This is a genomic window from Pedobacter sp. MR2016-24 (genome assembly GCF_026239655.1).
Classification (GTDB): domain Bacteria; phylum Bacteroidota; class Bacteroidia; order Sphingobacteriales; family Sphingobacteriaceae; genus Pedobacter.
The window spans coordinates 403,700-461,370 of record NZ_JAPIVO010000006.1 but is presented as its reverse complement, the minus strand read 5'-3'; the positions used below and the strand labels follow the sequence as shown (position 1 = coordinate 461,370).

50 protein-coding genes and 2 tRNA genes (2 of these 52 running past the window's edge) are annotated in these 57,671 nt (G+C 40.0%); 22 read left to right on the top strand and 30 right to left on the bottom strand.

From position 1 onward, the window contains the following. Together folP and cdaA are read left to right on the top strand one after the other, a co-directional pair. Positions 1-488 carry the 3' portion of a dihydropteroate synthase gene (folP, locus tag OQX62_RS18280; protein ID WP_265833101.1) on the top strand. The gene continues 370 nt to the left of window position 1, outside the view, so the window shows 488 of its 858 coding nt (coding positions 371-858); its start codon lies off the left edge, out of view; it ends in the stop codon at positions 486-488. 28 nt (positions 489-516) lie between these two features. Then, positions 517-1,308, top strand: coding sequence for a diadenylate cyclase CdaA (gene cdaA, locus OQX62_RS18275; protein ID WP_265833056.1), 792 nt, complete (start codon positions 517-519; stop codon positions 1,306-1,308). A gap of 73 nt (positions 1,309-1,381) precedes the next feature. Here the strand turns inward: cdaA and OQX62_RS18270 are convergent, their stop codons facing one another. Then, positions 1,382-1,792 carry a BrxA/BrxB family bacilliredoxin gene (locus tag OQX62_RS18270; RefSeq protein ID WP_265833055.1) on the bottom strand — a complete coding sequence of 137 codons (411 nt, stop codon included), beginning with the start codon at positions 1,790-1,792 and terminating at the stop codon, positions 1,382-1,384. A gap of 115 nt (positions 1,793-1,907) precedes the next feature. Next, a complete protein-coding gene (locus tag OQX62_RS18265) occupies positions 1,908-2,144 on the bottom strand; it encodes a hypothetical protein (RefSeq protein WP_265833054.1) in 237 nt (78 codons plus the stop codon). 253 nt (positions 2,145-2,397) lie between these two features. Between OQX62_RS18265 and ahcY the strand changes: the two genes are divergently transcribed. Next, positions 2,398-3,714, top strand: a complete 1,317-nt coding sequence (ahcY, locus tag OQX62_RS18260) for an adenosylhomocysteinase (RefSeq protein WP_265833053.1) — start codon at positions 2,398-2,400, stop codon at positions 3,712-3,714. A 51-nt stretch (positions 3,715-3,765) separates the two neighbouring features. Here ahcY and OQX62_RS18255 read toward each other — a convergent pair whose 3' ends face one another. After that, the gene (locus OQX62_RS18255; protein WP_265833052.1) at positions 3,766-4,599 is read right to left on the bottom strand and encodes a polysaccharide deacetylase family protein; all 834 of its coding nucleotides are present in this window, start codon (positions 4,597-4,599) and stop codon (positions 3,766-3,768) included. Between the two features lie 190 nt (positions 4,600-4,789). On the opposite strand from OQX62_RS18255, the gene OQX62_RS18250 reads away from it, so the two are divergent. The 3 genes from OQX62_RS18250 (at position 4,790) to OQX62_RS18240 (ending at position 9,084) form a co-directional block, all read left to right on the top strand. Beyond that, positions 4,790-5,509, top strand: a complete 720-nt coding sequence (locus OQX62_RS18250) for a pyridoxine 5'-phosphate synthase (protein ID WP_265833051.1) — start codon at positions 4,790-4,792, stop codon at positions 5,507-5,509. A gap of 75 nt (positions 5,510-5,584) precedes the next feature. Further along, positions 5,585-8,473: an aminomethyl-transferring glycine dehydrogenase gene (gcvP, locus tag OQX62_RS18245; RefSeq protein ID WP_265833050.1), complete on the top strand. Its 2,889-nt coding sequence runs from the start codon at positions 5,585-5,587 to the stop codon at positions 8,471-8,473. Positions 8,474-8,670: 197 nt separating this feature from the next. Beyond that, positions 8,671-9,084: a response regulator gene (locus OQX62_RS18240; RefSeq protein WP_265833049.1), complete on the top strand. Its 414-nt coding sequence runs from the start codon at positions 8,671-8,673 to the stop codon at positions 9,082-9,084. On the opposite strand, the gene OQX62_RS18235 is transcribed toward OQX62_RS18240, so the two are convergent. Then, positions 9,071-9,835, bottom strand: coding sequence for an MBL fold metallo-hydrolase (locus OQX62_RS18235; protein WP_265833100.1), 765 nt, complete (start codon positions 9,833-9,835; stop codon positions 9,071-9,073). The two genes, OQX62_RS18240 and OQX62_RS18235, sit on opposite strands and share 14 nt — an antisense overlap. A 124-nt stretch (positions 9,836-9,959) precedes the next feature. Here OQX62_RS18235 and recJ point away from each other — a divergent pair, with 124 nt between their 5' ends. The 4 genes from recJ (at position 9,960) to OQX62_RS18215 (ending at position 14,982) form a co-directional block, all read left to right on the top strand. Continuing rightward, positions 9,960-11,663, top strand: a complete 1,704-nt coding sequence (gene recJ / locus OQX62_RS18230; protein ID WP_265833048.1) for a single-stranded-DNA-specific exonuclease RecJ — start codon at positions 9,960-9,962, stop codon at positions 11,661-11,663. Positions 11,664-11,671: 8 nt separating this feature from the next. Then, positions 11,672-12,406, top strand: a complete 735-nt coding sequence (gene lptB, locus OQX62_RS18225) for an LPS export ABC transporter ATP-binding protein (RefSeq protein WP_322973763.1) — start codon at positions 11,672-11,674, stop codon at positions 12,404-12,406. A 15-nt stretch (positions 12,407-12,421) separates the two neighbouring features. Further along, the gene (locus OQX62_RS18220; protein WP_265833047.1) at positions 12,422-13,936 is read left to right on the top strand and encodes a GH3 auxin-responsive promoter family protein; all 1,515 of its coding nucleotides are present in this window, start codon (positions 12,422-12,424) and stop codon (positions 13,934-13,936) included. A 431-nt stretch (positions 13,937-14,367) separates the two neighbouring features. Further along, positions 14,368-14,982, top strand: a complete 615-nt coding sequence (locus OQX62_RS18215; protein WP_265833046.1) for a hypothetical protein — start codon at positions 14,368-14,370, stop codon at positions 14,980-14,982. Here OQX62_RS18215 and OQX62_RS18210 read toward each other — a convergent pair. The 7 genes from OQX62_RS18210 to OQX62_RS18180 all read right to left on the bottom strand — a co-directional run bounded on the left by OQX62_RS18210 (position 14,979) and on the right by OQX62_RS18180 (position 20,066). Continuing rightward, entirely contained in the window at positions 14,979-16,640 is a 1,662-nt protein-coding gene (locus tag OQX62_RS18210) for a response regulator (protein ID WP_265833045.1), read from the bottom strand. The two genes, OQX62_RS18215 and OQX62_RS18210, sit on opposite strands and share 4 nt — an antisense overlap. 44 nt (positions 16,641-16,684) lie before the next feature. After that, positions 16,685-18,088 (bottom strand): ATP-binding protein, encoded by a 1,404-nt coding sequence (locus OQX62_RS18205; protein ID WP_265833044.1) that lies wholly within the window; start codon positions 18,086-18,088, stop codon positions 16,685-16,687. 39 nt (positions 18,089-18,127) lie between these two features. Then, positions 18,128-18,754: a CDP-alcohol phosphatidyltransferase family protein gene (locus OQX62_RS18200; RefSeq protein ID WP_265833043.1), complete on the bottom strand. Its 627-nt coding sequence runs from the start codon at positions 18,752-18,754 to the stop codon at positions 18,128-18,130. A gap of 46 nt (positions 18,755-18,800) precedes the next feature. Further along, positions 18,801-19,196: a hypothetical protein gene (locus OQX62_RS18195; protein WP_265833042.1), complete on the bottom strand. Its 396-nt coding sequence runs from the start codon at positions 19,194-19,196 to the stop codon at positions 18,801-18,803. Positions 19,197-19,207: 11 nt separating this feature from the next. Beyond that, positions 19,208-19,759 (bottom strand): biliverdin-producing heme oxygenase, encoded by a 552-nt coding sequence (locus OQX62_RS18190; RefSeq protein ID WP_265833041.1) that lies wholly within the window; start codon positions 19,757-19,759, stop codon positions 19,208-19,210. 69 nt (positions 19,760-19,828) lie between these two features. Beyond that, a tRNA-Asn gene (locus OQX62_RS18185) sits at positions 19,829-19,905 on the bottom strand. Between the two features lie 84 nt (positions 19,906-19,989). Continuing rightward, a tRNA-Asn gene (locus OQX62_RS18180) sits at positions 19,990-20,066 on the bottom strand. A 143-nt stretch (positions 20,067-20,209) separates the two neighbouring features. On the opposite strand from OQX62_RS18180, the gene OQX62_RS18175 reads away from it, so the two are divergent. Continuing rightward, on the top strand, positions 20,210-21,130 hold the full coding sequence (locus tag OQX62_RS18175) for a PfkB family carbohydrate kinase (protein WP_265833040.1): 921 nt from the start codon (positions 20,210-20,212) through the stop codon (positions 21,128-21,130). Positions 21,131-21,174: 44 nt separating this feature from the next. On the opposite strand, the gene OQX62_RS18170 is transcribed toward OQX62_RS18175, so the two are convergent. The 4 genes from OQX62_RS18170 to murB form a co-directional block, all read right to left on the bottom strand. Next, on the bottom strand, positions 21,175-21,411 hold the full coding sequence (locus OQX62_RS18170; protein ID WP_322973761.1) for a cytochrome b5 domain-containing protein: 237 nt from the start codon (positions 21,409-21,411) through the stop codon (positions 21,175-21,177). Continuing rightward, entirely contained in the window at positions 21,411-22,088 is a 678-nt protein-coding gene (locus OQX62_RS18165) for a lycopene cyclase domain-containing protein (protein ID WP_265833039.1), read from the bottom strand. The genes OQX62_RS18170 and OQX62_RS18165 overlap by 1 nt, the downstream gene beginning before the upstream one ends. A 141-nt stretch (positions 22,089-22,229) precedes the next feature. Next, on the bottom strand, positions 22,230-22,760 hold the full coding sequence (locus tag OQX62_RS18160) for an RNA polymerase sigma factor (RefSeq protein WP_265833038.1): 531 nt from the start codon (positions 22,758-22,760) through the stop codon (positions 22,230-22,232). Positions 22,761-22,932: 172 nt separating this feature from the next. Next, on the bottom strand, positions 22,933-23,949 hold the full coding sequence (gene murB, locus OQX62_RS18155; RefSeq protein WP_265833037.1) for a UDP-N-acetylmuramate dehydrogenase: 1,017 nt from the start codon (positions 23,947-23,949) through the stop codon (positions 22,933-22,935). 151 nt (positions 23,950-24,100) lie between these two features. On the opposite strand from murB, the gene OQX62_RS18150 reads away from it, so the two are divergent. The 6 genes from OQX62_RS18150 (at position 24,101) to OQX62_RS18125 (ending at position 31,964) form a co-directional block, all read left to right on the top strand. Further along, on the top strand, positions 24,101-24,718 hold the full coding sequence (locus OQX62_RS18150; RefSeq protein ID WP_265833036.1) for a TetR/AcrR family transcriptional regulator: 618 nt from the start codon (positions 24,101-24,103) through the stop codon (positions 24,716-24,718). Between the two features lie 113 nt (positions 24,719-24,831). Then, positions 24,832-25,443, top strand: coding sequence for a TetR/AcrR family transcriptional regulator (locus tag OQX62_RS18145; RefSeq protein WP_265833035.1), 612 nt, complete (start codon positions 24,832-24,834; stop codon positions 25,441-25,443). Positions 25,444-25,473: 30 nt separating this feature from the next. Then, the gene (locus OQX62_RS18140; protein ID WP_265833034.1) at positions 25,474-26,796 is read left to right on the top strand and encodes a TolC family protein; all 1,323 of its coding nucleotides are present in this window, start codon (positions 25,474-25,476) and stop codon (positions 26,794-26,796) included. Further along, the gene (locus tag OQX62_RS18135) at positions 26,793-27,857 is read left to right on the top strand and encodes an efflux RND transporter periplasmic adaptor subunit (RefSeq protein WP_265833033.1); all 1,065 of its coding nucleotides are present in this window, start codon (positions 26,793-26,795) and stop codon (positions 27,855-27,857) included. Before OQX62_RS18140 ends, OQX62_RS18135 begins: the two co-directional genes overlap by 4 nt. Before the next feature lie 18 nt (positions 27,858-27,875). Then, a complete protein-coding gene (locus tag OQX62_RS18130; RefSeq protein WP_265833032.1) occupies positions 27,876-31,067 on the top strand; it encodes an efflux RND transporter permease subunit in 3,192 nt (1,063 codons plus the stop codon). Positions 31,068-31,142: 75 nt separating this feature from the next. Then, positions 31,143-31,964 carry a hypothetical protein gene (locus tag OQX62_RS18125; protein WP_265833031.1) on the top strand — a complete coding sequence of 274 codons (822 nt, stop codon included), beginning with the start codon at positions 31,143-31,145 and terminating at the stop codon, positions 31,962-31,964. 33 nt (positions 31,965-31,997) lie between these two features. On the opposite strand, the gene lpdA is transcribed toward OQX62_RS18125, so the two are convergent. From lpdA to OQX62_RS18110, 3 genes are all read right to left on the bottom strand, one after another. Beyond that, positions 31,998-33,404, bottom strand: coding sequence for a dihydrolipoyl dehydrogenase (gene lpdA / locus OQX62_RS18120; RefSeq protein ID WP_265833030.1), 1,407 nt, complete (start codon positions 33,402-33,404; stop codon positions 31,998-32,000). A 101-nt stretch (positions 33,405-33,505) separates the two neighbouring features. Next, positions 33,506-35,173, bottom strand: a complete 1,668-nt coding sequence (locus tag OQX62_RS18115; protein WP_265833029.1) for an ArnT family glycosyltransferase — start codon at positions 35,171-35,173, stop codon at positions 33,506-33,508. Positions 35,174-35,179: 6 nt separating this feature from the next. Beyond that, positions 35,180-35,602 carry a GtrA family protein gene (locus OQX62_RS18110; protein WP_265833028.1) on the bottom strand — a complete coding sequence of 141 codons (423 nt, stop codon included), beginning with the start codon at positions 35,600-35,602 and terminating at the stop codon, positions 35,180-35,182. A 153-nt stretch (positions 35,603-35,755) separates the two neighbouring features. On the opposite strand from OQX62_RS18110, the gene OQX62_RS18105 reads away from it, so the two are divergent. The 3 genes from OQX62_RS18105 to OQX62_RS18095 are packed head-to-tail and all read left to right on the top strand — an operon-like array spanning position 35,756 to position 40,068. Beyond that, a complete protein-coding gene (locus tag OQX62_RS18105) occupies positions 35,756-37,615 on the top strand; it encodes a CocE/NonD family hydrolase (protein WP_265833097.1) in 1,860 nt (619 codons plus the stop codon). A 6-nt stretch (positions 37,616-37,621) separates the two neighbouring features. Continuing rightward, the gene (locus OQX62_RS18100) at positions 37,622-39,283 is read left to right on the top strand and encodes a M1 family metallopeptidase (protein WP_265833096.1); all 1,662 of its coding nucleotides are present in this window, start codon (positions 37,622-37,624) and stop codon (positions 39,281-39,283) included. A 56-nt stretch (positions 39,284-39,339) separates the two neighbouring features. Beyond that, a complete protein-coding gene (locus OQX62_RS18095; RefSeq protein ID WP_265833027.1) occupies positions 39,340-40,068 on the top strand; it encodes a head GIN domain-containing protein in 729 nt (242 codons plus the stop codon). Positions 40,069-40,198: 130 nt separating this feature from the next. On the opposite strand, the gene OQX62_RS18090 is transcribed toward OQX62_RS18095, so the two are convergent. The 5 genes from OQX62_RS18090 to OQX62_RS18070 all read right to left on the bottom strand — a co-directional run bounded on the left by OQX62_RS18090 (position 40,199) and on the right by OQX62_RS18070 (position 47,525). Further along, a complete protein-coding gene (locus OQX62_RS18090) occupies positions 40,199-41,089 on the bottom strand; it encodes a hypothetical protein (RefSeq protein ID WP_265833026.1) in 891 nt (296 codons plus the stop codon). Positions 41,090-41,222: 133 nt separating this feature from the next. Then, the gene (gene odhB / locus OQX62_RS18085) at positions 41,223-42,455 is read right to left on the bottom strand and encodes a 2-oxoglutarate dehydrogenase complex dihydrolipoyllysine-residue succinyltransferase (RefSeq protein ID WP_265833025.1); all 1,233 of its coding nucleotides are present in this window, start codon (positions 42,453-42,455) and stop codon (positions 41,223-41,225) included. A gap of 23 nt (positions 42,456-42,478) precedes the next feature. After that, the gene (locus tag OQX62_RS18080) at positions 42,479-45,274 is read right to left on the bottom strand and encodes a 2-oxoglutarate dehydrogenase E1 component (RefSeq protein WP_265833024.1); all 2,796 of its coding nucleotides are present in this window, start codon (positions 45,272-45,274) and stop codon (positions 42,479-42,481) included. A gap of 54 nt (positions 45,275-45,328) precedes the next feature. Continuing rightward, on the bottom strand, positions 45,329-46,207 hold the full coding sequence (locus tag OQX62_RS18075; RefSeq protein WP_265833023.1) for a MerR family transcriptional regulator: 879 nt from the start codon (positions 46,205-46,207) through the stop codon (positions 45,329-45,331). Between the two features lie 70 nt (positions 46,208-46,277). After that, positions 46,278-47,525 carry a DASH family cryptochrome gene (locus tag OQX62_RS18070; protein ID WP_265833022.1) on the bottom strand — a complete coding sequence of 416 codons (1,248 nt, stop codon included), beginning with the start codon at positions 47,523-47,525 and terminating at the stop codon, positions 46,278-46,280. A 155-nt stretch (positions 47,526-47,680) separates the two neighbouring features. Here OQX62_RS18070 and OQX62_RS18065 point away from each other — a divergent pair, with 155 nt between their 5' ends. After that, positions 47,681-48,586: a TIGR01777 family oxidoreductase gene (locus OQX62_RS18065; protein ID WP_265833021.1), complete on the top strand. Its 906-nt coding sequence runs from the start codon at positions 47,681-47,683 to the stop codon at positions 48,584-48,586. Continuing rightward, entirely contained in the window at positions 48,587-49,888 is a 1,302-nt protein-coding gene (locus OQX62_RS18060; RefSeq protein WP_265833020.1) for a cryptochrome/photolyase family protein, read from the top strand. 49 nt (positions 49,889-49,937) lie between these two features. Here OQX62_RS18060 and OQX62_RS18055 read toward each other — a convergent pair whose 3' ends face one another. The 7 genes from OQX62_RS18055 to OQX62_RS18025 form a co-directional block, all read right to left on the bottom strand. Next, positions 49,938-50,837, bottom strand: a complete 900-nt coding sequence (locus OQX62_RS18055; protein WP_265833019.1) for an FKBP-type peptidyl-prolyl cis-trans isomerase — start codon at positions 50,835-50,837, stop codon at positions 49,938-49,940. A 3-nt stretch (positions 50,838-50,840) separates the two neighbouring features. Further along, positions 50,841-51,437 carry an FKBP-type peptidyl-prolyl cis-trans isomerase gene (locus tag OQX62_RS18050; RefSeq protein WP_265833018.1) on the bottom strand — a complete coding sequence of 199 codons (597 nt, stop codon included), beginning with the start codon at positions 51,435-51,437 and terminating at the stop codon, positions 50,841-50,843. Between the two features lie 111 nt (positions 51,438-51,548). Continuing rightward, the gene (locus OQX62_RS18045) at positions 51,549-53,339 is read right to left on the bottom strand and encodes an acyl-CoA dehydrogenase family protein (RefSeq protein ID WP_265833017.1); all 1,791 of its coding nucleotides are present in this window, start codon (positions 53,337-53,339) and stop codon (positions 51,549-51,551) included. Between the two features lie 4 nt (positions 53,340-53,343). Continuing rightward, entirely contained in the window at positions 53,344-54,522 is a 1,179-nt protein-coding gene (locus tag OQX62_RS18040; RefSeq protein ID WP_265833016.1) for an acetyl-CoA C-acyltransferase, read from the bottom strand. 29 nt (positions 54,523-54,551) lie between these two features. Continuing rightward, positions 54,552-56,957: a 3-hydroxyacyl-CoA dehydrogenase/enoyl-CoA hydratase family protein gene (locus tag OQX62_RS18035; protein ID WP_265833015.1), complete on the bottom strand. Its 2,406-nt coding sequence runs from the start codon at positions 56,955-56,957 to the stop codon at positions 54,552-54,554. Next, positions 56,938-57,396, bottom strand: coding sequence for a MarR family winged helix-turn-helix transcriptional regulator (locus OQX62_RS18030; RefSeq protein WP_265833014.1), 459 nt, complete (start codon positions 57,394-57,396; stop codon positions 56,938-56,940). The genes OQX62_RS18035 and OQX62_RS18030 overlap by 20 nt, the downstream gene beginning before the upstream one ends. 129 nt (positions 57,397-57,525) lie before the next feature. After that, positions 57,526-57,671: the 3' end of an OmpA family protein gene (locus OQX62_RS18025; RefSeq protein WP_265833013.1), read on the bottom strand. 1,192 nt of this gene lie beyond the right edge of the window; 146 of the gene's 1,338 nt are visible here — the last part of the coding sequence; the start codon falls outside the window, past its right edge; its stop codon occupies positions 57,526-57,528.

The following is a 57,671-nucleotide window of genomic DNA, read 5'->3' as shown; positions in this document are numbered from 1 at the left end:
TTATTAACGATATTTCAGCAGGGAACATGGATGAAGCCATGTTTGAAACGATTGCAGCACTAAATGTTCCTTATATCATTATGCATATGCAGGGTACGCCGCAGACCATGCAGAAAGATCCGGTATATACGAATGTAGGATTAGAAGTGGTGGATTACTTTTCGGATAAGGTACGTACACTGAAAAATATGGGTGTGGCAGACCTGATTCTTGATCCCGGTTTTGGCTTCGCAAAAACAACAGACCACAATTACCAGTTATTAAATGATATGGGAAATCTGGATATTTTTGAACTACCGGTACTGGTTGGCTTCTCCAGAAAATCAATGATCTATAAATTTTTAGGGATTACACCGGAAACGGCTTTGAATGGCACTACGGTATTAAACACACTTGCTTTGCAAAAAGGAGCAGCCATTTTAAGAGTGCATGATGTGAGGGCTGCGGCAGAATGTATTGCATTGGTGGAGAAAATGCAGCAGCAATAATATATCCTTAAAATAATTAAATTGCATCATGAAAGGCTTCGACTTTGATTTTCTAACGATAACAATTACTGATGTAGTGGACATCCTGTTCGTTGCCTTTTTAATTTACTATACCTATAACCTGATCAAGAATACACTGGCAGTTAACCTGTTACTGGGGATGTTCATTATTCTGATCTTATATTTTGTGGTCGATGCATTAAATATGCGCCTGCTCTCCACTATCCTGAATAAATTTATGAGCGTGGGTATTATTGCGCTCATCGTCATCTTTCAGCCGGAGATCCGCCGCTTTCTGTTACTTATTGGAAAAAACACCTTTCTGCAGAAAAATAAAGCATGGTGGGGATACCTTTTTGGCGGCAAAGATACGGAGAGGGATAATCTCGTCCGTATAAAGCCTATTATTGATGCCTGCAAAAGCATGAAGAAATCGCGGACAGGCGCACTGATTGTCTTTGTTAAATTTTATGATGATCAGCTTTTTGCGAACAGCTGTGAGGTAATAGACTCAAAAATATCCAAGCGTTTACTGGAAAGCATATTCCAGAAATATAGTCCGCTGCATGATGGTGCAGTGGTGATTTCAGAAAACAAGATTAAGAGTGCGAGCTGCATCTTGCCACTGACTGATAACGATAAGCTCCCCCCACAATTCGGGTTACGCCACCGGGCAGGTATCGGTGTTTCGGAAACTACGGATGCAGTCGCCGTGATCATATCAGAAGAAACCGGAGAGATTGCTTATGCAAAACAAGGCAGGGTACGGATGAATGTATCTTTTGGCGAACTGGAAAAGTTACTCAACAAAGATTTCTAAAAACAGGGTATAAAAAAATCCGGCACAATGGCCGGATCTTCGTACCGGTTTACACCGGCTTACATTTTATTGACTAGCAGTATTGCTCGAATGCACCAATCAGGTTTTCAGCAATCATCTGAGCCGGGCGACCTTCAATTTGATGACGCTCGATCATATGAACCAATTTACCATCTTTAAATAATGCCATTGCAGGTGAAGATGGAGGAAAAGGCATCATGTAACTTCTTGCTTTATCTACCGCTTCTTTCTCCATACCAGCAAAAACAGTGATTAATTTATCAGGGTGTTTTTCATTTGCTGCTGCCATTCTTGCTGCAGGGCGTGCATTTGCTGCAGCGCAACCACAAACAGAGTTAACAACTACAAGAACAGTTCCTTCACCAGTAAGTGCATTGTCTACATCTTCTGCTGTTTTTGCTTCTTCAAAACCTACTTTAGTAAGCTCTGCGCGCATTGGTTCAACTAAATATTCTGGATACATATCTAAATGCTTTTATATTAAATTTATAATTATGCAACAAAGGTACATCAAGGCAGTATAGCATCAAAGCTTTAGTATTTAGTGCATGGGTTTTTTACCTTCAAATTACTTTGGATTATAATCCTTTGGAAGAACTACTGCGGATACTCTTAACCGACTTGTGTTCCGGAGAATTTATTTTTTTCGCAATATAAAACCCAAGAAAGAATATCGCCGTGAAGATCAATAATCCAATAAATGAGTATTTAAACAAACTGGTATTTCTGCGTTTATCACTATGGTCAAAAGATAAGATAGTGCTTCTAAGATCTGAAATCAGATGTTCAGCCGATTTTTCGGAATCCTGGTTCATGGCCGCTAAATAAAATTATATTTAAATATAAAATTAGTTCCGGGTTTTGTCAAAATCTTTTAGCAACATTTTAGTGTAACATATTTTATTCGCGGGTCTTAACTTTGAATTTGGTAAAACTATTGCTTAATTTTGTACTATTGAATGGTATTGAAAAAGGCTGCCGATAACCGTCAGGATTACAGCATCACTCAACAAACCTGAAAAACAAATTACAAATCAGCACGCTAACACGTGCATAAACAAAAACAATATGTCATCAGTAGAGACTACTTACATCCCTTACAAAGTAAAGGATATTTCACTGGCAGAATGGGGCCGTAAAGAAATTGGATTAGCAGAAGCAGAAATGCCGGGTCTAATGTCATTACGTGAAGAATTTGGGCCGTCAAAACCTTTAAAAGGTGCGCGCATTGCAGGTTGTCTGCATATGACTATCCAGACTGCAGTTTTAATTGAAACTTTAGTTGAACTAGGTGCAGAAGTGACCTGGTCATCATGCAATATTTTCTCTACACAAGATCACGCTGCTGCTGCTATTGCTGCTGCAGGCATCCAGGTTTACGCCTGGAAAGGTTTGAATGAAGAGGAATTTGACTGGTGTATTGAACAAACTTTACACTTTGGTCCGGAGCAGCAGCCATTAAACATGATCTTAGATGATGGTGGTGATTTAACCAACATGGTTTTTGACAGGTTCCCTGAGCTGATTGCTGCAATCAAAGGTTTATCGGAAGAAACAACTACAGGTGTTCACCGTTTATACGAACGTATGAAAAACGGAACTTTACACTTACCTGCGATTAACGTGAATGATTCAGTTACGAAATCTAAATTTGATAACAAATACGGATGTCGTGAATCATTAGTTGACGCAATCCGTCGTGCTACCGATGTGATGATGGCTGGTAAGGTTGCTGTTGTTGCTGGTTACGGTGATGTTGGTAAAGGTTCTGCTGAATCATTAAGCTCACAAGGCGTACGTGTGATCATCTCAGAAATTGATCCTATCTGTGCATTACAAGCTGCAATGGAAGGTTATGAAGTGAAGAAATTTGCTAATGCGGTTAAAGAAGCTGATATCGTTGTGACTACAACTGGTAACTGTGACATCGTTCGTGCAGAACATTTTAAATCAATGAAAGATAAAGTTATCGTATGTAACATCGGTCACTTTGATAATGAAATTGATGTTGCCTGGTTAAATACTAACTACGGTGATACTAAAGTGGAGATCAAACCTCAGGTAGATAAATATACTATCGACGGTAAAGATGTGATCTTATTAGCTGAAGGACGCTTGGTAAACTTAGGTTGTGCTACTGGCCACCCTAGCTTTGTAATGTCTGCTTCTTTCACTAACCAGACTTTAGCTCAATTAGAGTTATGGATGAACCCGGGAAAATATGAGAACAAAGTATATGTTCTTCCTAAATACCTGGATGAAAAAGTAGCACGTTTACACTTAGCTAAAATTGGTGTTGAATTAGACGTATTGGATACGCATCAGGCTGACTATATCGGCGTACCTGTTGAAGGTCCGTTTAAAGGAGACGCTTACAGATACTAATCTGTTTACGATAAAAAAAAGGGATGCGTCTTAACGGGCTGCATCCCTTTTTTATTGACCAAATTCATTCCCTACACTTTCTGTGAGGTCGTACATCAGCCATTGTTTACCCATAATAGCGGGCGACTTACTTTTTAACAGTTTAATAAAATCGGCCACTCCTACCGGCTCATTACCATTTCCATGGATCAATACAATACTTCCCGCAGATGGTTGCTGACCTTTAGCCAGCCATGCGTCACTTCCTACCGGGATAATTCCATAGGCCAGCACTTTGTCTACTACCTGCTGATCAGAAACCAGTCCCGGAAACCTGAAAAATACCGAGGGCAATAAACCATGTTGCAACATCGTCAGTTCTGTACCAAGGATCTCAAAATTCATATCTGTTCCTGGTTCAAGCAAAAAGTTGGTTCTCAGCGGGGATGCCGGGCTAAAATGATGATTATAGGAATGATCGACCCAGGTCACATTAATTTGTTTGCTGCGGATCAGTTCTTTTAACCAGTTCAGATCATCTGCATGCGTAAGCATCCATCTGCCCGTAATAGATAAAGCTATCGGTACAGGCTGTTCAATCTTTTTAAATTCTGTCATCAGCTGAGTAAAGATAATCCGGTCCAGCGACTTATGGGACGGGCAAAGATCAATTGTTAATGTTATGCCTTTTTCTTTCGGAAATCCATGTGTAATTCCTGCATTCTGTAATGCAATTGACTGTTTGCCTGCAGCAGCTATTGCATTAAAATATGGTGTCCCGTTAAAATGATCCTGTACAACTGCTGCACTCATGGGGATCACTTTACCTTCAGCAGCAGAAATAAGCAAGGTATTGAGGGTTTGCGGATCTACTGCAAGATATAACAAGTGAGCATTCCTTTCCATTTTCCGCAGAATAAGTAAATCCTTAGTCTTGTATTGCATAACTCCATTGAAGCGGCTATAGTTTTTAATGACTATTTGTGCCTTAACGGCTATTACACTAATTATCAATAAAAAGCAGATAAGAAGTCCTCTAAATAATCTGTTTACAATAATATTATACCTGTTCATATTTAATGAATTATCTTTGCTTATGGCAAAACTATCAGTAAATATCAATAAAATAGCCACTTTACGCAATAGTCGCGGAGGGAATAACCCAGACCTGGTCAAAGTGGCGCTGGACTGTGAACGTTTCGGTGCGGAGGGAATAACTGTTCATCCAAGACCTGATGAACGTCATATACGTTATCAGGATGTATCTGATTTAAAGGCGATTATTGCCACAGAATTTAACATTGAAGGCAATTGCCGCGAGCAAAAATTTGTAGATCTTGTGCTGGCAAATAAACCGGCACAGGTAACACTTGTTCCGGATATAGAGGGCCAGATAACTTCTAATCATGGCTGGGACACTATAAAACATCAAAGCTACCTGAGAGAGATGGTCAGTCTTTTTCAGCAGGAAGGCATTCGTGTTTCTATATTTGTTGATCCTGTCAGAGAAATGATCGAGGCTGCGCAGACAACAGGCACAGACCGAATAGAACTGTACACAGAATCATACGCAGCAAATTACCACATCGATAAAGTTAAAGCAATTACGCCTTATACACAGGCTGCACATACTGCCAATAAACTGGGATTGGGAATTAATGCCGGTCATGATCTGGATTTGCATAACCTGAAATATTTTGCAGACAATATCCCTAATTTACTGGAAGTATCTATCGGCCATGCGCTGATCAGTGATGCTTTATATTTAGGTCTCGAGAATACCGTTCAAATGTACCTGAGACAATTGGTAAAGTAAACATCTGCGGGGGTTTATTCCTCTAAAAATGAAATGAAATTTTAGTACCTTTGCGCAAATTTATTGCTACACTTCATGAGCTTAAACATTCATTACAAAGAAGACTTTAAAGACCGTCACATTGCCCCAAATGCTGACGACACAGATGCAATGTTAAATACCCTTGGTCTGGGTTCTGTTGCTGAGTTAATTGAACAAACTGTTCCTCAGAAAATCAGGTTAAAACAGCCCTTGAATTTGCCAGTTGCAAAATCTGAAAAAGAATACCTCGCCAGTCTTAAACAAACCGCCTCTCTCAATAAGGTTTTTAAATCTTATATCGGCCAAGGTTATTATGACACGACAACCCCTGGTGTAATACTGCGTAACGTATTCGAAAATCCAGGATGGTATACACAATATACGCCATACCAGGCTGAAATTGCACAGGGACGTTTACAGGCATTGTTAAACTTCCAGACACTGGTGATTGATCTTACCGGAATGGAAATTGCCAATGCTTCTTTGTTGGATGAAGGTACTGCAGCTGCAGAAGCTATGTTTATGCAATACAGCTTACGCAAAAATCAACAGGCCAAACAATTTTTTGTTTCGTCACTTCTTTTCCCTCAAACTATAGATATCTTAAAAACACGTGCAAATCCATTTGGAATTGAGCTTGTAATAGGTGATCATACTACTTTTGAAATCACTGACAATTTCTTCGGTGCAATTGTTCAGTACCCGGCAGGTAATGGTCAGGTATTCGATTACCGCGAATTTGCGGACAGTCTGCACCATAAAAATGTGAAGTTAACGGTAGTGGCCGACTTACTGAGTCTGACTTTACTTACTCCTCCGGGAGAATGGGGAGCTGATATCGTTGTAGGTACTACACAACGTTTTGGTGTACCAATGGGCTTTGGTGGTCCGCATGCAGCATTTTTCGCTACTAAAGATGAATACAAACGTTCTATTCCGGGACGTATTATTGGTGTAACCATTGATAGCCATAATAACTATGCTTTACGTATGGCTCTTCAAACAAGAGAGCAACATATCCGTAGAGATAAGGCAACTTCAAACATCTGTACTGCACAGGCTTTATTAGCTATTATGGCAGGTTTTTATGCGGTTTACCATGGCCCTAAAGGCCTGAAGTTAATTGCAGAAAGAACGCACGGTTTAGCTATAGCACTTTCTGCATCACTGGAAAGCATTGGCTACAAACAAATGAACGATGTTTACTTTGATACAATCCAGATTGATCTTGGTGATTTAAAAGATTCGATTCACAGAGAATGTATTGACAATGAGATCAATCTTCATTACAATGGAACTGTTGCTACAATCGCTTTAGATGAAACAACAAGTATTGAGGACATTAAATTACTGAACAAAATATTTTCTAAAGTAAAAGCAATTTCAGCTGATAACGTTGAGCTTGCAATAGAGAATAACGTAGAAACCGTAATACCGGCAGCGCTGCAAAGAACATCTGCTTATTTAACGCATCCTATATTTAACTCCCATCACTCGGAACATGAGATGCTGCGTTATATCAAATCATTAGAGGCAAAAGATCTTTCTCTTTGTCACTCTATGATTGCTTTAGGTTCATGCACAATGAAACTGAATGCGACAACAGAAATGATCCCTGTAACATGGGCTGAATTTGGTCAGGTGCATCCTTTCGCTCCTGCAGATCAGGTAGCGGGTTACTATACCGTATTCAATGAACTGGATAAATGGTTAAGTGAAATCACTGGATTTGCAGCCATGAGTTTACAGCCTAATGCTGGTGCTCAGGGTGAATATGCTGGTTTAATGGTGATCAGAGCTTACCACCAGGATCGTGGCGATCATCAGCGTAATATTGCATTGATCCCTTCTTCAGCGCATGGTACCAACCCTGCGTCTGCTGCAATGGCAGGTATGAAAATTGTGATCGTAAAATGTGATGAGCAGGGTAATATTGATGTGGCCGATTTAAAAGCGAAAGCTGAAGAACATGCTGCAAATCTTTCCTGCTTTATGGTAACTTACCCATCTACACATGGTGTATTTGAGGAAAGTATCGTAGAGATTTGTGAAGTGATACATGCCAATGGCGGTCAGGTTTACATGGATGGTGCTAACATGAACGCACAGGTTGGATTAACAAGTCCGGCTAATATCGGTGCAGACGTTTGTCACCTTAACTTACATAAAACCTTCTGTATTCCACATGGTGGTGGTGGCCCGGGTATGGGACCTATCGGCGTAGCTGCACACCTGGTTAAATATTTACCGGGGCATGCTGTTGTAGATATCAACAATGAAAAATCTATTCCTGCCGTTTCTTCTGCTCCATGGGGATCTGCTTCTATCCTAATTATCTCTCATGCCTATATCGCAATGATGGGTGGTGAAGGACTGAAAAAAGCAACAGAGTATGCTATTCTGAATGCGAATTATATGAAAGCACGCTTGGAGGAACACTACCCGGTTTTATATTCGGGCAGCAATGGCCGTTGTGCACATGAGATGATCCTTGATTGCCGCGGATTTAAAAGCTATGGCATTGAGGTAGTTGATATTGCTAAACGACTAATGGATTATGGATTCCATGCACCTACAGTATCTTTCCCTGTTGCCGGCACATTGATGGTTGAGCCAACAGAGAGTGAGCCTAAACATGAACTTGATCGTTTCTGCGACGCTTTAATCGCTATCAGAAATGAGATCAGTGCAATTGAGCAAGGTGATCTGGACAGACAGGATAACCCATTGAAAAATGCGCCGCATACAGCAGCTCAGGTTACCGGAGATGACTGGGCACATTCATATAGCAGAAAAACTGCAGCTTTCCCTTTACCTTATGTTGCAGAACATAAATTCTGGCCAGCTGTTGGAAGAGTAAATGATTCACATGGCGACCGTGCATTGATCTGTGCATGTCCACCGATAGAAAGTTACATGGAAGAAGAAGCTGCTGCAGTATAATTTTACTCAGCAATTTATATCAAGGCCAAACTGATTATAATCAGTGGTAAATAAATGTATTATTAACACTTCAAAAAGGGGTCATTATTAGTAATGGCCCTTTTTTTGTGAAATTTGATTCCTATAATGCTAGTTTACATTTCTATTTTATATCTTTATTTTGCAGTCCTTTATTATTTTATAAATATATTACCCCGATGAACGCTAAAATTGATCTCCTTGTAATTGACGATGATGATATTAACATATTTATTATTAAAAAAATCGTAGAGAAAACAGGGTATGACGCAAGAATGGTAGCAAAAACCAACGGACAGCTTGCTATTGACTATGTAAAGGAACTAATTGGTAGTGGACAGTCATTGCCACACCTGATTTTAATAGATATTAATATGCCGGTGCTTAACGGATGGGAATTCCTTGAGGCATATGAGAAGCTGGGTATTGATAAAGAGATAGATATGTATATGCTTTCTTCTTCAGTGTATGAAAATGATATCGAAAAAGCAAAAACGTATAAAGCTGTTAAAGGGTTTATTTCTAAACCCCTGTCTATCGAACGTCTGATTGAGCTTTTTGAAGGAAAAGATACGCAGGCTATACAATCTTAAAATTTCCGTCATTCAGCTCGATGAATCCTGTTGCCCTGGTCTTGCCATGATAAAAAAGGCAGTTCCAGTTTTCAGCAGCGGCTCTTTTGCCAAACTCCTCTCTCAGTTCCATGGCTTTACGGCCATCATAGTCGTATTTTGCGATAAATTTCCTGAGCAATTCTTCTGGTTCAGGCAATACATCACCTCCGAAGAATACTTTTTCTTCACCGTCTTCCAGGAGCCATGCCTGGTGGTAAGGGGTATGTGCACCTGTTAATTCATGGGTAATGCCTGGTAAAAATTCGCCCGACTCATCTACGAAAGTCAGTTGTGCATTACGCTGTAGAAAATCAAATATTTCAGTCCTGTATGAAGAAGAAGAATTGGTAAATGCACCTTCCCATTCACCACGCTGAATGACATACGTAGCATTAGGAAAACTCAGTTCCATACCGTTATTCTCCTTATGTACCATACCACCGGAATGGTCATAATGCAAATGTGACATCAATACGTAATCCACATCCGCAGGATCAAAACCATGTTTCCTGATGTTCTCATGTAAAATCAGTTCTCCCTGTTCATTGCTGTATCCTAAACCGGTATCGAGTACAAGTAATTTATCATTCAGCTGCACAAGAAAGGGCTGCACATTAATAAATAAGGAGGCGGGTCTGTCTTTTGGATTATCTTTCTGAGGATCAAAAGGAACGAACTTTTTATCGGCAGCTACAGAATAAGATCCTTCAAATAAAGTGAAAACTTGCAATGGCATAGGTATTAGTCAAAAGAATAATTAATGATATCTTTACGAATTGATCGCAAAGATATGTAACATGTATCGATTTATGGTCATATGAGCGCTATTACCAATCAAGAATAACAAATAGTACATGGAGAAAAGATGGGTGCAGATGGTACAGGGAGATACAGAAACTACCGGACTGCTTGCACAGCAATTAAATATAGATACAAGCTTAGCACAAATTTTAGTCCAAAGGGGAATCCAATCCTTTGAAGAAGCAAAAGACTTTTTCAGACCTCAATTGTCCCAGTTACATAATCCTTTTTTAATGAAGGACATGGGAAAGGCCATTCAAAGAATTGATGAAGCCTTAGCTGCGGGTGAGAAAATCATGATTTATGGAGATTATGATGTAGACGGCACTACTTCTGTTGCGCTGGCATACAGCTTTTTCAGTCAGTTTACCTCCGATATCATTTATTACATTCCTGACAGGCACAAAGAAGGATATGGAATCTCTACCATAGGAATCGATTATGCAAAGGCAAATGATATCACACTGATCATTGCATTGGATTGTGGAATCAAATCGAATGATAAAATTGATTATGCCAATACGCTACATATTGATTTTATTATATGTGACCACCATTTACCTGGGGACGAACTCCCTGCAGCAATTGCAGTACTGGATCCTAAACGACATGACTGCCCTTACCCCTTTAAGGAGCTGGCAGGCTGTGGGATCGGATTTAAACTTGCCCAGGCTTACTGCATCACGCACGATTTACCTGCTTCCACATATGAGCAGTATCTGGATCTGGTGATGGTGAGTATAGCTGCGGATATTGTACCCATAATAGATGAAAATCGCACACTGGCTTATTTCGGACTAATCAAACTAAATAGTAATCCATGTACGGGCTTAAAAGCACTGATGGAGAGTTTTGGAAAAACGAAAGATCTGACCATAACCGATGTCGTGTTCACACTGGCCCCACGAATTAATGCCGCAGGACGTATGGACCACGGTAATCAGGCTGTTAAAATGTTGCTGTGTACAGCAGATGATCTGGCAAAGGAACAAAGCCTGTTTATCAATCTGCAGAACAGTGACCGTAAAACATCCGATCAGAACATTACAGCTGAAGCTTTGGCACTGATAGATGAATCGCAGTTACTTATTGACAAGAAAACCACTGTAGTATATAATGAAAACTGGAATAAAGGCGTTATTGGTATCGTGGCCTCCAGATTAACTGAAAAATATTACCGCCCTACCATAGTACTTACCCACTCAAATGGCTTTCTTACGGGATCTGCCCGTTCTGTGGCCGGGTACGATTTATATGAGGCTTTACTGGGCTGTTCGGACTTGCTTGAACAGTTTGGCGGACACAAGTTTGCCGCTGGTTTAACCATGAAAAAGGAGAATATAACTGCTTTTTCTGAGCGTTTTGAGGAAATTGTATCATCAACCATTACCGAAGACCTGCTTTGTCCTGAAATACATATAGACAATGAGATTGAACTGAACCAGATTGACGGTAAGTTTCAACGGATCATTGCGCAGATGGCACCTTTTGGTCCTATGAATCCGGCCCCTGTATTTATAAGTAAAAACATGAGTTTTGTGGGCCGTCCTTATATTGTTGGTACAAAACATTTAAAGTTGAGTGTTAAACAACAAAATTCAGCTATTTTTGAGACCATTGGATTCGGCCTGGCAGAATTTGAACAACTGCTGCGGCCGGATCAGCCTTTTTCGATATGTTATACCATAGAGGAAAATACCTGGAAAGAGCAGAAACGTTTACAATTGAATATTAAAGCGATAAAAATTCATAATTAATAGACCTGATGATATTAAGAGCCGATAATCTTATAAAAAAATACAAGCAACGAACTGTGGTGAATGATGTATCATTCAATGTAAGCCAGGGAGAAATTGTAGGTCTTTTAGGCCCTAACGGAGCAGGAAAGACAACTTCATTTTATATGATTGTAGGTCTCATCAAGCCAAATGAAGGAACAATTTTCCTGGATGATGAGGATATTACAAAGGATGCCATGTATAAAAGAGCCCAGAAGGGAATCGGTTACCTGGCTCAGGAAGCTTCTGTGTTCAGGAAACTTACTGTAGAAGAGAATATTCTCTCCATATTGGAGATGACGGACATGAAGAAAGATGAACGTCAGGATAAATTGGAAGAATTAATCAATGAATTTAGTCTCCATAAAGTACGCAGAAACAGAGGTGATCTATTGTCTGGCGGAGAAAGAAGAAGGACGGAAATTGCCAGGGCATTAGCGGCAAGTCCAAACTTCATTTTACTGGATGAGCCTTTTGCAGGGGTCGATCCAATTGCGGTAGAAGAGATACAAACTATTGTAGCAAAACTTAGAAATAAAAATATAGGTATATTGATTACTGATCACAACGTTCAGGAAACTCTTTCTATTACCGACAGGGCTTATCTCCTCTTTGAAGGTAAAATATTAGAATCCGGAACCCCTGAGGTACTTGCCGCCAACGAGATGGTCAGGAAAGTATATTTAGGCTCAAATTTTGTACTTCGCAGTAAAAACCTATAATCTATCTAACCAAATATGGCAATTGTAAATTCAATTTTTTCATGGTACATGAAGAAGCGCGTCCACCAGATAGAGCTTTTCATGAAATATCCGCTGGATGTACAGGAAGAATGGTTTCACACGTTGATTTCCTGCGCAGAAAACACAGAATGGGGAAAAAAATATGATTACAGATCTATTGAGAATTGTGAGCAGTTTAAACAGCGTGTGCCGCTGCAGAATTACGATACGCTAAAACCATATATAGAACGCATGCTGAAGGGCGAGCAGAATATCCTCTGGCCTTCTGAAATTAAATGGTTCGCTAAATCTTCCGGCACTACAAGTGACAGAAGTAAGTTTATTCCTGTATCTCCTGAAGCATTGGAAGAATGCCATTATAAGGGTGGAAAAGATATGATTTCTATCTTTTGTAAAAATAAACCCGGCAACCAGATCCTGACAGGAAAGGCTCTGGTATTAGGTGGAAGTCACCAGATCAATCAGCTTAATGAAGATTCTTATTACGGGGATCTTTCTGCGGTATTGATTAAAAATCTGCCCATGTGGGCAGAATACTATCGTACTCCTGATATGTCGATTGCGCTGATGGATGACTACGAGCAGAAGATGGACCGGATGGCAGAAGCAACCATCAAAGAAAATGTGACCAATATATCCGGCGTACCAACCTGGACAATCGTACTCGCTAAAAAGGTATTGGAAATAACCGGTAAAAAGAATTTATTAGAAGTATGGCCAAACCTCGAATTATACTTCCATGGTGCGGTTAACTTTAATCCTTACAGGGACCAGTTTAAAGAATTGATCCCGAGTGAGGAAATGTATTACCTGGAAACCTATAATGCATCTGAGGGCTTCTTTGGCATACAGGATCAGGTAAGCTCAGAGGAAATGTTATTGATGCTGGATTATGGCATTTACTATGAGTTTTTACCGCTTGATCAGCTGGAGTCAGAAAATCCTGTTACGCTTTGTCTTGGAGAAGTAGAACTGGATAAAAATTATGCAATAGTGATCTCTACCAATGCCGGGCTATGGCGTTACGTAATTGGTGATACGGTGCAATTTACTTCACTGTCACCCTACAGGATTAAAATAACCGGGCGCACAAAACATTTTATCAATGCCTTTGGTGAAGAAGTCATTATTGACAATGCTGAACAGGCCATCAGTAAGGCCTGTAAGGAAACCGGCGCCGCGTTTAAGGATTATACAGCATGTCCGATTTATTTTAAAGGTAATGCTGCAGGGGGCCATGAATGGATCATTGAATTTGATCAGCAGCCTGATAATTTCGAAAAGTTTGTAGATGTATTGGATCAGACACTTAGGGAGGTGAACTCAGATTACGATGCGAAAAGATTCAATAATCTTGCATTATGCAGACCTAAGGTACACAATGCTCCCCATGATACATTCTACAACTGGCTAAAATCCAAAGGAAAGCTAGGTGGACAACACAAAGTTCCCAGACTGGCAAACGAAAGGAAATATGTTGATGAGATCTTACCTCTGATCCAGCCCTAACGTGATATAATAAAAATTATTATACAGTTTGGTAATTGAACAGACTTTGCATATAAAACTATACTATATTTTTATAAATGTGTACAGTTTTATATGCAATAATCAGCGTTTTAAATAATCCCTCATTAACGAATAAAGCTGCTCTACTATACCTTAGAGATGAGAAACTTTATAAATCCGAAACAAATTTTGATGAATTCCATTTTATTAATACTATTTTACATGTTCAATCCATTCATTTATCTCTGCCATGCGCAAATTACAGCGCTTTCCTGAAACAGATCCTTATCTGGATAAAATAAGCTTTCAACAACAATCACTCCAAAAAGACGTTCTCTTTCATTTAATACAACCACTACTTAAAAGCTGACATTTAAAACTGTTTCGTTTTATTTCTACAGCCTGGTATAGCAGCTTTTATATAAAAAATTATGGATCCTTTAACTTATAATAAGCTACTTAGCTATGAACTTCCGGAAACAGTGGAAGAGTTGAATCTCGATCATATTATTTTACTCGCCGCAGAGATATTTGATACGGGTGTAGCGGCAGTAAATTTTTCAGATAGAAGTGAGGATGAGCATGGTTTGTATGCGACGACAATTACCGGGGACCAAATTACAGTAGTCCATGACTTAAATGAAGACATCCGCTTCTACGCAGGTATAAGGTTGATTACCCCCGATAACTTTGTTATTGGTACCCTGACGGTAACCGACAACATACCACACCAGCAGTTGACTGAAAAACAAAGCCGTGTTTTGCAATTATTAGCAAAAATGGTAATTGAAAAACTGGAGAACCGGCTGGATCATATCAACGAAAAAAATAAAGCCGACGAAAATCTGCGCCGGCTGATACATGACCTGAAGAACCCGATGACTTCGATGTCTTTATACGCACAATTACTGTCTGCCAAAGAGATGCCGGCAGAAAAGGTATTTACGATGGCTGCCCGGATAGAAAAATCTATTAGTGATATTCAAAAAAAACTAAATATATCCGTGGCTGACAATGACAATCCAAAGTCACCTGCAGATAGTTAGACATCTGCCAGGTATTTATGTACAAAGCTGATCGCCATAGATCCTTCCCCCACAGCCGAAGCCACCCGATTCATTGCACCCGCCCTAACATCACCCGCCGCAAAAATACCTGCACAACTGGTTTCTAAAAGATATGGATCACGTGCTAATTTCCAGATTTTTGTAAAGCCTTCATAATTCCGAAGCTCTCTGCCTGTTTCGATAAATTCTTTACCATCTTTAATAATGTCCAGTTGCAGCCAGTCAGTATATGGCTTTGCCCCTATAAAAATATAAAGCGCTTCCGCTTCTTTTGTAACCGTTTCTTTTGTTTTCACATTAATCAGGGTCAGCTTCTCCAGGCATTTATCCCCAATGGCTTCAATTACTTCTGTATTGCCCAGTACATGAATATTAGCTGTACTGCCAATCTGGTCTATTAAATAAGAAGACATCGTTGCAGCCAATCCATCTTTACGGATAATGATATAAACATCTTTCGCAAATTTGGAAAGGTACATCGCCGCCTGCCCCGCAGAATTACCACCTCCGATAATATAAACATCTTTGTCTTTACAGGCGAAAGCCTCGGTAGTTGCAGCACCATAATAAATGCCCGCACCCGTAAAATCTTCCACTCCTTTCACTTCAAGCTTACGGTAATCTACACCGGTAGTAATCACCACAGTACGACTGATAATTTCTCCGCCGCCTTCTAAAATGATGGTTTTATATCCGTCTTTCTGCTTAATATCACTCACCGACTGTGGTGATAAAAGATTTGCGCCCAATCGTTCAGCCTGACTGATTGCTCTTCTTGTAAGATCTGCCCCGCTCAATCCTGCCGGGAAGCCCAGATAATTCTCAATCCGCGAGCTTGTACCTGCCTGTCCGCCCGGAGCTTTTCGCTCTATCATTAAGGTCTTTAATCCCTCTGATGCGCCATACACGGCTGCAGCCATACCGGCAGGCCCGGCCCCAATAATCACTACATCATATATATCATGTATAACTTGTGAGTTTTTACCAATTTTAGCAGCAATATCTTTGATAGAAGGTTTGATTAAAAAAGTACCATCCTCAAAAAACACCAGTGGCAAATCTGCATGAACAAGCTTATTTATTTGTAAATATTCTGCAGCATCAGGATTCTTTTGTATATCCAGCCAGCGATAAGGAATCAGGTTACTCGCCAGATAATCCTTGATGAGATGCGATTGTGGCGAAAACTGAAATCCGACTACCTTAATACCTTTAAATTCCGGTACATAATCACTCTGCCAATCATCCAGCAGGTCATTAATCACCGGGTATAATTTATCTTCAGGTGGATCCCAGGGTTTAACCAGATAATAATCCAGCCTAACATCATTTATTGCCCTTATCGCAGCTGCGGTGTCAGAATAGGCAGTTAATAATACACGTTTAGCCTCAGGGAATATCTTTATTGCTTTTTCCAAAAACTCCACTCCTTCCATTTCCGGCATGCGCTGGTCGCATAAAAACAGGGCGACTACATCATCACTATTCTTTAATTCCGTAATGCTTTCCAATGCTTCATTTGCAGAAGTTGTACTCAGAATTTTATACTCATTACCATATTGTTTTTTCAGGTCACGGCTAATTGCACGCAATACCTGGGGATCATCATCTATCGTAAAAATTATCGGGCGATTCATATTTATCTTGTCGTAATCAGTGAATAAAAAAAATAAAATAGGGGTTAGCCATCAATGGGAAAACAGATAATAAATTCAGTACGTTGAGGGGTCGACTTTACTTTTACAGAGCCATTGTGCTGCTGCTGAACGATACGCTGAACGGTCTCCAATCCCATTCCTGTTCCCTTCCCCATAGGTTTTGTCGTAAAAAAGGGGTCGAAGATTTTCTGTAATGTTTCTTCAGGAATCTCAGGTCCGTCATTCATCACAAACACCTGTACAAATTCCTTATCTCTCTCAGTTTTTAACGTCAGCGTCCCTTTCCCATTGGTTTCCATAGCATCAATGGCATTGTCAATCAGGTTAGTCCACACCTGATTCAATTCACCAATCAGCGCATTGACCTTCGGCAGGCTCAGATCGTAATCTTCTACCACCGTAATATTGCCACTCCTTACTTTATGTCCAAGCATGGTCAGCGTATTACGGATACCAACGTGGATATCAGCAAACTGTTTGTCTTCCCCTCTATCCATATGCGTGAAATTTTTAACAGAATTAACCAGTGTGGCAATTCTGTTGGAAGACTCCTGGATATCGTCAACCATTCTTTCAGTAACCAACAGATTACTTACACGGTTAAAAACAGCCGAAACATGTTGTGAAGGTATATGCTTTGCACAGCTCTTCAGATCATCTACAGTAAAATTGAAATCAACGAAACTCTCTGCGATAGTGTAACTATTTTCTACCTCTATTTCATCAAACCAGTCTGCAATATCATCCTCACGCTGTGTACGTTCCTTTAGTGAAAGATGCGGCCTGTCAGTTACAGACAGCACTTTGAAAAGTTCTTCATTCATTGCGTCGGCCTGATCTTCGTCCATTTTAATGGTAACGAAGCCCTTAAGGGTATTTGCATTAAGTTTTAAATGTTCTTTTAGGGACATTGAATCACGCACAATTGCGGATGCAGGGTTATTTAATTCATGGGCAAGCCCTGCAGAAAGTTTACCCAAAGCCATCATTTTTTCATTCTGCTGCCGTATTTGTGTGAAGTTTTTAACCCTGTTGGTCATCACATGTACCAGAGCCTGCGTAAGTTCAAATTGCTCCTTGATCATTTCCATCATCTTTTCTGAACGGAAACTCATCAGTTGGGTATCTACTCTCGCCTGGGCATAGCCTATACTTACTTTACCACGGGAATAAGGAAGATAGCCAGTAACATCTCCCTTTACGAAATCAGCATATTCATTTCTGCCCCCATCACGGATGATATAAAAATGCATTACCCCTGAAACAATCAAATGAGGTCCTGTGAGCGGCTTGCCTGGTTCAAGCAGAAAATCGTCTGCATCAAACCATTGATAATCGCTATTATCTATGAACCATTGCAATTGTTCGTCGGGAACATTGTCAAAAACTTCTAGTGATTTCAGCCAGGAAATAGTTACAGTTTGCATGACCTAAAATTAGCTATTTATTTTTTACGCTGGGATCGATCAGCCATTAAACATTTTATTTCTTTTCACAGGCTTTCCCTGACGGATCTGAATCGCATGGTACAAAGAGGGGATATCATTTTCCCAATTACGCAGCGTAAAAAGTATCGCTATGATTTCCAGCCTTGTGATCATACCAGCGTAAACGCAAACCATAAATAACCATGAGGAATCACAAGTTGCAATGATCTGTACAAGCGTTGCAAGAATAGTTAAAGTCCATATTTTGGAAGAAATTGCATGTGTAGCTACTTCTTTTTTAAACCTGATGTAGCTGATCAGATAGGTAAGTCCCTCCATGGAGAAGAGCAGCATCAATAACACCATGTTCACTTGAAAAAAAGGAGTACAAACGATATAAGCAGCGACCATTGCACTGATCCAGAAAACCTGATCAACGGCAGAATCCAATCTTCTTAGCCTGACTGTAGAAACATTGAGTTTACGTGCAATAATGCCATCAAAGATATCTGAAATCAACCCTGTGATTAACAAGATATTGATAATTAACCTGAATTGCGACGGCTGATTAATGCTTAACAGTAAAATTAAAACACTAAAGACCAAACGGCTGTAAATGAGAAGGGCTGGAATTTTGATCAGGTACTTGCGCATCTTATTTTGCATAAAACATATTGCAATATAGAACAATTTATTTCCTCTGAACAAATTATCAGCTGGTTACGTCTGGAATAAATTGGGTATCAGTTCCCTCTTCAAACGCTATATATAGTCTTTGCCATTCATCCCCTTCAACTAATTCCCAGGTATGACCCGGTCCGGCAATATCTTCTGCAAGCAATAAAATACCCGGCTCAATCATAAAAGTATCCCCATTGGTCACCTTAAACCTAAGTTTTCCCTTTAATGTGACCACGTACTGGAGCCTTGGTGCAGGGTGTGCAACTTCCTGATAAGGGTCAATATGTGTCTGAGCAAAAAAGAAGTTCATATTGATTGGCTGACTCGTTGGTATCCTTCCAAGCTCAAATGTGCAGTCGCCCTCACCAGTATTAAACAACCTGACAGCTTTGAGGCTGGCATTAAGATCAGTTCTTCCTTTAGTCATCAGTTCTTTTATTACGCAGTACCAAACACTTTAGAAAATCGCTCGAAAGTCTCATTTGCAGCAAGAACTGCGATATCCTTTTCCTCTTCCGATTTTGCTTCAGCGTTCATTACCCCAACAAACTTCCCCCACATCATCCCTGTTGCTTCACCATAACCTGAAAAGAAAGATACACCAGTATTTACTCCGTATTTACCCAGCATCTGTACAATAATAGGTCCGCCCATAATTGAACCTTCCATCACATACATCGCACCCAGCGCCTGCAAAGTATTGTTAATTTCAGGCAGCGTAACTGCAGGAAGATCATCTACTTGAGATCCTAATTCCTCAATATCTTTTTTCAGGTATTCAGAATTACGGCGTTCTGCGTGATCAGGGAGCAAATCAGTGGTGATATATGGTTTAATTGCTTTTTCAACAGCGTTAAAATAAGCATAAAAATGCTTTAGCAGATCCGCATAGTCGGCATTGCTGCGGATAGCCTTCATTTTAAGCACCACTTTTTTTTCCAGTCCCTGGTGTGCTGATTTCGTTGCTTCTTTAATTTTTGTACTTAGCATGTAATTGTATTAGCGGAAAGCGAAGATAGCAAAAAAGCCCTTCTTTCTTACGAAAAAAGGGCTTTTTATTGGCTCCCTCTGCTGGGCTCGAACCAGCGACCCTCTGATTAACAGTCAGATGCTCTAACCAGCTGAGCTAAGAAGGAATTCATTCTGGTTACTATTTAAAAAGGCAATGCCCTCTACTTTAACAGAAAAACCTTTCAGTGTGAACTGAAAGGTTTTTAATCTGGCTCCCTCTGCTGGGCTCGAACCAGCGACCCTCTGATTAACAGTCAGATGCTCTAACCAGCTGAGCTAAGAAGGAGTACTCTGGTTATCCGAAAACGCTTTCTGACTTTAATAAACAACATAAAGTCTCGTTCGTTTTGGGAATGCAATATTAGGGCTTTTAAATTATTTATGCAATATTTGCAGAGAAAAAAATCAAAATAATTTAAAATAAAATATATGAGCCTGATAATCATAGGGACTGTAGCCTTCGATGCTATAGAGACTCCCTTCGGAAAGACAGATAAAATTGTAGGTGGCGCCGCAACGTACGCAAGTTTAGCTGCTTCTTACTTCTATAATAAAGTGAAAATCGTTGGTGTTGTGGGTGACGACTTTCATAAAGAAGACATTAACACGCTTAATCAACATGGTATAGATACTGAAGGATTGCAGATTAAGGAAGGTGAAAAATCATTCTTCTGGTCTGGAAAATACCACAATGATATGAACAGCAGAGATACATTAATCACAGAATTAAATGTACTTGCAGATTTTGACCCGATTATTCCAGAGAGCTATCAGGACTGCGAATATCTGATGTTAGGTAATCTTACTCCACAAATCCAGCAAACCGTCATTAAACGTCTTAAAAACAGGCCTAAGCTGATTGTTTTAGATACGATGAACTTCTGGATGGACGTAGCTATGGACGATTTACTGGAAACATTGAAATTAGTTGATGTATTAACCATTAATGATGAGGAAGCCCGTCAGTTATCTGGTGAGTATTCTTTGGTAAAAGCAGCAAAGAAAATCCTGACTATGGGTCCGAAATACCTGATCATCAAAAAAGGTGAGCATGGTGCCTTGTTATTCCATGAAGATAAAATCTTCTCTACTCCTGCGCTTCCATTAGCAGAAGTGTTTGATCCGACAGGTGCGGGTGATACTTTCGCAGGTGGATTTATCGGTTACCTGGCTAAAGTAGGTACAATCAATTTCACGAACATGAAAAATGCGATTGTTTATGGTTCTGCACTGGCATCATTCTGTGTAGAAAAATTTGGTACAGAAAAAATCCTGAACCTCACTGAAGAAGAAGTAACAGCAAGAATAAAAGAGTTTATCAATTTAAGCTCATTCAGCATAGAAGCATAGTTCCTTTTCTTAAGTAATCTCTGCTAAAAATTAGCAGAGATTACTTAAGATTTTAATTTTCCGACAGGGGTAAATTTATCAAACACGGTATGCGTGTGCGGTGCATCAATCAATTCTTCCGTTAAGTCCTGTCCTGCCCAGTGTTCATAGTGCTTACCATTTTTCCATAAACGGCTCTCTCCAACATCATAGATTACACCTTTACAGGCCACCCATATTTGTGGTTTATCCTGACCATTTCTTAAAGCCAGCTGTTGTTTGGTATATTCAGGCAGTTCCACTATCTGGCAGATTTATTTTTAAATGCCTCAAACAAATACACCACCAGCAACAGCATTCCCATAAAGTAAAAAGTACTTTCAAACGGAACTTTGAATAAATTAAAAATCAGCGTATCCTCCTCGCTGTACTGAATAACAGGCAATCCGTTCAGAATACCCGAACTTATATAAAATGGAATAAGCGATACGAGAAAAGCACGGTAGAATTTATACATGAACCGGATCTTATTCACGTATTCTACATAGAGGATAAAGACAAATAGAAGCGAAAAAGTGATTAATGTATAGAGATGATGATAACCAAAATAAAGTATGGCAATACATATGCCCATCAGGACATTACTCAAGGCCAGGCTATATTTTTCCAGCCGCTGATCCGGGAATCTGACATTGAGAAAAAGATAGATAGCGAGAGCACACAAGGGCATCGAAAGCGAGAAAAAAAGCTCTTCAACAGGTAATCCCCATAAGTTTATACCTATAAGAAAAGGAGGATTAAAGACGATGACTTTTACCCGGGTAAGATATTCTGTAGGCACAGAAAACACAAATACATTAATAAAAACGGCCAATAGGAGAAATTTACTATTTGCCAGTACATTTATCCGGCGAAAAGAAAACAGAACAGCAGTCACCATTAACAAGGCGAAGTTTATCAATAAGTACGTATAATTCATTAAACTTTGATATTAAAAGCCCAAAAATATAATTTTCAGCTCATTAACCACTCCCTATTTGATCAGCGGAAATTACCTGATATTAAAAAAGCGCTTAAACAGTGAAGTTTAAACGCTTTATTTTATGATCAGAAGCCTTAATTAAACAATATCGGCACCTAAAATATCTTTAGAATAAGTCTTCAAATATTTTTTTAATATCTGACGGGCTACATGGATTCTTGTTTTTACTGTTCCGATTGGAATCTCCAGCATGTCAGCAATTTCGTGGTATTTATATCCCTCAAAGTATTTAACAAAAGGAACATGATATTCTGGTTGTAAAGTAGCCAAAGCCTTATTGATATCGCCAATAACAAACTTACTGTCACTGGTATTTTGTGTAGCACTATAGTGAAGATTAGCAGATGAAATATCATCAGATTGTGTAATCAATGCGTTTGTTTTCACCAATCTTCTGTAGTTATTGATGAATGTATTTTTCATGATCGTAAACAACCATCCTTTCAAATTTGTTCCTTCTTTAAATTTACTGTAGTAGGTAACAGCTTTTAACATTGTATCCTGAACTAAATCGTTTGCATCTTCAATGTCTTTTGTAAAATTTAAAGCGAATGACTGTAAAGAAACTGAATGATTGTGAAGCTGGAAATTAAACTCATTTTTTGTCATAATGTTTTAAGTTTTAAGGTTAAAAAGCAAACAAACAGGATCCTTTTTTAAAGTGGCGTTATCACGTTTGTTCAAACTTGTATATTAAGACTTATACAACATATGTACCAAAAAATCAATTATGGCCTAATGGATCGGTTTTGATGAGTTATGTTATAAATACAGATATTTGTCACAGGATATTTACCTCACGCTCCAAATGAACTCCAAAAGTAGCGTACACCGTGTCTATAATCTTTTCTGAAAAACTATACACTTCTTTTCCCGTTGCACCGCCATGGTTTACCAGTACCAGCGCCTGATTTTTCCATGTTCCGGTATGACCATCTATCTTCCCTTTAAAACCGCAGTATTCTATCAGCCAGCCAGCGGCCAGTTTGATTTTTCCATTAGCAACAGGATAATTAACAAGTTCAGGAAACTTACCCACCAGCGGGTCAAATTGCTCACGCGGTATCACGGGATTCTTAAAAAAACTTCCCGCATTACCAATGGTAGAGGGATCAGGCAATTTACTTACCCTGATCTCTGCCACAATTGTTGAAATATCTGCTATGGTAGGATTAATAATTTCGCGATTAGCCAGTTCGGCCTGTATGGCTCCATACTGTGTGTTTATATTTGCCTGAGCAGCCAGCCTGAAACGAACAGCCGTAATGATATATTGACCTTTGAGCTCATTTTTGAAAACGCTGTCCCGGTAAGCAAAACCGCAGTCAGCACGACTAAACTCCTTAAACTCCCCTGTAGCAATTTCAAAAGCTGTGCAGGACTCAAATACATCTTTCAGTTCCACACCATAAGCACCGATATTCTGAATCGGGGAAGCTCCGGCTGTACCCGGAATTAAACTCAGGTTCTCCAGTCCGGCAAAATCATGCTGCACCGCATAATTGACCAGATCGTTCCATACCACACCAGCACCAGCAGTTACGATAATCTGATCTGCTCTTTGTTCATACTTCAGACCAGATATGCTTATCTTTAAAACCAAACCATCAAAATCTTCCGTAAATAGTAAATTGCTGCCTCCACCAATTACCAGTAATTTGTGCTGTTCTAAAACAAGATTTTTTTGCAATTCAATCAATTGCGAAGGATCGGAAATTTCAGCAAAATAACGTGCTTTCACCTCTATACCGAACGTATTATAGGGTCTGAGTGAAATATTCTCTTGTAGTAAAGACATAACAGCAAAAAGATTAATTTTATTGGCAAATGTAATTGTTAGCGCTTGTAATAAATATGTTAAATACAATATTTAATAATTATGCATATTTTACGTTCGATTATAACCTTATTCAAGCCGACGTCAATTAAAAAATAAAGCAAGCCGATTCATGATGGAAAATCAAGACAAAAAAAGACTCTTAATTATTGATGCTGCACTAAAAAGATTTGCACATTATGGCCTGACAAAGACCACTATGACTGAAATTGCAAAAGATATTGCGTTTTCTAAAGCTTTGCTTTATTATTATTTTCCAGATAAACTCAGTTTATATGTCAGTGTAATTGAACATCTGATGCATACCATTAGCAGAGACCTGCTTAAATCTGTTGAAAAAACATCCACTGCTACTGACGGAATTCTGATCATTCTGCAAAAAAGACAGGCCTATATCCAAAAATACTATAACCTGATCGAATATATGCAGAGTATTGGTCCGGATCTGCCTGAAGCACTTTTCGAAAAATTTACCCGCGCCAGGGAATTTGAAATGAAAATCATCTCAGGTCTCTTGATTAAAGGAGACGCCATTGGCGAATTTTCAATTGAAGATCCGGCAATCATTACAGAAATATTTGTAGAAGCCATTTCCGGCATTCATTTCAACATCCTAAATAGAACGAGAAATATCTTTCCCGGCAAAGAACAATTCAAATTGATTTTTACTAAAGAAAAGAAATTTGCAGAGATATTTTTAGCCGGTTTAAGGCCTGCGAATAAGTCATAAAAATGTCATAAACACTTTTAAGTCGCTGGTTTTCACCTAGAAATTTCAGTATTAACTTGCAACGTCTTACTTTTGACTAATAAAACAATAAAGTCAGAAGGTAGAAAAGTAAAATGGTAGAGACTGATAAAAAGAGAGAATTAATTATTGACGGCGCTATTAAGCGTTTTATACATTTCGGCATCAACAAAACAACAATGAATGAAATTGCAGAAGACCTTTCTGTATCAAAACCTTCATTGTATTATTATTTCCCCGACAAAAGCAGCCTTGTTCTTGGTGTGATGGAGAAAATTTTTTCAGATTATTTCGAAATACTCACCAAAGACCAGACACAAGCCGAAAACCTTGAAGGCACCCTATTAAATATCATTGAAATCAGATACCGGTTTTTTCTGCGCTATTATATGCTGCACTTAGCAAGTGCAACACCAGATCCATCTCTGAGTTCGGTGGAGCTTAAAACCTACATCATGAAGATGAAAGGTAAAGAACACCTGTTTTTTCAAGGTCTGTTCGAAACGGCTGTAAAAAACAATGAAATATCTCCCATAGATGATTATCCAAAAATGGCAGATCTGTATATTTCTTCTTTGTCAGGACTTACTTCACTTTGCATCACACATGGTAATAAGGAACTGTTTCCAGATAAAAAGGAGCTAAAAATAATGAAAGAGAAACAAATCAGCCTTTCTTCCATCTTTATACAAGGACTTAAAAAATAAACATCAGCCTAATCTAAGAAACCCCCGATTATGATTAAACCAATAAAAGCAATTCCAATTTTGTTACTGGGCCTGCTCATTTCTAACCTGCTACATGCACAACAGCCACTAACGTTGAAAGACGCAGTAAATTTTGCCGTAGAGAACAATGCCAATATCCGGAAAGCAAAACTGGATATCGACGGTGGCAGATTCAAAACCCAGGAAATAAGAGCGCAGGCCCTTCCCCAGGTAGTAGGTAGCGCAGGTCTTACCTATAATGCAATTGTCGGTAAGCTGGTATTTAATAACCAGGCTGTTCAGATAGGAAACCCCTGGAATTCCAATGCAAATCTGCAATTGAATCAGGAGTTATTTAACCAAAAAGTGTTTACAGGATTGCAGGCAGCCAGAACAAGTGAAAGCTATTACCAACTCAACGCAAACCTTACCGAGGAACAGATTATTGAACAGGTAGCGAATAATTATTACCAGGTATTGGTGAGCAGGCAGCAACTGAATGTAATTGATACAAACATCAAAAATGTGAAGGTAATCGAAAAAATCATTACCAATCAATATGATAATGGTCTGGCTAAAAAAATCGACGTAGACAGGATTAAAGTAAACCTTACAAATTTGCAGACGCAGCGTGAACAAACGATAAATGCAGTTGTACAACTGGAAAATCAACTGAAATTCTCTATGGGAATGCCAGTGGCCACGGCGATTGTACTGCCTCCTGATGAATTTGCTAAAGTAACATCTATGCCAGAGCTATCGGACACGATTAACGTGGCCGGAAGAACGGAAATCAGATTATTAGGTATACAAAAAGAATTGTACAGCCTTCAGCGTAAATCTTATGTAGCAGAATACTATCCAACATTGTCCTTAAACGCCAATATCTCCACTACTGGCCAAAGTGATAAATTTGATTTGTTCAACAGACATGGATCTGCTTTTTACTATGATGCTTCTGCTATAGGAATTACGTTGAGAGTACCGATCTTCAATGGTTTCGCTACGCGTTCAAGAATCCGTCAGGCTAATGTAGATCTTAAAAAAGCTGATGTAGATATCAGGGAAACCACTAATTCCCTTAATCTTGCTTACGAGAATGCAAAGATCCAGTTAAGAAACAATATCAATACAATCAAAGCGCAACGAGAGAACGTGCAGCTTGCCCAGGAAATCTACAACAGCACCCAGAATAATTACAATAATGGCCTAGCTGCATTAACGGATCTTCTGGACACAGAAAATGCGCTAACATCAGCACAAAACAGCTACACACAAGCGCTGCTTAACTATAAGATCGCTGAAATACAATTAATCAAATCAAACGGAAATATAAAATCACTACTAAAATGAAAAGAGGAATTATAACAGTCATTCTAATTATAGTTGTCATCGGACTTATTGCATGGGTACTTAACAGCAATAAAAAGAAAAATGACGAACAAACTGCATTAGTTGCTCAGGGAAGTGGTGCCGTCAGCGTGCGTATAGCTCCGGTGAAAAAAGAAGCAGTTGATTTGAACTTTAGTGCCAACGGAACTTTTGAACCAAAACAGGAATTAAACTTTCTGTCTGAAAATGCCGGCCGTGTAACTAAAATATATGTTGACGAAGGAGATCGCGTAAGCAAAGGACAGATTCTTGCACACATCGATGCAGAGATTATCAATACAGACAGAGAAACCGCACAGGCTACGTTGGAAAATGCCATCAAAGATGAAGCAAGATATGCGAGTTCATTTAAAACAGGTGGTGTTACGCAACAGCAACTGGATCAGGTTAAACTGGCGACTAAAAATGCAAGATTGAGATTGCAAAGCTCTGCACGAAGGGTAAGTGATGCCAACATCAAATCTCCCATCAATGGTATCGTCAACAAAAGATACATTGAGGTAGGTGCTTTTGTAACTGCACAGGGTACTCAATTATTTGAACTGGTAGATGTTTCCAAACTGAAACTGAAAGTAAATGTAAATGAAGGTCAGGTAGCGAACCTTAATGTTGGTGACAGGGTTCAGATTAAGTCCAATGTATTTCCTGCGGATAACTTCTCTGGAAAAATTACTTTCATTGCTGCCAAAGCTGATGCTACTTTAAATTTCCCGATTGATATAGAAGTGGAGAACAACCATAAGAACACCATCAAAGCGGGTATGTATGGTACTGCCATTTTTAAATTTCCTGCGCAGGCACCTACAATTACTATTCCACGCGGCTCATTTGTGGGCAGTGTGAGTAGTAACCAGATCTTCGTTCTTGAAAATGGCAATAAGGCAAAAATCCGTAAAGTAATTGCCGGCAGAATCATCAATGATCAGGTCGAAATTATTGAGGGCCTGAAAGAAGGTGAAACAGTAATTATCAGCGGGCAGATCAACCTGGTTGATGGAAGTGATGTTGCTCCTATTAAATAATATCATAAATCTACATAGATGAAATTAACAGAAATATCGATAAAAAGACCTTCACTTGTAATTGTGGTATTTACCGTACTTACATTGATGGGATTATTGAGCTACTTCTCTTTAAGTTACGAGTTGCTGCCTAAATTTTCCAACAATGTAGTATCTATCTCTACAATTTACCCTGGAGCATCTCCAAGTGAAGTAGAAAATACCGTAACAAAGAAAATTGAGGACGCGGTATCCTCAATGGAGAACATTAAAAAGCTGAATGCGGTTTCTTATGAAAGTTTGTCAGTTGTAACAATTACGCTTAATGATAAAGCTAATGTAGATCTTTCCCTGAATGAAGCGCAGCGTAAGGTAAACTCCATCCTGGCAGATTTGCCGGAAGAGGTAAAACCACCATCGCTGAACAAGTTCTCGCTGGATGATTTACCAGTGATCACCATGTCCGCTTCGGCGAAAATGGATGATGCCACCTTTTATGACCTGATCGATAAACGTATTGCACCTATTGTTTCAAGGGTATCGGGCGTGGCCCAGGTAAACCTTGTAGGTGGCCAGGAACGTGAAATTGAAGTAGCACTGGATGCGGATAAATTACAAGGTTACGGACTTTCAGTTCCGCAAGTACAGCAATCGATTCTTAGCTCCAACCTTGATTTTCCTACTGGTAGTGTAAAAACACAGGAACAAGACATTCTGATTCGTTTGTCGGGTAAGTATAAAAACGTTGATGAACTGAAAAACCTGGTAGTAAGTACAGGAAAAGACGGTGCACAAATTCGTTTAGGCGATGTGGCCGATGTGAGGGACTCACAAAAAGAAGTAGAAAAACTGGCACGTATTGATCGTAAGGGAGCAATTGCTATTCAGGTCATCAAACAGTCGGACGCCAACGCGGTAGAAGTAAGTAAAGGTGTTCATACCGTGATTGCCAAATTGATGGAGGACTACAAATCGAATGAACTGAAGATTGTTATTGCGAATGACAGTTCCATCTTTACACTAGAATCTGCAGATGCGGTAATCCATGATTTGATTCTTGCGATTATCCTGGTTGCCTTTGTAATGCTTTTCTTCCTGCACAGTATCAGGAATGCACTGATTGTAATGGTTTCTATCCCGGCATCCCTGATTGCTACATTTATTGGGGTAAGCTTATTGGGTTATACTTTAAACCTGATGTCCTTATTAGGATTATCACTGGTAGTAGGTATCCTGGTCGATGATGCGATCGTAGTACTGGAGAATATTTATCGCCATATGGAAATGGGTAAAAATAAAGTTCGTGCTGCTTATGATGCAACAAGTGAAATTGGCTTTACGGTAGTTTCCATCACATTGGTAATTGTGGTCGTGTTCTTCCCGATTGCAATTAGTACAGGACTGGTTTCAAATATTCTCCGTCAATTCTGCGTGGTAGTAATTATAGCCACACTATTGTCCCTGTTAACGTCCTTTACTATTGTTCCTCTTTTATCTTCACGTTTTGGTAAACTGGAGAAAATAGAAGGTAAAAATATGTTTGGCCGCTTTATCCTGTGGTTTGAAAGTCAACTGCACAAGTTTACGATCTGGATTACAAGCATCCTGACCTGGTCGCTCGCCAATAAAGGAAAAACAATATTAGTCGTATTGGTTATGTTTTTTGGTTCATGCGGATTAATACCTGCAGGATATATTGGTACAGAGTTTTTCCCGAAAAGTGATAAAGGAGAGTTCCTTGTTCAATTGGAATTACCTAAAGATGCATCTATAGAACAAACCAACCTTGCTACACAAAAAGCCGAAGCATTTTTGTCGAAAAAACCCGAGATTACTTCATTGATTACAACAGTAGGTCAATCTAGTGGTGACTTTGGCGGTACGCAGGCAACTGCCTATAAATCGGAGATCAATGTAAAATTAGTTGAGCGTAATAAACGCGCAGATAATTCAAGTATTTACGCTACAAAAGTAAGTCGTGAGCTCGCTAAATACCTTGTAGGTACCAAAGTAAAAACAGTGCCTATCAGTATTCTGGGTATCGCAGAAAATGCACCTATCGAATTGGTGGTGATGGGATCTGACCTTGACAGCGCCATGAAATATGCTGAAGGTGCTAAAGCTGTGCTGGCAAAAATCAAAGGGTCTGCCGAGCTGAAGTTATCAGTAGAAAGCGGAAGTCCTGAAATTAACGTTCAGGTAGACCGTGATAAGATGGCTTCTCTTGGATTAACACTGCAAACTGTAGGTGTAACCATGCAGACGGCATTTAGTGGTAATACGGACGGTAAATTCCGTAAGGGTGAATATGAATATGACATCAACATCCGGTATCAGACTTTTAACAGGAAGAATATTGATGATGTGAGTAACCTGATCTTTGTAAATCCGGAGGGCAAACAGATCAAACTTTCTCAGTTTGCAGAGATTAAACAAGGTTCAGGTCCGAGTCAGCTGGAAAGAAGAGATAAAAGTACCTCAGTTTCTGTACGTGCACAATCGATTGGTCGCCCAACAGGTACCATTGTAGCAGAATTCCAGGAGCAGTTACTTGCTTTAGAGAAATCCGGCAAGCTGAAAAAACCAGTAGGTGTAAGTTACGTCTGGGCAGGAGATGCAGAAAATCAGGGTGATGGTTTTGGTACTCTGGGTATCGCATTACTAGCCTCTATTATATTGGTTTACCTGATTATGGTTGCGTTGTATGACAGTTTTGTCTATCCTTTTGTAGTCATGTTCTCTATCCCGTTGTCAGTCATCGGGGCCTTACTTGCGCTCTCGCTGACCAACAATGCATTGAATATCTTTACCATCTTAGGATTAATCATGCTGATCGGACTGGTAGCTAAGAATGCAATTATCCTGGTCGATTTTACCAACCAGATGAAGGCAGAAGGCAAATCTACACATGAAGCTCTAATTCTGGCAAATCATGCCCGTTTACGCCCTATTTTGATGACTACTATCGCGATGGTGATCGGTATGATGCCGATTGCCCTGGCAGGCGGTGCAGGTGCGGAATGGAAAAATGGATTAGCCTGGGTAATTATCGGTGGACTGTTAAGTTCATTATTCCTGACCCTGATTGTGGTACCCGTGATGTATCAGATCTTTGATGGCATGCTGGATCGCTTTGGATTCAATAAAAAAGGCGTCACAATTGAAGAACTGATGGTACAGCCGTATGACCATAAAGAGGTTAAGGAATACGATTTAGATCATCAGCATTAACAAAATAATATACAATTGAATTAAAGGAACCCATTGTGGTTCCTTTTTTGCTTTATATTGCTCAAAACTAGGTTTATGGTGATCAGATCCTTAATTATTGTTGCGGCTTTATGCATGAATACCATCGTCAAAGCACAGCACCCCCCCGTGTTTGAGGGAATGGAAACAGATACTTCCTATATTGTGCTGGGAGATCTGGAAATGAATCTTGTCAAATACGGTTATGGCGCGGTTCATCCCAGTTTCCTCACCATCCACGATGATGAAGATACCGGCGTTAAAGCGGCTTTTAAATACATTGCCGAAAATGGTGGGAGTATCGTAGATTCACAATATGGTGGTACAAGAAACTTTAAATTCATACACCAGGAGGTGACGTATCAAACCGATCCCAACAGCATCTATACGAAAACGGGAATCCGACCAGGATTAGAAAAATTTGGCAGGGCCCATGAGGACGTAATTACTGAATTGGAAAATGCAGGAAAGATCATCCTGAACTATTATAATCCGCTAAAAACAGGCTACATATTCACATTACATAATAATGGCGACAGCGGATTCGGCATCAGCAGCTATCTGAAAGGATACGATCTTGAAACTGCTGCAGACTCTCTTTATATTAATTTTCAAATGGACAATGACGATATGGTTCTTGTCACAGAACCTGTATTGTTCTCCTGGCTGAAAAAAGAAAATGTAAATGTAGTATTACAAGCTAAAAATGCTCCTGATGATGGCTCTTTATCTATTTATGCCATGCATCATCATATTCCTTATATCAATGTTGAAGTGCAGCATGGACATATCGATGAGCATTTGCGACTGATCAGGTTGGGTACAAGAGCTCTTGCTGAACTCTATCCTTCATTAGGCATAAAAAAACCTGCAGAATAATGCTGCAGGTCTATATGTTAACAAAAGCAATCCTTACATGTGTATTGCCCTGTTTTCTGTAGCAGCCATAGCCGCTTCTTTAAATGCTTCAGTATAGGTTGGGTGCGCATGACAGATTCTGGCAATATCTTCCGCAGATGCGCGGAATTCCATTGCTACAACAGCTTCAGCAATCATGTCAGCAGCACGCGGACCAATCATGTGTACACCAATGATTTCATCAGTAGTGGCATCAGAAAGAACCTTTACAAAACCATCAGTATCCATACTTGCTTTTGCACGGCCACTTGCTTTGAATGGAAATGAACCGGCTTTATACTTTGTTCCTTTTTCTTTCAGTTGTTCTTCAGTATAACCTACAGACGCCACCTCCGGCCAGGTATAAACAACACCAGGAATCAGATTATAGTTGATATGTGGTTTTTGTCCAGCTATCGTTTCAGCTACAAAAACGCCTTCATCTTCTGCTTTATGCGCAAGCATAGCTCCGGTAATTACGTCACCAATAGCATAAACACCAGGTACAGATGTTTCCAGATGTGCATTTACAGGTATTTTACCGCCACGCTCTTCTGTTTTGATACCTATATTCTCCAATCCGAGACCAGCAGTATAGGCGGTACGTCCAACAGCTACGATGCAGTAATCTGCATCAATCTTTACTTCTTCGCCTTTTGCATTCTGGGCAGTTACAGTAACAATTTCACCTTCAGCAATTGCACCGGTAACTTTATGACTCATATAGAATTCCATACCCAGCGATTTTTTCAGGACCCGTTGCAGCTCTTTTCCAAGACCGGCATCCATGGTTGCAATAATTGAAGGCAGGAATTCAATAACAGATACTTTAGTTCCCAGACGGGCATAAACAGACCCTAATTCCAGTCCGATAACTCCACCGCCGATAACCACCATAGTTTTTGGTACTTCCGTGATGTTAAGCGCTTCAGTTGAAGTAATGATACGTTTTTTATCAATTGGTAAAAATGGCAATGCAGTAGGCTTTGAACCAGAAGCGATAACAACATTTTTTGCAGTAATGGTTTCAGATAAACCGTCTGCTTTGGCAATTTTAATTGTGTTTTTATCTACAAATGAACCAACACCTTCAAAGCTGTCGATTTTGTTTTTCTTGAATAAATAAACAATACCTGCTGTATTTTGTGCTACAACATCATTTTTACGCGCTATCATCTGCGGCATGTTCACACTTAAACTGCCAAGATCAATCCCGTGAGTAGTAAAAGTGTGCGCAGCATTATGATAATGCTCTGAAGAATCCAGTAATGCTTTAGATGGAATACAGCCAACATTTAAGCAGGTTCCACCAAAAGTTTTATATTTTTCTATAACTGCAGTTTTTAAGCCTAATTGTGCACATCTAATTGCACTTACATAACCACCAGGACCAGAACCGATAATAACGACGTCGTATTGCATAATCATTTTTTTTGTTGAGCAAAGTTAACAAACATCAATAAAAATAAAGCATCTGCTAATTGTTTATTGATAGTTGTTTTTAATTCATCTGATAGTTATTTCTAATCAATCAATACCACCTGATTTGTTGTGAGCACCTGCTCGCGTGTATTATGGTTCAGGAACTTACCTGTAACCTTGGTAATACGGAAATAACTAAAATTTTTAAGCCGATTTATCTTATAACCACCTGCTTCCATCGCATCTATAAATGTTTTCTCGCCATATAATAAATAAGGTTTTTTAGGCAATAACCGTTCTTCTCCTTCTCTGAAGCAATGCACAGATGCAAGAGAATAAAATGCGAATGGATAGCCAAAAATAAAACGTGGCTGCACAACAGGCAAATGCTCCTTATTATGTGCATTTATCCAGAAAGCGGCTTCGCTATCTGCCTGGTATTTTAACACATTGGGAAAATAGGCGAGCGTAAGATAAAGATTAACAAAAAATACCACACAGCATACCTGGTAAAAAATCTTAAAACGTCCTGTGTCTTTTGCGATCGAAACGATGATAAAGACCAGTACGGGGACAAGCAGGAGCCATATACCAGAAATGTAAGTGCCATCCGGGCGGAAAAAGTATTGTATTAACCCAATCAGCAACAACATAATTCCACAAACTACCCACTGTACTGTTCGTATTATTTTAACAGAATCCACCTGCTGAATATGATAAATATACTGTGCACATAAAATGGAGAAAAACGGAAAAACGATAGCGATATAAAAAGGAAGCTGGAATTTAGAAACAGAGAAAACCAGTAAAGTGAGCAATGTCCCAGAAATAGCATACCATTCGGCCTTTAAAGGTTGTTTGAAGTTCTTACGGAAGAACTGGTAAATTGCTGTGTAAAATAATAATGACCAGGGCAGGTATGCCCATAATATAGTATGCAGGAAAAAAGTGATATCCCCATTTGCTTTTTTGATCGGCCCTGTATTAAAAAAACGACCAAACTGACTATCCCAGAAAAAGAATTTAATTCCGGAAACACCTGTTCGCCCAAATATGATCTTTTCGGGATGGAGGTCAAACTGTGCATACAGCGTATAAAGTTCAGGAATAATAAAGAGCAGAATAAAGATAACCGCTACAATCCACCTCAGGCTAAAAACCATTGCCCAGTTCTTTTTAATCAGCAACTCTCCTGCAACTGCCCCTCCAATCGGAATGAGTGCAAAAATACCTTTCGTCATTACCGCGCAGGCTGCAAAAATACTGGCCAGCAAGATGTACAGGAACCATCCCCTGCCCAATGATTTATGGAAATAGTAAACACTTGCCATAATCAAACCTGTCAGAAAAGGTTCGGCACGCACATCCATACTGTTTATCACAATATGTTCTGCCGTCAGCAGAAATAAGACTGACCACAGGGCGATCTGCTTATTGTATAAATCCTTTGCCAGTTTATAAGTAAAAAATGCAGCCAGTAGATGGAACAAAATTCCAGGCAATTTGTAAGCCCAGGTAGTTACACCAAATACTTTAAAGAAGACAGCCGTAACCCAAAACGGGAAATGCGGTTTATCCAGCCAGTCAGTCCCCTGCGCATATAGATTCACAAAATCATTGTGCTCTGCCATGGTTCTCGATATTGACGCATACAATGCCGCATCCGGTCCCATTATAGTAATGAACAGACCGCTAAAGTTTAATAATGCAGCTAAACCTATAAAAATGTAAAGCCATTTATTTTTGTGGTCAGAAAATGCTTCCTGCATATGGAGTTAAATTGATTCTTGTTCTTTTGATGACTTAAAAATAAAGAAGTAGTTGACAGTGAAGTTCCAGAAAAAAACAATAAATATCGCTATTGCCTTACTGATATAAAAATTGACCGACAGCAGGTTATCCAGCAAAAGGATAATTCCTGAATTGAGCAGCAGACCAATTACAGAGACAGTAACGAATGCTGTAAACTGTGGCCCCGCTTTAGATTTATTATCTTTAAATGTCCAGTTTCGGTGAATGATATAATTACTGATCACTGCCGCAGAGAAGCCAATTGCATTCGCAACGAATTTATTGACATGAAATTCATCCTTGAAAAGCCAGGTCAGTGAAAAATCTATAATCAACCCGGATACACCTGTGACCCCAAACTTAAGGAAAGCAAGAATTTTTCCGGAAAATAATTTGTCACCTATCATTAAATACCATTTTGTCGGACACAAAGGTACATGGAATTTTCAACGCGCCATAAAGATTTTACGATACTATATAGTGTCACATCTATAAAATGGCTGTTATATCCCCTATATTTATGCATTCTAAACCTAATTTATATGATCCCTCGTTTAAAAATGTTATGGATAGCGGCAGGCATCCTCATTACAGGCTATTCTTCCTCGGCACAAATAACAGATTCTGCGTATGTCCGTGATAATTACACTAAAATAGAAAGAAATATACCTATGCGTGATGGGGTTAAGCTTTTTACAGCAATTTATATCCCTAAAAATACTGGTAAGAAATATCCATTCATGATTAACCGAACACCGTATACGGTTTCACCTTATGGGGAAAATAACTATAAAACCACTTTAGGTCCTTCATCACTCTTCTTAAAAGAAGGATTCATTTTTGTTTACCAGGACGTAAGGGGAAAATGGATGAGTGAAGGGGAATTTGTTGATGTAAGACCACAGATAGACAATAAAAAGACGAAAAAAGATATTGACGAAAGTTCTGATACATATGATACTATAGACTGGCTTGTAAAAAATGTAAACGGAAATAATGGCAAGGCAGGGATTTACGGGATTTCTTATCCTGGTTTTTATTCTACGGCTGCTTTACCGGGCGCACACAAAGCTTTAAAAGCGGTTTCCCCTCAGGCGCCAGTTACAGACTGGTTTTTAGGGGACGATTTCCACCATAATGGCGCTTTCATGCTTGGCGATGCATTTAGCTTTTATTCCACTTTCGGTGTACCGCGCCCCCTACCAATTACTCCTGATAAGGGCCCTAAAGGTTTTAATTTTCCAATTAAAGATAACTACAGGTTCTATTTGAGCATTGGTGCATTAAAAAACGTGAAAGAAAAATATTTCGGCGACAGTATCAAATTCTGGAACGACCTCATGGAACATGGCAATTATGACGAATTCTGGAAAGCCAGAAATATCAGAACGCATCTGCAAAATGTAAAACCTGCAGTATTAGTTGTAGGTGGTTTCTTTGATGCAGAAGACGCTTATGGTGCATTACAAACCTATAAAGCTATTGAAGATCATGATTCCAAAGCAAATAATAAACTAGTGGAGGGGCCATGGTTCCATGGCGGCTGGTCCAGATCAACAGGAGACAACTTTGGAGATATCGATTTTGACCAACCTACAAGCACCTGGTATCAGCAAAATGTAGAGTTTCCATTTTTCATGCAGCACCTGAAAGGCGCAGCAAATGCTAACCTCGCAGAAGCTACAATATTTGTTACGGGGAGTAACCAATGGAAGAATTTTACTGCATGGCCTCCTAAAGAGACAGAGAACCAAACACTTTATTTCCAGCCAGATGGCAAACTCAGCTTCAGCGCACCTACTGCAACTGATAGTTTTGACGAGTATGTGAGCGACCCCAATAACCCGGTTCCTTACCAGGATGGTATACAGGAAAGAAGAACAAGGGAATATATGATAGACGATCAGCGTTTTGCTGCCCGCAGACCTGATGTAAAAGTGTATCAGACCGAACCACTGGCAGAAGATATTACTTTCACGGGTCCCTTAATGGCCAATTTATCTGTTGCTACTACAGGAACTGATGCAGATTATGTAGTGAAACTGATTGACGTTTATCCTGAAGATGCCGCGCCATCGAAAGTGAACCCAAAAGCAATAATGGGCGGATATGAGATGCTGGTACGTGGAGAAATTATGCGTGGCAAGTTCCGCAATAGCTTTGAAAAGCCTGAAGCATTTGTACCAGGCCAGGTAACAAAGGTAAAATATGCATTACCAGATGTTGCACATACTTTTAAAAAGGGGCACAGCATAATGATTCAGGTACAGAATTCATGGTTCCCGCTGGCAGACAGAAATCCGCAGCAGTTCCTTGACATCTATCACGCGGAGGACAAGGATTTTATTAAAGCTACACATCGCATTTATCATGATCAGAAAAATGCTTCCTCATTAACCGTTACTGTTTTAAAGCCCTAATTAATGATGAACAAAATCACATTATCCATTTTTGCCTTTTTACTGTTTACAACTATTGCTAATGCGCAGCTGCTGCAAGGAAAACAAGAGTTTACAAGGGCTGATACTTTGAGAGGAATGTTAAGTCCGGAGCGGACTTGTTATGACTTAAACTATTACCATTTAGACGTAAAAATAGACATTGAAAATAAATCCATCAGCGGTAGCAACGAGTTTAATTTCACTGCTACCAAAGATTTCATCCTGCTGCAATTTGATCTGTTTAACAATTTGAACGTAGAGAAAGTTGTTTATAATGGTCAGGAACTACCCTTCAAAAGGGAGTTCAATGCTGTTTTTGTTACCTTTCCAGGTACAGTAAAAAAAGGTAAAAAGGATAAGTTTAAGGTCTTCTACTCTGGAAATCCCGTTATAGCACGTAAACCACCATGGGATGGTGGCTTTATTTTTACCAGAGACACAGCGGGAAATCCATGGGTATCTGTTGCCTGCCAGGGTTTCGGAGCAAGCTCATGGTGGCCGACAAAAGACCATCAGAGTGATGAAGTAGATAGCGTGCTAATCAGCATTAGTGTGCCCAAAGACCTGCAGGAAGTTTCTAATGGGCGTTTACGCAGCACGGTGGACCAGCCGGATGGTTACAAACAATACAATTGGTTTGTCAGCAATCCCATCAACAACTATAATATTACTTTTTACATTGGTAAATACGCTCACTGGACAGATACCTACAAAGGAGAAAATGGGAACCTAACGCTCGACTACTGGTCGCTCGCCACAGACAGCGCCCAGGCCAAACCACATTGGGATGCCGATGTAAAACCAATGCTAAAAAGCTTTGAACATTGGTTCGGCCCATATCCTTTCTATAAAGATGGCTATAAGCTCGTCCAGGCGCCACATCTTGGCATGGAGCATCAGAGTGCAGTAGCCTATGGAAATGAGTTTAAAATGGGCTATCTTGGTCGTGATCTCTCTCATTCAGGATGGGGAATGAAATTCGATTTCATCACAGTACATGAAAGCGGACATGAATGGTTCGGTAATAACATCACCTCAAAGGACATTGCTGATATGTGGATTCATGAAAGCTTCACCAATTATTCGGAAGCACTCTTCACAGAATCAACACAAGGCAAGGCAGCAGCAGCTGCCTACGTCGTTGGTATCAGAGAAAATATCAGCAATGATATTCCTATCATAGGCCATTATAATGTAAATAATGAAGGTTCTGGCGATATGTATTATAAAGGTGCAAATATGATTCATACGATCAGACAACTGATCGATAATGATGAAAAATTCAGAAACATTTTACGCGGCTTGAATAAAACCTTCTATCACCAAACGGTAACTACAGCGCAAATCGAAAACTATATTGCTCAACAGAGCGGCCTTAAACTCAATAAGGTATTCGATCAGTACCTGCGGACAATCAAAATCCCGGTATTGAGTTATCATATCAAAGGTAATCAGCTGTATTACCGCTGGACAAATACCATAAACGGATTCGATATGCCAGTTAAAGTTAGCTTAACCGATACAGGGAAATACACAATAATTAAACCTGCAACAGAATGGAAGTCAATCAGCATTAACCCATCAATAACCGAAAAAATAGTCAAGGCAGATCCTAACTTTTATATTGAAGTAAAAAAAGACGAATAACCTAAACCCGTGCAGCAAAGAGAAAACCTATGTGTCTTATCTGAAAACCTAAAAAGATGAAAAAATTAAATACATTGCTATTACTGGCATTTTTAAGCTTTTTTGCAAAGGCCGGCAGCGCCAGCAGTCCTATCGACATGCATCAATCATTCCTGCAAGATGAACGGCAGATTGGTGCATTTAAAGGTATTGCCGCTGGTGGTCCGTTAAATATTCAGGTAACCATAGGCAATAAAGAATCTGTCCGACTGGAAGGTGATGAGGAAGCCATCGCAGATCTGATTACAGAGATTAAAGACGGAATTCTGATCATCAGACCAAAAACAAAATGGAACGACTGGTCAAGACGTTACAGAAATGTAAAAGTTACGGCCTACATCTCGGCAAGAAGATTAAACTCACTTACCATGAGCGGATCTGGCAGTATGGAAATTCTGGATCCCATTAATAGTTCAGAACTCGTGACTACGCTAAGCGGTTCTGGCAGTATCAAAGCGGCAGCAAACCTTAAATCCTTTACAGGTGTAATCAGTGGTTCAGGCTCCTTGAACCTGAAAGGTAAAGCCAATAACTCAAACATAACCTTAAGCGGTTCCGGCAGTTTTATGGGAAAGAGTTTTTCAGTGAATGATCTGTCTGCACAAATCAGCGGGTCTGCATCTATATTCATCAATGCACAAAGTAGCATTGAAGCAGTAATCAGCGGATCCGGAAATATCTTGTACACCGGAGATCCAAAAATTAAAAAGACAGTGTTGGGATCCGGAAGAGTGAGTAAACTATAGCTCCAGAAAGGTAAGCCCTATTTCTGGAAGAGAAACCCGAGGATAATTAAAAAGATAATCCTGTTTTCGGCCTTCTGTGTTTTGCGCAGCAAAAAAAGGGCAGTCGAAAACAGGATTGTCTTTTTTATGACTAAAACTGATATCCTACTGCGAAGAAGTTCTCCACATAGTTGATATTCTGGCTTGCTTTATCATATTCATTTCTACCTGTTGTATGTACGTTCGTTAATTTCGTTGTACCAACTTTGGTCGTATTTTGCAGATACAATCCCCTAGTAATATAAAATTTAAGGCCTATCTTAGCAGAAACGCCATAACCTGCAACATTCCAGTAGTTATTTTCCCCTACCTCAAATAAATGTGCATCTGTTCTCGGCACAATAAGTCCGGCACCCAAACCAGTCTCTAACGTAAGTGATGTCTTTTGCGAAGGTGCTACCCAGATATCGTCATAACGCTCAATCTCCACATTGGCATAGTTAAAACCATCCGTATGTTCATATCTCAGCATATCTTCCTTCACGTTCAGCATCTCGCCATTATAGGTACCTGCATAATCACCAGTAGGAATCCCCGGCGTAGATATCTCATTACCAATAACCCCGTAAACTGCCACAGTCTGCGGAATATCCATCACATATTTCATGTGATCCCATCCAACAGAGATACTATAGTTATCTTTAAAGAAGTAACCTACGCGGAAGTTGTATTGAGGAATGGAAAGTTTACCCGGATCAAGATAATCCCACCCTAATTTAGATTGTCTGTCATGCGCAACCACATCTTTTAATGTAAAATCATAACCCGGACCTTTGAAATTGATGTCACTTTTGCCATACCACGAATGGTTATAGCCCCAGTGCACATAGAAATCCCCTTTTCTGGAAAAATTCCTTTTGACCTCATTTGAGAAAATACTTTTCCCAATGGTTACAGTTTGACCGGAAGCGTTTGAATTGACCTGAGCGTTTATTTTAAAACTTAGAATAAATAAGAACAGTACGATGTAGATTTTTTTCACGCGACAAAAGTACTGAAATAGTACAATTTATGTTCAAACTTATAATATATGACTTTTTAATGGCAGGATCATTAAAATTAAAAAGCCTGCTAAAACATTAAGTTCCAGCAGGCTTCGTTATAAATTATTTAGCTTATACGCCCAGCAGCAAACGTGCAGGGTCTTCAAGCAATTGTTTAACCCTTACCAGGAATCCAACAGATTCTCTTCCATCAATGATACGGTGATCATAAGATAAAGCAAGATACATCATCGGACGAACTACAACCTCACCTTTTTCAGCAATAGGACGCTCAATAATATTGTGCATACCTAGTATGGCCGACTGTGGCGCGTTGATAATAGGCGTAGACATCATTGATCCGAACACACCACCATTCGTGATAGTGAAAGTACCACCTGTCATTTCCTCAATAGTTAACTTACTGTCACGCGCTTTAGTTGCAAGCTCAATTACAGATTTTTCAATCTGAGCAAGTGTCATGCTTTCTGCATTTCTGATGATTGGCACTACCAATCCCTTAGGAGCAGAAACAGCAATAGAGATATCTACAAAGTCATTGAAAATAACTGCGTCACCATCAATACGTGCATTTACTGCCGGAAAGTCTTTCATTGCCTCACACACTGCCTTAGTGAAGAAACTCATGAATCCTAAACCAACACCATATTTCTCCTTAAACTGATCTTTGTATTTTCCACGCAGATCCATGATCGGTTTCATGTTTACTTCGTTAAAAGTAGTTAACATGGCCGTTTCATTTTTAACAGCTACCAAACGTTTAGCTACCGTTTTACGCAAAGGAGACATCTTCTCTCTGCGCTCGTTTCTCGCACCGGCAACAGCAGGAGCTGACGCTGGAGCAGCAGGTTTCGCCGCAGGAGCTTTAGGTGCTTCTTTTTGTGCATTTAAAGCATCCTCTTTAGTGATTCTGCCATCTACTCCAGAGCCTTTTACGGCACTGGCCTCAACACCCTTTTCTGCAAGTATTTTACCCGCTGCAGGTGAAGGTGTACCAGTTGCATAGCTGTCGCCCGATTGCTCTGCTACAGGTGCTGCCTGTTTATCTTCAGCAATAACTGCTTTTTCTGCCGCAGGCGCTTCGTCTTTTGCTTTAGGCGCTGTAGTGCCACCATCTTCAATTGTACAAACTACTGCGCCGATGGCTAATGTATCACCTTCAGCAGCTACTGTTTTCAAAGTTCCGGCTTGTTCAGCAGTTAACTCAAAAGTCGCTTTATCGGATTCCAATTCAGCAATAACTTCATCCATTTCTACTGTATCACCATCATTTTTTACCCAACGGGATAAAACAACTTCGGTAATTGACTCGCCTACTGGCGGAACTTTTATTTCTAGACTCATAACTGTTATATTATATTTTTCTATTAATCTACATTATATACTTTACTAACCGATTTCTTAGCAATCTTCTCATCCTGTTCTGTTACCGGAGTTTCGAAGGCTTTAGCTAAAATATAAGCCTGCTGATCAGCATGCTGCTTAGCAAAACCTGATGCAGTACTGCTGCTCTCTTTTCTTGAGATTACCTCAATATCACTGAAAACAGTTTTTCTGGTTTTGCGTAACAAGTAAGGCCATGCGCCCATGTTTTCAGGTTCTTCCTGAACCCAAACAGCTTCTTTTACATTTTTGTAACGTCTGTAAACCGTTTCCATCTGTGCAAGTGGCGTAGGATACAATTGCTCTACACGAACAATAGCAACATGCTTGATTTGATCTTTCTGTTGTTTTTCAAGCAACTCATAATAGATCTTACCACTGCAGTACAATACTCGTGTTACTTCATTAGCTTTAACATTTGTATCATCAATTACCTCCTGGAACTTACCATCAGTAAATTCTTCCAGTTTAGAAACACACATCGGGTGGCGCAACAAACTTTTCGGTGTAAATACTATCAGTGGCTTTCTGAAATCACGTTTAAACTGACGACGGATAGCATGGAAAAAGTTAGCAGGCGTTGTACAGTTTGTTACCTGCATGTTATAATCCGCACACAGCTCCATGAAACGCTCAATCCTTGCAGAAGAGTGCTCAGGACCTTGTCCTTCATATCCATGTGGCAATAACATCACTAACCCGTTTTCACGCTGCCATTTTGTTTCAGCACTGGCAATGTACTGATCCACTACAATCTGTGCTCCATTAAAGAAATCACCAAACTGTGCTTCCCAGATGGTCAATGCATTTGGATTAGCCATTGCATATCCATATTCAAAGCCCAGCACACCGTATTCAGACAAATGTGAATTATAAATATCAAATGGTGCCTGCTGATCAGAAAGATTAGCCAGAGGGATATATTCCTCTTCAGAATCTTCCAGTGTAATTACCGCATGTCTGTGTGAGAATGTTCCACGCTCCACATCCTGACCACTTAGCCTTACTCTTTTACCCTCAGACAACAAAGTAGCATAAGCCATTTGCTCACCCATTGCCCAGTCGAACACATGCGTAGCTGTAGCCATGTTATTACGCTCACCAAACAGTTTTTCAATTTTCTTAAAGAACTTTTTATCTGCCGGTAGCGTACTGATTCTTTTCGCAATCTCCAACAGCGTCGATTTCTTCACAGAAGTATTTGGCGAAACCTCAAAGTCTTCTGCAGTCGCAATCCGCATGTCAGACCAGGCACCGGCAAATTTAACATCCTGATAAGTAGAAGTAATCTCCTTAGCCTCGTTTAACCTTTCCTGTAAAATACCTCGGAATTCTACTTCCAATTCTTTTGCAAGACTAGCTTCCAGCTTTCCTTCACCAATTAATTGCTGAATATAGATATCTCTTGGATTGGCATGTTTCTCAATGCTTTTGTATAATAAAGGCTGTGTGAATTTTGGTTCATCTGCTTCATTATGTCCAAACCTGCGGTAACACAAGATATCTATGAACACATCATTTTTATATTTCTGACGGTATTCCATGGCAAGGTTGATCGCATAAACCAATGCTTCAACATCATCCCCGTTCACATGGAACACAGGTGACAGTGTCACTTTGGCGATATCTGTACAATAGGTACTTGTACGGCCGTCTTTATAGTTTGTGGTAAAACCAATCTGGTTATTAATTACCAGGTGAATCGTACCACCAGTTTTATAACCATCCAGTCCTGCCATCTGAATTACTTCATAAACAATTCCCTGACCTGCGATTGAAGCATCACCATGGATCAGTATTGGTGCAATACGCGCATTGTCACCACCATATTTGAAATCGATCTTAGAACGTGTCATCCCTTCAACCACGCCATTTACTGTTTCCAGGTGGGACGGATTAGGACAAAGGCTCAGGTGTACATTTTTACCACCAACAGTGGTTACATCCGTAGAGTAGCCTAAGTGGTATTTCACATCACCTCCAAAAGGAGATGCCGCACTATATCCTTTACCTTCAAATTCAGCGAAGATATCTTTATAAGTTTTTTGCATGATATTGGCCAGCACGTTCAAACGACCGCGGTGAGCCATACCAATGACAAATTCTTCAATACCTAATTCCGCACCTTTTTCGATTACTGAATCAAGTGCCGGAATCAATGCCTCCGCACCTTCCAGTGAAAAACGCTTCTGTCCGAGGAACTTTGTTCCCAGGAAGTTTTCGAAACTTACCGCTTCGTTCAATTTCTTCAAAATCCTTCTTTTCTCTTCGATGGAGAAATTAGGGGTATTCTGAACACTTTCCATTTTATGCTCAATCCAGCCGAGTACTTCAGGTGTGCGCACAAATTTATACTCCGCACCGATAGAACGGCAATACGTTTTCTTCAGAAAAGCAATAATATCACTCAATTTAGCCGCACCAATGCCGATCTCTACACCAGAATTGAAAACAGTATCTGAGTCAGCCTGACTCAATCCAAAGTTTTCCAGATCTAATGTTGGTAAATGATGCCGTCTCTCCCTCACAGGATTTGTCTGCGTAAATAAATGGCCGCGCTGGCGGTATCCATTAATCAGATTAAGGACGTTAACTTCTTTTAAAAAATGTTCCGGGGTCTCTTCGCTAGTTGATGTAGCACCTGCTCCTCTTCCAAAATCAAAGCCCTCAAAGAATTTCTGCCAGCCAAATTCCACGGCATTAGGATCTTCTTTATAAGTTTGATAAATAGAATCGATGTATTCGGCATTTGCGCCGTTGAGATAAGATAAATTATCCATTGTTTAAGAATTGGTATAAGTATGGCAAAATTAGGATTTTACCTTATAAAACAGCTATAATTCTTCAAGAAATTCTACGATATCACAAACGTTTTTAAGCGGTTTTAGCTGATCTTGCACTAGTATGTCAAATTCGGAGATTAAACTGCCTGCAACCAGCAGCGGAACGTCCAGATGATCCATTACTTTTCTGATTATTTTGTTGACATCTTTTCCTAAATTTAAAGAGGTAAGCACTATAAATGCGTAGTCCGGGCGATAAGAAAGGATCACCTTTTTCACATCACTGTAGGGAATCTCCTGGCCAAGATAAAGGGTGTCCATTCCACATTTTTTCAACAGGTAACGGGCAAACAGCAATCCTGTTTCATGCATTTCCGCTTCAGGCAGAAACAGTAAAAACCTTTTAGTATTTTTCTTCGCCGGTTTTACCACATTATCAATCTCCACTATCAGCCGGTCGCGAATCAGATTAGAAGCAAAATGTTCATGCGAAGGATCAATAGTACCTGTTTGCCAGAGCATTCCTATACGCTTCATAAAAGGAAAAAGGACTACATCCATTGTTCTGGTTAATCCCATCTCTTCAATGCAGCCAGACAGGATCTCAGAAAACTCAGTTTCATTGTATTGAATTGTTGCCTCAGAGAGTTTCAGCATCTGTATTGCATCATCATTCCAGTTGCGCTTGAGCTGACTGACAAGATCTGCAATCTTCTTTTTATCCATTTGGGCGATGCGGCTGATTTTATAACCATTTTCATTCAGCGCCACAATATTGAGTAGCATTTTCAGATCCTGTTCATCATAATACCGGATATTTGTTGGAGTTCTTTTGGCGGCCACTAAATTATAGCGGGCTTCCCAGGCTCTGATGGTATGCGCCTTTATGCCGATAAGGCTTTCTATGTCACTAATTGAGAATTTTTTCACACGTTATCTGATAACAGATGTTCAACAAAATTGTTTCAAAAATATTTTTTGTTCAACAACTAAAGGCAGATTAGTGAACCTCCAGGTCAAGCATCTTGATTTGCTTGTCCAGATCAAAGGTATTTTTAGAGCGCGGATCTTTGCCACCTCCTGCTACATTTGCCCAGTTCCCCCAGTTACTTGCAGGAGAATAGTCTATTAATTTTTCCTCGAAATAGGTCGCCCCGCTGGTCCAGCTAATCTTCAGTACATAGACCAGAAAAGTGGCTACAAGTAAACGCGCCGTATGAGAAATAAACCCGGTCGCATTCAATTCCGTCATATATTTATCTACCATATGATGTCCTGTAAGCCCGTCTTTCCATAACTGCAATTGCTCTTCCTGATCTTCCACCCTTACAGCAGCATCAAAATCTATCTCTGTATCACTGAAAAAGTTACCGCTATGTTTTTTAAACATAAACCTGAAATAATCTCTCCAGAGTAAGCCGAGAATAAGATGATTAAAGTTGGCATTAGATCCAAAGTCTTTCTCCGCAGTTTTCACTGCCCAATAGACTTTTCTAGGAGATAAACATCCTACTGCCAGCCATGGAGATAGTTTAGAGGAGTAACTGTTCTTATCAGCACCACCTTTCCCACTTACCTTTGCATATATTTCAGCCCCGCTTTTTAATAATTCCTTCAGATGTTTGATCCCCTCTTCTTCTCCCCCGTGCGGAACATTGACGGCTGAAGAAGAATATTCAGGAATTTCACCCCATTCCTCTGCCTCCACAAAACTGATGCTTTCGGGCGATGAAATACAGTCCTTCACTATGGCATCTCTCTCTGTTTTCTTCTTGAACTGAACAAAAACATCAGGAATGTCTTTTATAGGAAAAGGAAGATCTTCTTTATTGTAGAGTGTGTGACCAATAAAATGCTTGAGATTGACTTTCAATTTCCACAACAAATCTTCTACTGCAGAAGATACATTCGTTTCTTTCGTTGCCACTTCACGATGGTGATAAACCTCGGCTATTTCATATTGATTAACCAGCTCCGGAATATGATCTTCCGGCCTGCCCCGAATCAACAACAGGTTACCTCCAAGCTTTTGTAATGATACCCTGAGGGCAGCAACACTTTCCAGCAGGAACTGCACCCTGTTATTTCCACTAGCCAGCGTCTGAACATCTGTATGTTCAAAAAAACGCGGATCGAAGAAATAAACAGGCAAAATACTATCAGACTTAGCGATTGCCTCCACTAACATTTCATTGTCATGTAACCGCAGATCATTCCTAAACCAGACAAGTATTTTCTTAGATTTCATTTAATTCGGTCTAAATTTGTGTTGTAGAGATCAAAAATATAGCATTTTTTTGCTAAGAACTAATGGAAAAAGTAATATTTACATAAGCAAAACAAATTTAAAAGTAAAAAAGGCCTTTTATAAAACTAAAGATTCCTTTCTCAGGTTAGTTAGACATGGATCAGCACATTCTTATTACAGGTGCCACTGGCATGTTAGGCAACGATTTAATTCAGTCTCTAACAGCAAGGGGACATCGGGTTTCAGTTCTTGCCAGAAAACCTCAAAATATCGAAAATGCAAACGTTTATTTATGGGATGTTTACAAAGGAGAAATAGATATTGCCTGCCTTGCGGGTGTAGATACCATTATACATCTCGCCGGAGAAAATATATCGAAAGAGAAGTGGTCAGAACAGCGTAAAAAGGAAATTATCGATAGTAGAGTATTGTCTGCCCGCTTATTATTTCAGACGTTGGCAAACCATAAAAACCAGGTGAAATCTTTTATTTCTGCGGCAGCGACAGGATATTACGGAGATAGCGGAGAAGAAATAATGACCGAAACTGCAACGCCAGGAAAAGATTTCCTGGCAGATTCCTGCATACAATGGGAGGATGCGGCAGATGAAGGGATCACAATGGGATTAAGAGTAGTTAAGATCAGAACAGGTGTGGTACTGAGCAAGGAAGATGGTGCATTGCCCGCCATGGCCAAACCTATAAAATTCTTCGCCGGGGCACCTTTGGGTAGCGGTAAACAATGGGTGTCATGGATCCACCTGGAAGACATTACAAAAATTTATATCCATGCCGTAGAACATAAAGAAATGCATGGCGCTTATAATGCATGCGCCCCTTTTCCTGTTACCAATAAAACCTTAACCAAAGCTATTGCTAAAAAACTGCAGCGCCCTGTCTGGCCATTCAGCGTACCAGAAAAGGTAATGAAAATGATTCTGGGGGAGATGAGTGCTATAGTGCTGAACAGTAATAATGTTTCTGCCCAAAAACTTCTGAGTACAGGTTTTATTTTCAATTATACGACGCTTGAAGAAGCTTTAAATGATATTTACCCTTAAATGAATACAGAAATAAACATCTGCTGGTTGCGTCGGGACCTGCGTCTGAAAGACAACGCAGCATTATACCATGCTTTAAAAGCAGACCATCCCGTCCTGCTCCTGTTTATATTTGATAAAAATATACTGGAAGACCTTAATGATAAAAACGATGCCCGGGTAACGTTTATCTACCAGACATTACAACAGATCAATGCTGAAATGCAAAAAAATGGTTCAGGATTGCTCATAAAGTATGGCACACCGGAGCAGGTATGGTCTGATGTACTGAACACCTATAAGGTTAAAGGTGTGTATACGAATCATGACTATGAGCCTTATGCCATTGAACGGGATGATACACTTGCAGAATTCCTGCGTTCTGAATCCATTCCCTTTTATACCTATAAAGATCAGGTCATATTTGAGCAAACAGAGATTGTTAAGGCAGACGGTAAACCTTATACAGTTTTTACACCCTATTTCAGACAGTGGAAAAACAAACTAAACGATTTTTATACCAAGCCCTACCCGGTAGAAAAATATATCAAAAACCTGGTACAGATAGCTCCCTTACCATTTCCGACCTTACATGAACTTGGATTCCAAGCTTCGGAACAGGATTTTCCATCTGTCAGTTTTGAGCACAAACTGGCAGCTTATGAAGAACGAAGGGATTACCCCTACGATAATGCTACTACTCATCTGGGTTTACATTTAAGATTCGGGACTGTAAGCATCAGGGACGCAGCATCAGCCGCAATTGCTGCTAAAGCAGAAAAATGGCTGTCAGAACTGGCATGGCGCGACTTCTATATGATGATTTTATGGCATTTTCCACAAATCACCACACAGTCCTTTAAGCCTGCATATGATAATATCAGGTGGCATAACGACCCTGAAGATTTCGAAGCATGGAAAAATGGAAAAACAGGTTATCCTATTGTAGACGCCGGCATGAATCAGTTGAATCAAACAGGGTATATGCATAACCGTGTAAGAATGATTGTAGGCAGTTTTCTAACTAAACACCTGCTAATTGACTGGCGATGGGGAGAAGCATATTTTGCGGAAAAGTTACTGGACTATGAAATGGCCAGCAATATTGGCGGATGGCAATGGGCCTGTGGTTGTGGCAACGATGCCGCTCCCTATTTCAGGGTATTCAATCCCGAACTGCAGGCAAAACGTTTTGATCCCGAGAATAAATACATTTATCAATGGGCACCAGAATATAAACAACAAAAAAACAGCCCGCCGATAGTAGATCATGCTTTTGCGAGAGAAAGAATTCTGAAGGTTTTTAAAGAAGCCTTAAAGTAAAGAAAGAGCCGGAATTCCGGCTCTTTCTTTACTTACTATTATTATCAAATTAATTCTTTCGGGCCGTGATCTCAATATCAAAATCCAGTATTGAATTCGGAGAAATAGTTCCGCTTCCTGTTGTTTTATAACCTAGTGCCGATGGGATCAGCATTCTCATTTTACCACCTACTCCAATTTTTCCAGGTATAGTTTTTGTCCATCCGTCAATCACTGAACCCGGAGATAAACTGAAACTTACGTCTGTATTAGAGTCGAATACCGTCCCGTCAATCAGTCTTCCGGTATACGTTGTTGTAATTGTAGAAAAATTAGTCGTGCTATCCGGTCTTGTTCCCGCAGCAGAAACGCTATAATACACCCCGGAACCATCTCTGGTCATCCCCGTTAAACCTTTATCAGTGATAAACTTTTGAATCAGACGCTCATCTAAAGCTGTCTGATTTTTATCTGCATAAGTAGTGATTACCAGATCAATATTTTCATTAGACGGGATATCACCAGATCCGTTTTTACCGAAGGCTAAATAAGAAGGAAGAAAAATTCTTACAGCATCGCCTCGCTTCATCTTAGTCAGAACCGTTCTGATAGCCGGGATAGTTAAACTCGCAGTAAATTTCTCTGTATAACCTACTAATGTTCCCAAATTGGCTACTGATGACGTTGTCAGGTAAGTTGATCCATTTGCCAGAGATTTAACTACTCCATTGTACAGTACTGAATCAGTGTATTTATATTTTGTAGTATCCGTACCTGTACCAGGAATAATCTGATAATAGAAGCCGGTTTTATCAGGATCTTCTACAGCAGTAATATTATTTGCTTTAATATAATCCTTTATTTTTTGTGCATCTACACTCTGAATGGATTCATATTCCTTTTTACAAGAACCAAAGAGAATAGTTAAGCCAATCAAGGCAAAAGTGTATCGTGATAAGTGTTTAAGCATTATTTAATTTGTTGTAACGGGTGTTATAATGACTGGTTTTTTTGATTTATATAATCTGATATCAAAGTCCAGTACCGTATTTCGCGGCACATAACTTTTACTAGGTGTTGTTGTAGTAGTTGTAGTGGTTCCTATAGTTGTAGTCGTAGTCTTCTCGGGTGTACCTACTTCAAAATTGCCATAAGCCAGTGCAGAAGGAACAAACAACCTGATCCTGCCTTTAGGCGCAACCAATGGTATCCCCTCAACCCATGCGGCAATAGCTGTATTGAGAATAAATTTTGTAGATAAATTAGTAGCCGTATCTGTAAGCGTTCTTGAAGAATCGAACAATGCCCTTGTTTTTAACATCCTCCCCACATAATGAATAAACACAGTGTCGGTCAGCGGAATACTTTTTTCGCCAATGGTATCCTTCAAAATAACGTAATACAAACCGCTGGGAGTTTTTGTCGCCTTTATCTGCGCTGAATCCAGGAATTTAACAATAATATCATCATCAATAGCTCGCTGTGCATCCGCATCAAACGGAGGATCGGATTTGCATGCTGCAAAAAAGCATGCCAACGCGAAAACCACAAAGAGAATCCTGAACTTCATATTGCACAAAAATAGTCTTTTATTGGGGATGGTACAATATTTAACCAATTTTAACAAATACAAAAAAACGCCCTTGTTAATCACAAGAGCGTTTTAAATATAAAAATGGAATTAGAAACAATATTTATTTGCCGCGATGAGCTGCTGAGCCACTTTCTGGCGCGCTTCTTTCACATTAAAAGCATCCATTTTGGTGAATCTGCGCAGACCTACCAGCATCATTCGTTGCTCATCTCCTTCCGAAAAAGCCCATAAGGCTTCTTTTCCGGCTTTCTGTAAGGCATCTACTGCTTCAACAAAATAAATACGCATCATATTCAACTGTCCTTCACAAGCTTCTTCTCCGCGCAGGCTAACTAATTTTTCTGTTCTTAACAGAGCAGACTCCGCCACATATACGTAACTGGCCATATCTGCAATGTTCATCAGGATTTCCTGTTCTTTAGACAAACTTAACATCAGTTTTTGTACCGCTGCACCTGCAACCATCAGGGTGGCCTTTTTCAGGTTCTGTATGATTTTCTTCTCGGCAGCAAATAAAGTATCATCTTCGTCGCCAAATTCCGGAATAGACATTAACTCTGCCGCTACAGCCGTAGCGGGAGTCATTAAATCCAACTCCCCCTTCATTGCCCTTTTTAACATCATATCAACTGTTAATAACCTGTTGATTTCGTTAGTACCTTCAAAGATCCTGTTAATTCGGGCATCGCGATAAGCCCTGTCCATTGGCGCATCGGCAGAAAAGCCCATACCGCCGTAAATCTGCACACCTTCATCCACTACATAATCCAGCGCTTCAGAACCCCATACTTTCAGGATGGCACATTCTACCGCAAATTGTTCGGTCGATTTTAACTTGGCTTTGCTCGAATCCATTCCACCTGCAACGAGTGTCTCAAAGGCATCATCGATATTCTGCCCCGCCCTGTAATTTGCAGATTCCACGGCATAAACTTTAGTGGCCATCTCTGCAAGTTTATACCTGATTGCGCCATATTTAGAGATAGGACGTTCAAATTGAATCCGCTCGTTAGAATAGTTGATAGCAGTACTGATTACACTTTTAGATGCACCAACCGCAGCTGCTGCCAGTTTTATCCTGCCGATATTTAAGATATTAACAGCGATCTTAAAACCATTCTGACGCTCAGATAGCATATTTTCGACCGGCACTTTACAGTCGTTAAAAAACACCTGTCTGGTAGAAGATCCTTTGATACCCATCTTATGCTCTTCAGGGTTCATCGTTATGCCACCAAATTCACGTTCTACAATAAAGGCAGTCAGATTTTTATCATCCTCAATTTTTGCAAACACGATAAAGATATCAGCGAAACCACCATTGGTAATCCACATCTTTTGTCCGTTGATTACGTAATGCTTTCCATCATCCGATAATTTAGCCTTCGTTTTACCAGAATTAGCATCAGATCCTGAGTTAGGCTCTGTAAGGCAGTATGCTGCTTTCCATTCACCTGTTCCCAGTTTGGGTATATATTTTGCTTTCTGCTCTTCATTTCCATAATACAGGATAGGTAAAGTTCCGATACCCGTATGTGCAGACAGCGCAACAGCAAATGAGTGCCCCGCGCCGATTACGTCTGCAACCAGCATCGAGGTATTGAAGTTTTTGCCAAAACCGCCATACTCTTCCGGAATAGATACACCAAGAATCCCCAGTTCACCTGCTTTTGACATGAGCGACTGCATTAATCCTTCTTCCTGTTTATCAATACGTTCCAGGTTCGGATACACCTCTGCCGCAAGAAAATCCCGACACGTCTGTGCAATCATCTGTTGCTCTTCATCAAATTCTTCAGGAATAAAGACATCCTGGTAAGTGGTCTCTTCTATTAAGAACGCGCCACCTTTTACAATTTTTTCGCCTTGTTTTTCCATTTTATTAAAGCATTTCAAATATTCCTGCAGCACCTTGTCCGCTGCCAACACACATTGTTACCATTCCATATTTACCTTCTCTGCGTTTCAGTTCATTAAATAACTGCACCGTCAGTTTTCCTCCAGTACACCCAAGCGGGTGCCCTAAAGCGATTGCACCACCATTTACGTTCAGCTTTGATGTATCTAATCCCAGCGTACGGATAATGGCTAAAGATTGCGAAGCAAAAGCCTCATTCAGCTCTATCAGATCCATTTGTTCTAAATTCAGGCCCGCTTTTTTTAATGCTAAAGGAATAGCATCGATTGGTCCTATTCCCATAATTCTTGGAGCTACGCCGACTACGCCATAACTCACCAGTCGCGCGATAGGCTCAACGCCTAACTCTTTCAGTTTGCGCTCTGAAACAACAAGTACAAATGCTGCACCGTCTGATGTTTGCGAAGAGTTACCTGCTGTCACGCTGCCATCCGCAGCAAATACCGGCTTAAGTTTAGCCAGCTTATCCAGACTCGTATCTGCCCGCGGACCTTCATCAGTATCCACTACATAGGTCCGTGTTTTTTTCTTCATATCACCGTCCAGATAATTTTCCGTAACTGTGATCGGTGCAACGCCAGCTTTCAGGTGACCATTTTTTATAGCTTCTACAGCTTTTAAATGCGAGTGATACGCAAATTCGTCCTGATCTTCTCTGTTTACCTTATACTCATTAGCCACTGCCTCCGCAGTAAGCCCCATTCCCCAATACCAATCAGGATTGCTCTTTGCCACTACCGCATTAGGCACTACTTTCCATCCGCCAAAAGGCATTCCGGACATGACTTCCACACCTCCGGCAATGATACAATCTGCCATTCCACTTTTAATTTTAGCTACCGCAGTAGCTATCGTATCCAGTCCGGATGCGCAATATCTATTTACTGTAACTCCCGGAACTTTATCCGTATCCAGTCCCATAAGTGAAATCATCCGGCCAATATTCAGCCCCTGTTCAGCTTCCGGCGTAGCGTTACCTACAATTACATCATCTATTTGTTCCTTATCCAGATTAGGCACAGAGGCCACCAGCTGTCTGATAACTTCCGCCGCCAGATCATCGGCCCTGGTAAAACGAAAAACTCCACGCGGGGCTTTGCCCACTGCTGTACGTAATCCTGCTATGATATATGCTTCCTGCATGTTCTGTTAAATTTTATTAAACCCTATAATTAGTTGCGCAGTGGTTTGCCTTTAGTTACAATACTCTGAATACGTTCCAGCGTTTTCCTTTCACCACATAATGACAAAAATGCTTCGCGTTCCAGATCAAGTAAATATTGCTCTGTCACTTCCGTAGGTGAAGACAAATCTCCACCGCACATTACCCAGCCCAATTTCTCAGAGATTTTTTTATCGTGTTCTGAAATATAATGTCCTGAATACATGGTATTAGCACCTGCATAAACTATCCCCAGTCCCTGTTTACCCAGCACCCTGATATCCTTTCTGCGCACAGGCTGTGTATAACCCGCATCTGCCAGTTCAATTGCTTTAGCTTTCGCATCAGCAATCAGACGACTCCGGTTCATACTGATCGAATATTTATCCTTTTGCAGATAACCCAGTTCGAAAGCTTCCACTGCCGAGGTAGATACTTTAGCCATACCGATAGTCAGGAACCGGTCTTTCAGTACGTTCTGTACGATCTGATCTTCATTGTATTCATCAGAAGCCCGCAAAGCGAATTCCTTCGTACCCCCACCGCCAGGAATTACCCCGACACCAAACTCAACCAGTCCCATATAAGTCTCTGCATTGACCTGCACATGATCGGCATGCAAGCTAAATTCGCATCCACCACCCAACGCAAGATTGTGCGGCGCGACAACTACAGGTATAGAAGAATAGCGGATCCGCATGGATGTGTTTTGGAACAAACGGATCGCCATGTTCAGTTCGTCCCATTCCTGCTCTACCGCCATCATGAAGATCATACCAACATTTGCTCCCGCAGAGAAATTAGCACCGTCATTACCTATTACTACCCCCCTGTAATTTTTTTCGGCCATGTCGATAGCCTTATTTATGGCTTGTAAAGTATCGCCACCAATCGTATTCATTTTAGAATGGAATTCAACATTCAGTATGCCATCGCCTAAATCAATAATGGAAGCTGCTGAATTTTTCCAGATCGTTTTATTACCCCTGATATTATCCAGAATAATAAACGCTTCTGCACCCGGGAGCGACTTATAGCTTTTGGAAGGAATATCATAATATTTTTTAATGCCGTCCTCTACCTGATAAAATGAAGTATGTCCGGCATCCAGCATTTCATGTACCCAGTCCGCTGCCTCATTTCCATGTGCTTTCATCCCTTCAAGTGATGCCGCAACACCTACCGCATCCCAAACTTCAAAGGGGCCCAGATCCCATCCAAAACCTGCACGCATTGCATCATCAATCCTGTATAATTCGTCTGAAATTTCCGGAATCCTGTCAGACACATATTCAAACAAACCGAAAAAAGAATGTCTGAATACTTCTCCTGCCTTATCCTTGCCAGCAGCAAAGACCTTCATACGGTCTTTAACATTTTCAATTGGTTTAGTGAGCTCCAGTGTGGCCGACTTAATCTTTTGCTGAGGCCGGTATTCCAGTGTTTTCAGATCAAGTGCAAGGATCTCCGTTTTCCCGTCAGCAGTTTTTGTTTTTTTATAGAATCCCTGTTTCGTTTTGTCGCCCAACCATTTATTCTCCTCCATCTTAACTACATAATCTGGTAGTTTAAACAGATCATGCGCCTTATCATCAGGGCAGTTATCATATAATCCTTTAGCTACCTTAATCATAGTATCTAACCCAACCACATCAGAAGTACGGAAAGTCGCAGATTTTGGTCGCCCTAAAGCCGGGCCGGTATATTTATCCACTTCCTCAACCGTCAGATCCAGTTTTTCTACCAGGTGCAATAATGCCATAATCGCATATACACCAACCCTGTTTGCAATAAACGCGGGAGTATCCTTACATAAAACCGTAGTCTTACCTAAAAACTTATCCCCATAGTTCATCAGGAAATCTACCAGTTCAGGTTTGGTATGTGGCGTCGGAATAATTTCCAGCAGACGCAGATAACGCGGCGGATTAAAAAAATGCGTTCCGCAGAAATTCGCTTTAAAATCATCACTCCTGTCTTCTGCCATCAGGTGAATAGGAATCCCTGAAGTATTGGAAGTAATCAGCGTACCTGGTTTCCGGTACTGTTCTACCTGCTCAAATACTTTTTTCTTGATATCCAGATTTTCCACTACCACTTCGATAATCCAGTCATAGCCAACAATCTTAGACATATCATCGTCAAAGTTGCCCGTAGTAATTTTACTGACAGCCTTTTTAGTGTACACAGGTGAGGGGTTCGTTTTAATTGCATTCTGCAAAGCAGCATTCACCACCCGGTTCCTGACTGCAGGATGCGTTAAAGCTAATCCTTTTGCCTCCTCTTCAGGTGTCAGTTCTTTCGGCGCAATATCTAACAATAAGACTTCAACACCAATATTCGCAAAGTGACAAGCAATTCTGGAGCCCATAATACCTGAGCCCAGCACCGCTACTTTATTTATCTTTTTGTTCATCTTTCTCTGTAGTTACTGTATATGCTAACGTGAGTTTATTTAACTTTTGTAGTCCGTTGATCAGGTTGTTCTTTTCCTGAACCGTTAAATTCTGATTCAGGTAGTCATTAAAGGACCGCACCACATCTTTGGCCATATGTCTTTTCTGTTTACCAAAATCCGTCAGGTAAACTTTTACTGAACGTTTATCGCCCGAAGAGGTTTCACGGTAGATTAATCCTGACTCTTCCATATTGTTCAGCATCCTGGATAAGCTGGTTGCTTTTACACCCAATAGACCTGCAAGCTGTGAAACAGCCGTTCCATCCTGATCAATATTGATCAGCATATAACCTATCGCCTGGGTAATTCCAAACCCCGAAGCAATCTGGTTATAGGTGTTTGAAACGTTTTGCCAAACCACCTTTAATAAATAATCTATTGTCTCTTGTTGCTTCATTAATTACTATGCTTGCATAACAAAGCTATATAATAAAATACTAGTATCCAAGCGATAAATTAAAAAAAGAACATAAAAAAAAGCTGCCAGGAAAATCCTGACAGCTCTGTTTTCAAAGGGTATATCTGACTAGTATAATGTAAATTCTACTCTTCTGTTTTTCTGACGTCCTGCAGCAGTTTTGTTTGTTGCAATAGGTTGGTTTTTACCATAACCAGTTGCTTCAACTCTTGATGCATTCACACCTTTATCAACAAGATATGTTTTGATAGATT

Coding starts and splice junctions, on each gene's coding strand:
- cdaA (WP_265833056.1), top strand. CDS start 517: ATGAAAGGCTTCGACTTTGATTTTCTAACGATAACAATTACTGATGTA.
- OQX62_RS18270 (WP_265833055.1), bottom strand. CDS start 1,792: ATGTATCCAGAATATTTAGTTGAACCAATGCGCGCAGAGCTTACTAAA.
- OQX62_RS18265 (WP_265833054.1), bottom strand. CDS start 2,144: ATGAACCAGGATTCCGAAAAATCGGCTGAACATCTGATTTCAGATCTT.
- ahcY (WP_265833053.1), top strand. CDS start 2,398: ATGTCATCAGTAGAGACTACTTACATCCCTTACAAAGTAAAGGATATT.
- OQX62_RS18255 (WP_265833052.1), bottom strand. CDS start 4,599: ATGGAAAGGAATGCTCACTTGTTATATCTTGCAGTAGATCCGCAAACC.
- OQX62_RS18250 (WP_265833051.1), top strand. CDS start 4,790: ATGGCAAAACTATCAGTAAATATCAATAAAATAGCCACTTTACGCAAT.
- gcvP (WP_265833050.1), top strand. CDS start 5,585: ATGAGCTTAAACATTCATTACAAAGAAGACTTTAAAGACCGTCACATT.
- OQX62_RS18240 (WP_265833049.1), top strand. CDS start 8,671: ATGAACGCTAAAATTGATCTCCTTGTAATTGACGATGATGATATTAAC.
- recJ (WP_265833048.1), top strand. CDS start 9,960: ATGGAGAAAAGATGGGTGCAGATGGTACAGGGAGATACAGAAACTACC.
- lptB (WP_322973763.1), top strand. CDS start 11,672: ATGATATTAAGAGCCGATAATCTTATAAAAAAATACAAGCAACGAACT.
- OQX62_RS18220 (WP_265833047.1), top strand. CDS start 12,422: ATGGCAATTGTAAATTCAATTTTTTCATGGTACATGAAGAAGCGCGTC.
- OQX62_RS18215 (WP_265833046.1), top strand. CDS start 14,368: ATGGATCCTTTAACTTATAATAAGCTACTTAGCTATGAACTTCCGGAA.
- OQX62_RS18210 (WP_265833045.1), bottom strand. CDS start 16,640: ATGAATCGCCCGATAATTTTTACGATAGATGATGATCCCCAGGTATTG.
- OQX62_RS18205 (WP_265833044.1), bottom strand. CDS start 18,088: ATGCAAACTGTAACTATTTCCTGGCTGAAATCACTAGAAGTTTTTGAC.
- OQX62_RS18200 (WP_265833043.1), bottom strand. CDS start 18,754: ATGCAAAATAAGATGCGCAAGTACCTGATCAAAATTCCAGCCCTTCTC.
- OQX62_RS18195 (WP_265833042.1), bottom strand. CDS start 19,196: ATGACTAAAGGAAGAACTGATCTTAATGCCAGCCTCAAAGCTGTCAGG.
- OQX62_RS18190 (WP_265833041.1), bottom strand. CDS start 19,759: ATGCTAAGTACAAAAATTAAAGAAGCAACGAAATCAGCACACCAGGGA.
- OQX62_RS18175 (WP_265833040.1), top strand. CDS start 20,210: ATGAGCCTGATAATCATAGGGACTGTAGCCTTCGATGCTATAGAGACT.
- OQX62_RS18165 (WP_265833039.1), bottom strand. CDS start 22,088: ATGAATTATACGTACTTATTGATAAACTTCGCCTTGTTAATGGTGACT.
- OQX62_RS18160 (WP_265833038.1), bottom strand. CDS start 22,760: ATGACAAAAAATGAGTTTAATTTCCAGCTTCACAATCATTCAGTTTCT.
- murB (WP_265833037.1), bottom strand. CDS start 23,949: ATGTCTTTACTACAAGAGAATATTTCACTCAGACCCTATAATACGTTC.
- OQX62_RS18150 (WP_265833036.1), top strand. CDS start 24,101: ATGATGGAAAATCAAGACAAAAAAAGACTCTTAATTATTGATGCTGCA.
- OQX62_RS18145 (WP_265833035.1), top strand. CDS start 24,832: ATGGTAGAGACTGATAAAAAGAGAGAATTAATTATTGACGGCGCTATT.
- OQX62_RS18140 (WP_265833034.1), top strand. CDS start 25,474: ATGATTAAACCAATAAAAGCAATTCCAATTTTGTTACTGGGCCTGCTC.
- OQX62_RS18135 (WP_265833033.1), top strand. CDS start 26,793: ATGAAAAGAGGAATTATAACAGTCATTCTAATTATAGTTGTCATCGGA.
- OQX62_RS18130 (WP_265833032.1), top strand. CDS start 27,876: ATGAAATTAACAGAAATATCGATAAAAAGACCTTCACTTGTAATTGTG.
- OQX62_RS18125 (WP_265833031.1), top strand. CDS start 31,143: ATGGTGATCAGATCCTTAATTATTGTTGCGGCTTTATGCATGAATACC.
- lpdA (WP_265833030.1), bottom strand. CDS start 33,404: ATGCAATACGACGTCGTTATTATCGGTTCTGGTCCTGGTGGTTATGTA.
- OQX62_RS18115 (WP_265833029.1), bottom strand. CDS start 35,173: ATGCAGGAAGCATTTTCTGACCACAAAAATAAATGGCTTTACATTTTT.
- OQX62_RS18110 (WP_265833028.1), bottom strand. CDS start 35,602: ATGATAGGTGACAAATTATTTTCCGGAAAAATTCTTGCTTTCCTTAAG.
- OQX62_RS18105 (WP_265833097.1), top strand. CDS start 35,756: ATGTTATGGATAGCGGCAGGCATCCTCATTACAGGCTATTCTTCCTCG.
- OQX62_RS18100 (WP_265833096.1), top strand. CDS start 37,622: ATGAACAAAATCACATTATCCATTTTTGCCTTTTTACTGTTTACAACT.
- OQX62_RS18095 (WP_265833027.1), top strand. CDS start 39,340: ATGAAAAAATTAAATACATTGCTATTACTGGCATTTTTAAGCTTTTTT.
- odhB (WP_265833025.1), bottom strand. CDS start 42,455: ATGAGTCTAGAAATAAAAGTTCCGCCAGTAGGCGAGTCAATTACCGAA.
- OQX62_RS18080 (WP_265833024.1), bottom strand. CDS start 45,274: ATGGATAATTTATCTTATCTCAACGGCGCAAATGCCGAATACATCGAT.
- OQX62_RS18070 (WP_265833022.1), bottom strand. CDS start 47,525: ATGAAATCTAAGAAAATACTTGTCTGGTTTAGGAATGATCTGCGGTTA.
- OQX62_RS18065 (WP_265833021.1), top strand. CDS start 47,681: ATGGATCAGCACATTCTTATTACAGGTGCCACTGGCATGTTAGGCAAC.
- OQX62_RS18060 (WP_265833020.1), top strand. CDS start 48,587: ATGAATACAGAAATAAACATCTGCTGGTTGCGTCGGGACCTGCGTCTG.
- OQX62_RS18055 (WP_265833019.1), bottom strand. CDS start 50,837: ATGCTTAAACACTTATCACGATACACTTTTGCCTTGATTGGCTTAACT.
- OQX62_RS18050 (WP_265833018.1), bottom strand. CDS start 51,437: ATGAAGTTCAGGATTCTCTTTGTGGTTTTCGCGTTGGCATGCTTTTTT.
- OQX62_RS18045 (WP_265833017.1), bottom strand. CDS start 53,339: ATGGAAAAACAAGGCGAAAAAATTGTAAAAGGTGGCGCGTTCTTAATA.
- OQX62_RS18040 (WP_265833016.1), bottom strand. CDS start 54,522: ATGCAGGAAGCATATATCATAGCAGGATTACGTACAGCAGTGGGCAAA.
- OQX62_RS18035 (WP_265833015.1), bottom strand. CDS start 56,957: ATGAACAAAAAGATAAATAAAGTAGCGGTGCTGGGCTCAGGTATTATG.
- OQX62_RS18030 (WP_265833014.1), bottom strand. CDS start 57,396: ATGAAGCAACAAGAGACAATAGATTATTTATTAAAGGTGGTTTGGCAA.